Origin of the sequence: Duganella sp. CF458 (assembly GCF_900113115.1) — a bacterium.
Classification (GTDB): domain Bacteria; phylum Pseudomonadota; class Gammaproteobacteria; order Burkholderiales; family Burkholderiaceae_D; genus Rugamonas.
Genome location: NZ_FOOF01000007.1, coordinates 1 through 57671 on the forward strand (window position 1 = coordinate 1; position 57671 = coordinate 57671).

Below are 57671 nucleotides of genomic sequence, written 5' to 3' on the forward strand. Positions count from 1 at the left end.
ATACCGAGTTAACTTGGGCGTCTGCGATATAACATCCCTTGTCATTGACTAAGGAAACCCTTCACCGGCGGGGCTTCTTTAGGATTCACTGCGTTTCCATACAGCTTAACAAAATCGACAAAAGTCGCAGCGACCTGGCACGCATCGATTTTGACATATTTGCAACCAACTGGGGAGGGACGCTGAGGACGCAACGGCAGCTTTTGGCCGATTGTGCGCGGTCACGGTTCCCCTCCTGCTTCGAGAGCGCTCGCATTGTCCAAGCCCTTCACGCGCTTGTTGACCATTGGTAGCGAATGAACTGCTCGGGACTGCAAATGACCAGGTGAATTTGGTCCCATGTCGAAAGGATATACGTAGGCCAGTCAACGTGGAGCGGGATATCAATGTGAGCGAAGCGCTTGATGTACTCGCTGGCCTGACGCCTGCCGGAATAGCGGCAGAAAGGGCTCGGCTCGGACAGTGTGGAGGCAGCTTGAACGCCGATAGCGGCTTCGACAAATGCGCCCACATCGGGGTGCGGAAATTTGGACCGGCGAGAGACGTCGATTTCGAGTGACTCCTCGCTTCCAGGATCCTCGAACTCAAACTGATCAATTCGGATCGACAGCATGGCGCTTGTTGGTAAAGGGATTAACGTTTGAATTTACTGACCTTGAACAGTATTGTATACAAGGTTCAACGTCCGCATTTGGCCGTTAGCACTACTTCCACATATAGGAAGCACCCCGAACTAAATTACTAATCGCGGCTTCACTAAGCCAAGAATACCTTGTCCTCAATGCTGCGCTTGCCAATTCCGCGCCGGACTCAAAGCTCGGCTGAATCCAATGGGTAGAAGAGTTGGCCTCCTGCCAAACCTCCTCAACACGAGCGGCATTTTGTCCCGTAAGCCCTTTTGCAGCTAACGTTTCACGAACATAAGTCCACGGCCTGGCCCACTCGGAGAAATTTTCAAGTGCCTCATTGACTTGCTGATTGCTGCTCATGTTTTCGTTCAAACGTATCACGTCCGTCGGCTTCGGCCGCATTCGGCCTGTTAAGGCTTTTGATCCAACGTCCTAGCAAGCAAAGTAGCAGGCCAAAGACTCATGTGCCCACATCCGTCGAACCCAGCTTCAGGACTCAATAGGTTTCCGCGCACTGACACTCGCTTGCCATTTAGCCGGGCGCAAACCTTCGGGTCAAAGGCCAAACTGCCACTTCCAACTTCAAGCCAGATTGAAGAATCATATCCATCTGCTCGTTCAGCCACAGGAAAATGGTAAATCGCAACATCTTCGAAATCGAAGTGCAAAATGCCTTCGATTTCCACATCGCTGTCGCGGAGTTCATCAAGCCTGCTTAGGGCTTCGTTCACTGAAAGTGGTCTTGTATTCATTCTTCGTATGAAAACTAAACGGCAGGTTCTGGCCGTTTGCCGTTGTCTATTTGGCGTACTCTTCACACACACCATTACTAAGACCGAAGTTTAACGCAACTGCATAACTATCCTTCGAGTATCGGGTGATAAGCAGCCCCGTCGAAGTGTTATAGCTTCCGCCATTTAAGGCCCGATCTATGAAGCAAACTTCCAAATCCTCGACTCCGTCGCCATTGACGTCTCTTCGTCCAATCACGTGCAATTCGTAGAGCCAATCCCCTTGGCTTAGGAACACCAAGGAATCATTACTAACCTTGCTCGGTTTAAGTCCGAGGCTTAGAAACGTGCGCTGCGTCGGCATACGACGTGGCCCTAATGAGCTTCGAATGGTGGCCACGTCAAATTCCTGCGCAAGGAACTGGCCCAAATCTTGGGCAGGGAAATAGCTGACCGAAGGAGCTGCCTGCGAAACGCTCATTAGCAGAAAGCCACTCAAGGCGATCAAATGGATTTGGAAGTATCTCGTCAGTCTCATAGAAGTTTGCACCAGAATGCGTCTGCAGTTGGCCGTTACTGCACGTCTCAAGCATTTATGGTTCGATGATCTGGATCGATGCCGAATAGGTGAGAGCCTCGTCAATGAACAAGCGCAGCGCCACCGAGGCAACCTCCCGGTTCACCAGGTGATCGACAAAATAGAATCCGTCCGATTCAACCGCGTAGTTGTAAATCTCAACCATGGCAAGGCGTTCAATTGGACTCGGCAACTTTCTGAGCAATGCTGACGGATTGAAATCCGGCGGCATTGCAAACTTAATTTTGTACTCAGTTCCCACGAACATTGATCCTTCTGATGCTTCAAAAACCCCCGCGACGACTGGTCTTGGCCGTATTGAGTCTCAGCCGCTTACTTCTTTTACGAGTCCGGTGCCGACAACCCGATGCAGCTCCCGGACTTCGAAACTCACCCCCGGCTTGACGAAATCGCGCAGGTGTTCCCAGCTTACAAAGCGAATTTTCGCTTCGATAGTCTCCCCAGGGAAATGCAGAATCTCATCCTGGTATTCATGGAAACCGCTGGCAAGCCAATCAACCTCAGAAAACTTGTGATGAGGAGCGTATCCACTCCTTACCCCTTTGACTTTGGGTTCAGGCACATCATCAGAAAAGGTGATGTCAGCAACGATGTTGTGCATAGATTCCAAGTCCATTTATTGAGAGTCCGCTGGTGGCCGGGACGCGACCGATGTCACATAGGGTAGCATCTTGCTTGCCTGAAAGGCTCACACTTTGTCACCCAGGACGTGGTCCCGCCCCTTTGCGGAAGTTCGCTTTATTAGCGATGTCTTATGGAACCTTGAAACAAATCCAGGCGCCGTCAGCAGGACTTTCAACAGCTACCTGGAACAAGGCGTCGCTGAAGCCATTCAGATGGGCGATAGCTCCCTTTCGTAGGCGATTCCGATACAGATGCTCGTCATCGCAAATAAAGACACTGTCGCTTTGCGTCGTCTTGATCAACCACTCAAGCGCTCCATCTTCCTTGAATACGGAGATTTCAGTAACGCACTCCCACCGAATGTCAAAAGTCACGCTTGGAGTGTAAAGTCGAAATCCACCTTGAAGCATTCTCAATTTAAGGTATGGAATAATCACGGCGCCGGCCAAGAAATATGCTGCCCCCAGAACTCCGAGCACCTTTAAGACGAAATTACCTTGGATAATTCCGCGCTCTTCACCAATCGCAATTGCGATACCACCTACTGCGGCTAGAACTGAGACCAGCCAAAACCTTCGATTCTTTGAACGCGACATTCGTGTGCAATAATTTATTAATTCTAATCAAAACACACCGTCTGGAGATGGCAGGTTACCGCCGGCCTCTCTACGGTCGAGCTGGTCCCGCCCACTGAACTGCCTTCTTTTAGCAAAGAATCCAAAGGCTTCAATTTCGCGATACGCAGGTTTCCTTATATAGCTTCTCGTGTCGTTCAGTAAGCTCCTTCACCCGTTCGATTGATTCTCGAACCTCCTCTGCACTTACCGATTGATGCAAAGTGCGAGGAATATGGAAGCCTTTCGATTGAACTGTGCGAACAAAAAATAGTTCGTCTGCAGAACTTGCCATCTTTGGCGAAAATTTCGGGAAGGGCGCATTTGATTGGATCAAGCGTTTAACCAATTCTGGCATATCTTCGGAGCCGCTAGAATTGGCGACATCTAATTTCGCAAGGTCCCCATTCGACGAAATCGTGACTAAAAACGTAACGAATCCAGATTGAGAGGTTGGTGACTCATCCAGCTTTGCGTTAAGACGCTTGTCGAAATTTTGTGCATAGTCGCGGAAGATCCTGTTGCTATTGGAGCTTAGGTAATGCGTTCGAGGCATGGCCGCGAGTTGATCGCATACCTCTTTCCTTATATCTTCCAGTTCCTTTTTACGCAAGCTCAATTCTGCATTGCGGTCAGATTGCTGTTCTTGCGCCAGAACAGGGAGGCACACCAACGTGCCATATAGAAGTAAAAATACGAGAGAGACTTTTTGCTTTTTCATACACCATCAATTTGAACATTTACCGCCCCGTTAGCGGCAGTCAGCGGCGGCTACTGGCCGCAAACGGCAGGCGTGTTTAGCATTGTAGGATTTCCTCAGCTTGTGCGGATAACCCCTCCATTTGCTCGCCGGCCGTTGGGCTCTCGGACAAACGTTCAAGGTCAGGGCGCTACGCCACAGCAAATTCCGGCGACTGGTCAACGTTACCGACAAGGATAGTCCAGTTGAGCTAAATTTTCCAATGAGGCACCTGTAGCCCGCATTTTTCCGTGACGAAATCCCTATTCCGATTGGAAAGATATTTCAGTAAGCGCTTGAATTGTTTGATGGAATTCGGCGTCGAAGCTTGGCTTGTGATTCCTGTTGTCGTGGGTTCGAGCCCCATCAGCCACCCCACAGAATTCATGAAGAAGGCCTGATAGTTCGCTATCAGGCCTTTTTTGTTTGCGCGTACTTCTCGCCCCAGCGCGCGACCGGTCCCAGCGCAGCATTCAGCTCCGCGCCCAGTTCAGTCGTCGAATACTCGACACGTGGCGGCACCTCGGGGAATACTTCGCGCCGTACGATGCCATCGGCTTCCATTTCCCGCAGTTGCTGAATCAGCATCTTCTCCGTAATGTCGCCCAGCACCCGGCGCAAGCCGCCCGGTCGCACCGGCCCTGCCTGCAGTTCATACAGGATTAGCGCCTTCCATTTGCCGCCAATGACTTCGAAGGCCGGGCCGATACCGCAGTTATAAGGTTTGCTCGCAGCCATTGAATCTCCACAAAACTTACCAAATGGGAAGTACCACACAAAAAAGTAGGTACTTGCCGAGGCTTATGGTACCCCAAGATACAGCAACTCCCACCCACATAAAGGAGTTTGAAAATGAAAAGCATTGCTGTCATTGGCCTAGGCCAGATGGGCTCAACCCTCGCCCAGCTTTTGCTCGACGCTGGCTTTGAGGTGCATGTTTGGAACCGCTCTCCCGGCAAGGCCACTGCCTTGGTCGAAGCCAGCGCGCGCCTTGCCGCGTCGCCTGCGGATGCGGCAGCCCGCGCACAATTCGTCGTGATGTGCGTGCATGATCACGCAGCGGCGATGGAGATCCTTTCGCAGCAAGGGGTTTGGCATGCGCTTGAAGGCAAGGCGCTGCTGCAGTTCACCACCTTCAGCCCGCAGGAAGCTGCGGCGGCTTCCGAGGTGGCGCGCGCACACGGCGTGGCCTACCTTTCCGGCGCCATCCAGGTCGCACCGGAACAGATGGGCAAGCCGGATACCACCATCTTGCTGTCCGGCCCGCGCAACGCGGTCGATGGCGCCAACGCCGTGCTGGCAACCTTTGGCGGCAACGTGGCATGGCTTGGCGAAAGCGCCTCGGCCGCACCCACCATGGACCTGGCGACGCTGTCCTTCGTGTACGGCGCCACGGCCGGATTCCTGCAAGGTGCGGCACTGGCGCAGCGCGAAGGCCTGGACCTGAAGCGCTACGGCGAGATCGTGCACGCCATGTCGCCTTCCTTCGGCGAATTCCTCCAGCATGAAGCCAAGGTGATCGACAGCGGCGATTTCGCCATCTCGCAAAGCCCGCTGTCAATCTCGGTCGACGCCACGCGCCGCATTGATGGCGCAATGCGCGAGGCAGGCCTCGACGATGCACTGCCGGCTGTCATCGCGCAATTGCTGGAACGCGCCGTGGCAAAGGGCTTGGCCGGGGAAGAGCTGGCAGCACTGGTGAAGGTGATCGACGCAACATCCTGAGGTTGGTAATTTTGCATTCCTGAAATATAATTATTTCAGAAAACCTTCCGGGACCCGTGTGGACTTCCAGTCTTTGAATTGCCCGCAATGTGGCGGGGTGCTACCGCGCCAGGCGATATGGCGCACCATCGTGTGCCCGTATTGCACCGCCACTGTCACTCGCTCCGAATCAGTCGTCGACATCGCCCGCTTCCATGAGGCACTGCAGCGTTTCCAGAACGATCCTGCCGGCCAGGATGCCCGCTGCGGCGAACGGCGCTACCGCATCATCCGCCAGTTGTACCAGGGGAGCGGCTCGCGCGTCGTACTGGCGCGGCGCTGCGGGCGACTGGGTGAGCACGTGGTACTCAAATACGCCGACGCTGCAAAGCTGGAGCGCGAGCACGATGTCCTTCGCCAGCTTCAGGCAGCCGAGATTCCCGGCTCCGCCTATTTTTCTCAGCGCCTGCCGGAATCCATCGCACTGGGCCCGGACGGCAACGGCGGCTCAATACTCGTGCTGCGCCACCCACCGGGCTACTGGGGCAGCCTGGCCGAAGTACACCGTCATTACGGCAGCGGGCTCGATGCGCGCCACGTGGTCTGGATGTGGCGCCGCTTGCTCGAAGTACTGGCGCATGCACACACCGTCGGCTGGATCCACGGCAGGGTAAGCCTGGAACACTTGCTGGTACACCCGAGCGACCATGGCGTCTTCCTGGTGGGCTGGTCGGGTGCAAAACGACTTGCCGACCAGTCGCTCGACCTGCTGCAATCGGCCTGGAGCATGCGCGCCCTGCTGGCTGGCCAAAGCAGCGGTGACGATGCTCCGGCAATTCCTGCATCGGTCCCTGCACCGCTGGCGGAAGTCTTGCACCGCGCCTGCTCGGATGGGCACTGGCTGCGGTCGCATTGCGCCTCGGGCCTGCACCATGCAGTCACGCGCGCGGCAGAAGCCGCATTCGGCCCGCCACGCTTCGTTCACTTCCACCCAACACCTTAATCGTATCCAGAGGAGCAAAATGGGACACGGTAACTACTCCTTCTCAGCACACGCCGCCCTGGTCGCCGACCGGGCATCCGCGTCGCGTACCGAAGTATTCCAGCAACGTAACTGCCATCCGCTGATGAACCCAAAGGGCATCAAGATGCGCGAGTCGCGCGACAATGCAGATCACCCGAATTCGTTGGGCATCGTCTTCGCGCTCGACGTCACCGGCTCGATGGGCGATATCCCGCAGCAGCTGGCGACCAAGGAGCTGCCGACGTTCATGCGCCTGCTGATGGCATGCGGCGTCGCCGATCCGCAAATCCAGTTCATGGCGATCGGCGACGCCGTTTCGGACAACGCGCCGCTGCAGGTGGGCCAGTTCGAATCGACTGCGGAACTGATGGACCAGTGGCTCACCTGGAGCTACATCGAAGGCGGTGGCGGCGGCTCGGGCGAAGAGAGCTATGAACTGGCCTTCTACATGGCAGCACAGCACACGGACCTCGATTGCTGGGCCAAGCGCCGCAAGAAAGGCTACCTGTTCGTGACCGGCGATGAGCTGCCCTACCCTGCGATATCACGCCACCAGATTGAAGCCCTGGTTGGCGACCGCCTGGACCAGGATTTGCCGATCGAAGAAGTGATCGCCGCCGCTTCCGAAACCTTCCACCTGTTCTTCCTGATCCCTGACCTGCATCGCCGCCAGCGTTGCGAAGCGCGCTGGCGCGAGCTGCTGGGCGACCACGTGATCTGCATGGAAGATCCGCAAGATGCCTGCGCCGTTGCCGCTTCCATCGTTGCGCTGACCGAAGGTGCCTTGCCGAAGCTGGATGCCTTGCCTGGCGTGCTGTCCGGCGAAGGGATCGATGGCGGCCGCGTTTCCGCCATCGTGCGCAGCCTGCGTCCGTATGCGGCCCTGCTGGATAAGGGCACGGCGCACGATATTCCGGTGTCGTCGCCAGCGGTGGCGATCGGCGAACGTCCATGGTGGAGACGTCTGTTTGGTTGAGGGCAGGATCGTATCGGTCATCGGGCTCGCCTTCGGTGACTGCGGCAAAGGCTTGTTCACGGACTATCTTTGCCGCGCGAAGTCGGCGCACACCGTCGTGCGCTTCAATGGCGGCGCGCAAGCGGGACACAACGTGGTCCTGCCTGACGGCCGCCATCACACTTTCTCGCAATTCGGCGCCGGCACGTTCAATCCCGGCGTCGCGACCGTCCTGTCGGCGCCGGTGGTGGTTCACCCCACTGCCCTGTTGGTCGAGGAAGCGTACCTGCGTCGCGCAGGCGTCAGCGACGCGCTGGATCGCCTGTTCATCGATGCACGCTGCCTCGTCACCACGCCCTACCACGAAGCTGCCGGCCGCCTGCGCGAACGCGCGCGTGGCGCCGCTGCACACGGAAGCTGCGGCGTAGGTTTCGGCGAAACGGTAAGCCACGCGCTGGCCTATCCCGATCAGGCACTCCGCTATGCCGACCTGCTGTATCCCTCGCACGTCCGCGACAAGCTGGAAACCATGCGCCATAGCCTGCGCGCTGCGCTGCCGGAAAGTGCGCTGGCGCTGAATCCGCAAGATGCAGCCATCCTGGACGATGCCGGTTTTGGCCTGCTGTGGCTCGAGCACGCGCAACGCCTCATTGCCAAAGTACCGCCCTCAACGCCCGACCAAATCGCCGCGCAGCTGGCGCGCCCTGGCTGCATCGTGATGGAAGGCGCGCAGGGCATGCTGCTCGACGAATGGCACGGCTTTCACCCGCATACGACGTGGAGCAGCACCGGGCCCGCCGCCTCAGATGCCGCACTGGCTGGATATGGCCTGTCCGAGCGCGTGACGCATCTCGGCGCCATGCGCAGCTACCTCACGCGCCACGGCCAAGGCCCGATGCCGACCGAAGACCAGACCCTCGATGGGTTGGGGGAACCGCATAACGCCGACAGCGGATGGCAAGGCCGCTTCCGCCGCGGCCATCCGGACGCGGTGCTGCTGCGCTACGCATTAGCCGCCGCTGGCCGCATTGACGGCCTGCTGGTCAGTCACTTGGACGCCTTCGACAGCGGGGCCCGCCTGCGCTGGGCCCACAGCTACAAAGTTCACGGCCGCGAAGTCCGCGATCTGCCGCTAGCAGGCAGCCCGGATTTGTCGCACACGGCGGCACTGTGCGAGCTGCTCAACGCCGCAAACCCACATTACGCGGCCACAGCCATCGCCAACGCCGACGCATTCATCCACGAACTGCAAGCCATCGCAAACCTGCCAGTCATCCTCGGCTCGCGCGGCCCGACCTGGCGCGATGTTGCGTCCCCTCCTGGATATAGGGCGTGATCCGACCGCATTGCCGCCTAAGCTGGCGGCATGGATACCTACCCAGTCATTGAATTCCGCCGCTACACCACTGTAGAAGGCGGGCAGGCAGCGTTCTCACGCTATTTCGAAACCCTGTTCCCGGAAGCCTTCCAGCAACTGGGCGCGCTGGCGCTGGGCCAGTTCACGGAGCGCGGCAATCCGAACAGTTTCCTCTGGATGCGCGGCTTCACCAGTTGGGAGCAGCGCGCGGTAGCCAACGCCGCCTTCTACTACGGCCCGGTATGGCGCGAGCACAAGGCCACGCTGAACGGCCTGATGACCGACAGCGACAACGTCCTCCTACTGCGCCCCTTGCGGCCCGGCAGCGGCGTGCCGGTCATGCCAGCCGTCGATCCGGTGATGGAACCGGACGGTGCGCAGGGAGAAGCCGTCGCCATCCTCTGCACCGTGAAGCCCGGACAACTGGACCGATTCGTCGAGCTGGCCGAGCCGGCCTTCGCTGCATGGAACAAAGCCGGCTGGCGCGACGCCGGCATCCTCGTCACGCTCGACATGCCGAACAACTTCCCGCAGCTGCCGGTACGCGGCGACGGCCCGCACCTGGTCTGGCTCGGCATTGCCCCACCTGGCAGCCCGCCAGCGCCGTTGGAAGCACTCACTGACGCCGCGCGCGACCTGTTGCACGAGCCGCCCGAACGCATCCTGCTGCGCCCAACCCATCGTTCGCGACTGCGTTACAACACAAAAATATAAACCACAGCCGTTGTGCTACAGCATTTGTTTTGGAGATAAAATAACCACTCAGAGAAACATTGCGCACATGAAAGAAGTCATGTCTGAGTTGAAAGATCTATCCACGTACAGCAAAGACACCCCGGTAGGCCTGCCCACGGTTGGTGGCCGCGCTGGTGTGTTCGTCCCCACCGACCTGTTCGACCTCGCGGGTTCCGAGAACATCCGCAAGGGCGCAGGCATTGTCGGCTTCGGCAACCCGGACGGTTCGCTGACGATCTACTTTGAAGCCAACCGCTTCGACGACTCCGCCCTGCACAAATGGGAGAACAAGGCGCGCAAGGCCTACGACCGCATGGTCGCCGTGGCGCCGACCGTGTCGAAAGCAAAGATGGATGCCAAGTTCCTGGAACAGGTTGGCTACATCGATGGCGCCGGCATTACGCTGAAAGAGCCGGATCGCCTGAATGACTGGCTGAACCTGTCCAACGCCCTGGATACGGCACCGGAAGCGGCGGTGGTACTTTGGGGTAAAAAATAGCGGACGAGCAATAGTCCTACAAAGGCATCGGCGACTCTCCGATGCCTTTTTTGTTTGCTCTTGATTAAGATGAGATTACATACTTAGGCAGGAGCATTCCATGTCCCACCATCCATTTGCCAGCAGCGCTGCGCTGCTCAGCCTGGTGGCCACCGCAACTTGGCTGCTGTGCTCGGCGGACGTGCTGTCGCACATCCCCCTCTTCTTCCACTGATTACCAGCGACGGCCGCCGCGGTAGCCGTGACGGTGGCGACTCGTGAACAGGAAATCGAAGCCGATTGTCACCGGCGGATACGCGTAGACCGGCGCAGGCGCATAGTAAGGCGCCGGCGCCACGTACACCGGTTGCGGTGCCGCATACACAGGCTGCTGTTCAACATACACCGGCTCGCTCGAATAGGTCACCGGCGCCCCCGAGCGCGCAGCGGTACCGCTCGGCACCGGCGTCACCGACACCGTCCGCCATTCGTATGGATTGCTGGAGGCATAGCGCACCGGCTGTTGGGTGGCGCAACCGGCCAGGCCCAGGGCCAGCACCGGCAAGATCATCAAGGTTTTCATGGCATTCTCCTTCCCAGGATTCAACTATAGGGAAAAATCGGGCGCATGTCGCCGCTTTTACAAATGCTTACCGTGGGCAACTCAAATATACGGAATATCGCATTTGTCGACCGGTTTGCCCGCTGCATCGACGCGCTGGGCGCATAGCTGGTACGTGATCCCATAATCCATATCGACCCGGTACACCTTGCCATATGGCAGGGAAACCGTTTCCTGCAGCACGTGCTGGTAGCTCAGGGCCGGCACGTCGGCCGGCACCGCGATGGAGGTATGGAAATTGCGCCGGCGGCTCTGCTGGCGGCGGTGGACGTCCACATTCAGCGCCAGGTCGAGCGTGACGCCGCCCGGTTCGTAGGTGTAGCGCGTGACGTTGCGCGAGGCCAGCAGCACGCCCCAGGCGCACGGCAAGGCATCCGGACATTGCTTGAGCTGGGCCAGCGGGAAGATTTCCTCGTTATTGCTTAATTCCTGGAGCTGCCAGGCGGTGCGGGTACCGTCCAGCTTGCCGCTGTTCGCGTTCGGCCATGTCATCGAATTAACGACAACAACGTACTGCTTGTTGCGTGCCGGATCATTCGGGTTGCGCCACATGGCACAACCGGATAGCAAAATGCCGGCTAGTGGAATGAGAAACAGAACTTTCATACGGGCTACCCAGACGTGATACCCGCAGATTAACAAAAAACGGCCCGCGAGGGGCCGTTTTTCTTGTACGGGGATACCAGGTCAGTCCAGTTTCCAGGCGTAGTCCACCTTGGTCCAGGTCTCGGCCGGTGCGCCATCCTTGGTGCCAGGCTTGAATTTGCAAGCGCTCAGCGCCTTCAATGCAGCCTTGTCCAGGTTCTTGAAGCCGGACGACTTGTCCAGCTTGGAATCCTTGACCTCGCCGTTGGCGGCCACCAGGAAGGACATGCTCACGGTGCCCTGCTCTTCATTCATCAGGGACGCTTTAGGATACTCAGCCTTGCAATTCTTGGCATCGAACGATGCCGGTACTTCAGCCGCGAAGGCCGAGGCGCCCATTGCGAGCGCTACAGCCATAACACTCAACTTGGTCATCATGATGTTCCCCTACTGAATGAGATAGAAATGAATTACAGGGACCAGACGTAGTCGACCTTGGTCCAGGTCTGGGCTACCGCGCCGTCCTTGGTGCCTGGCTTGAATTTGCAGCCGGTGATGGCCTTGACGGCAGCCTTGTCCAGGTTCTTGAAGCCGCTGGATTTATCCACTTTGGAATCCATCACTTCGCCGGAAGCCGAAACCAGGAAGGACATGGTGACCTGGCCTTGCTCTTCATTCATCAGGGAAGCCTTCGGGTATTCAGCCTTGCAGTTCTTGGCATCGAATACTGCCGGGGTTTCAGCCGCGAATGCGGAGGCGGAAACGATGGATGCTGCGATAAAACCAATCAGACGCTTGTTCATTTCAAATCCCAATCAAAAAATTATGAAAAACTGCGGGTCTGTACCCGATTAATTAAAACTCTTCCCACTCGTCGCTGCCGGCAGTGGCCGCGACAACTTTCCTAGGCGCTGGTGCAGCGGCCGGCTTGGCAGCGGCCGCGCGTTTTGCCGGCGCCTTCGGTACGATGGCAACAGCGGTCTGGGTGACTGCCGGCTTGGCGGCGGTCAACGCATATTCGGTTTCAGCGTCCAGCTTGAAGATCGACACCACGCGCGACAACTCGCCGGCCTGGTCTTGCAGCGACTGCGCAGCGGCGGCAGCTTCTTCAACCAGCGCAGCATTCTGCTGGGTCATGGCATCCATCTCGATGATGGACTGGTTCACCTGCTCGATGCCGGCGCTCTGTTCCTGCGAGGCGCTGGCGATTTCGCTCATGATGTCGGTCACGCGGCGGACGGAGGCCACCACTTCGTCCATGGTCACGCCAGCCTGGCCCACCAGTTTCGAGCCGCGCTCCACCTTCTCGACGGAGTCGCCGATCAGGGACTTGATCTCTTTCGCGGCGCCGGCGGAACGCTGGGCAAGGTTACGCACTTCCGATGCCACCACCGCGAAGCCGCGGCCCTGCTCACCGGCACGCGCCGCTTCAACCGCAGCGTTCAGCGCCAGGATGTTGGTCTGGAAGGCGATGCCGTCGATCACGCCGATGATGTCGACGATCTTGTTGGCGGAAGCATTGATCGAGCTCATGGTCTCGACCACTTGCGATACAACCTGGCCGCCTTTCAACGCCACGTCGGATGCCGACGCCGCCAGCTGGTTGGCTTCGCGGGCATTGTCGGCGTTCTGCTTCACGGTGGAGGTCAGTTCTTCCATCGCGGAAGCGGTTTTCTCCAAGTTCGAAGCCTGCATTTCGGTACGCGACGACAGGTCGATATTGCCGGCAGCGATTTCGCGGGATGCGGTGCCGATGGTCTCGGTGCCCTGGCGCACCTGGCCGACGATGTCCACCAGGCTGTCGCGCATTTCCTTGATTTCGACCAGCAGCGAATCCTTGTCGGTGGACGAGGTGTCGATGCTTACCGACAGGTCGCCGTTGGCGATGGCGCCAGCAATCGATGCGGTGTAGTCAGGCTCGCCGCCCAGTTGCTTCAGCAGGCCGCGGGTGATCACCCAGGCTGCGAAGATCGACACCACCACGGCGGCCAGGCCGGCCACGATCATGAACAGGCGTGCGGAGGAGAAGCCTTCAGCGGCTTCCACTTTCATTTCTTCGTTGATCTTGTCTTCCAGCGAAGCCAGTTGGCCCAGCGCTTCGGTCCACTTCTTCTGCGCCGGCTTGATTTCTTTCAGGTAGATCTTGGTCGCGGCCAGGGCATCGTTGGCCAGCCACAGTTCGGATGCCTTCTTCACGGCCGGCAGCACCAGGGCTTCCTGCGCCTTCACTTGCGACAGCAGTGACTTTTCTTCCGGGGTGGCATCCTTGGCGTACACGGCGCTCAGCTTGGCGTCGGCATCCTGGTAGTCCTTCAGTTCCTTGTTGATGCGCGCCAGTTCCGGCTCCATGTCGGAAGGCTCGGACATCAGGGTCAGGATCTTCAGGTCGCTGACGTTTTCAACGTTGTTGCGCATGTCGACCACCAGGCGGGTAGCGACTGCATTCACACTCACTACATGATCCAGGCGGTCCTGAATCTGAGCCATGCGCCAGATGCCGACGATGGTGATAATGACGAGAAACGCCAGTACCAGGAAAAAACCGAGGCCGAGGCGGGCCCCTACTTTCATTTTACTCAAATTCATTTCGGCTCTTAATTATAGAAGTGTTGTTAACTGCCCAAAGGATGCCATAGTGAAACATTTACCGCATCCACTGACCCTTGCTGCTACGCAAGTAGCGACAGTAGCAAACTATGACTGCGAATGCAAAGACCGCTCTCGCCGTGGGATGAAACCTGTCGTATTTCATCCCAATAGAACCACTCGGAACCGCAAATTGCAGTGTGAATCAGGGAAATTATAGACCTGGGGTTTCCACACGGCAAGCAAATTTTGCCTAAAGTGTGGGCAATTGAACTTTCTTCGGGGAAAGAGCTCAGCAGCAGCGCGGATCGGAAGTGAATGCGCAGGACAACTTGTGTTTACTTGGTTCGGCTGTAAGCCTCAAGCAAAATGCGGGGATCGCCGGCGGCCAGCTGCTTGGCATCGGACAGGGTTTGGCGGAACTGGCGAGCGCCCTTCAAGCCCTGCGCCAGGCCCAGCATATGGCGGGTGATGGTGTTGATTTTCAAGCCCTTGCCGCCGTCTTTCGCCAGCTGCTCTTCGATATAAGGCACCATGGCCTCCAGCACCTGCTCACGGCTGCGCGGCTCTGCGGTCGCGCCATAGTAGCGCTGGTCGAAGGCAGCCATCATGTAAGGGTTGTGGTAGGCCTCGCGGCCCAGCATGACGCCGTCCACGTGCTGCAGGTGGGTATCGATTTCTTCCAGGGTCTTGATGCCGCCGTTGATCAGGATCTCGAATTCAGGAAAATCCTTTTTCAGCTGGTAGGCGTACTCGTACTTCAGCGGCGGGATTTCACGGTTCTCCTTCGGCGACAGGCCCTTCAGGATAGCGTTACGGGCATGCACCACAAAGGTCGTGCAGCCGGCTTCCGCCACGGTGCCGACGAAATCGCGTACGAAGTCGTAGCTTTCCTCATGGTCGATGCCGATACGGTGCTTGACGGTGACTTCGATAGCGACCGCATCCTTCATCGACTTGACGCAATCGCGCACCAGTTCCGGCTCGGTCATCAGGCAGGCACCGAAAGCCCCCTTCTGCACGCGCGGCGACGGACAACCGCAATTGAGGTTGATCTCATCGTAGCCCCACTTCTCGCCCAGTTTGGCGGCAATGGCAAGATCCTTCGGATCGGAGCCGCCAAGCTGCAGCGCCACCGGATGCTCCTCCTCATTGAAGCGCAGGTGGCGCTCCACATCGCCATACACCAGCGCACCGGTCGTCACCATCTCCGTGTACAGCCAGGTGTACTGCGAGATCAGGCGATGGAAATGGCGGCAATGGCGGTCGGTCCAATCCATCATCGGCGCCACGGACAGGCGGCGGGAAGGCTTGGGGGCGATCGAGGTGGTCATAATGCAAAGGTCAACAAAAAGAGCCGCATATTATATCGAAAGTCGGGGTCAGCTCTGGCAACCGGACATTTTGCTTCGCAAAATGTCCGGTTGCCAGAGCTGACCCCGACTTTCAAGCGAAGAGTTCTTCGACGCGGGACAGGCGGCGGGCTGCTTCGCCTGACAGGGCGCCGGAGGCGGTCATGATTTGGCGGATACCGTCCAGCGCGCGCTTGCGGTCGACGTCGGCCAGCAGCTTTGGCAACGCCGACATGGCGCGCTCTTCATCCAGTTGCAAGATCATGTTCTGCTCCTGCACTACCTCCTTGAAGCGCGCCAGCGATATGCGTTCCTTGGCCGGCAGCAGCGCGCGCAGTTCGCGCAGGACGCCAAACGCGCGCTCGTCGGCAACGCGCACTTCCGGGCTGCGGGCGATGTACAGGATCGAGCGCACCACCGCCTCGCGCTCGCCGCCACTGGCCAGCCGCTTGGCCGCTTCCGTGCGGCGCGCTGCCACCACCGATTCGCGTGCAATGTCGCGCCCGATGCGGCGGCGGATATTGGCCGAATCGGCACGCAAGCCCACCAGCGTCTGCAGCAATGGATGGCCATAGGCGGACAGGAAGAACTGCTCCACGGCCTGGTCGCGCATCACCTGGTATTGGTCCAGCACCGCCACGATCTGCTCGGAGGCCGCCTCCTGCATCTTCAGAAAGATGTTATCCGTCGCCACGGGCTTGCGCTGCTCCCTCACCTGCCCGGCCAGGGCACTGATCCCGCTCAGGAAAGGATTCATGTCGGAGAACAGCTCATAGCGCATGCGGTAGGGATGCATGCGCCGCATCCACTCTGCCGACTGCTCGTTGGTCGCGGCCTGAATCATCGGGCTGACAAACGTGCGATACAGGCCCTGGTTGATTTCGGACAGCCGCGCCACCGCGGCGAAGCGGCGCTCGTCTTCATCGTCGTTGCCGCCCAGCGCGCGCAATTCGTTCAGGTCGCGCCGTTCGAAGCGCACCACGTAGTTGCCGTCCGCCAGTTCGGGGCTGTGCACGCCCTCGCCTGTCTTATCGATGAACACCGCTTCATACAAGCCGGGCGGCAGCACGTCGATCAAGTCCATCGAACGGGTGAATTCATCGTGTTCCTTGTTGGCGACCGATGCCGATACGAAGATCCCCAGGTGTCCGATCGACTCGTGCAGCGTGTACACCACCGTCTGGCCGCCCGCCACCAGTGCCGCATCGTCCTCATACAAATCCAGCAGCCAGCCCAGGGCCTGCTGCGGCGGCGTGATGTCGTCGCCCCAGGAGCAGAACACCACGATCGGCGAGCGGATATTGCGCAAGTCGATGCGGCGTCCGGCCGTGTCGTGGATGGTGCCGTTGCTCAGTCGATTGCCGACAAACAGGTTGTCGGTGATGAACTGGATTTCCTCCGCGTTCAGCAACACCGGGTTGCCCCACCAGCGTTCGAATTCGAGGAAGCGCTTTTCCTCGGTGTCGACGTTGGCATATACATGGTAGCCCTTCTTCCAATAGGTATTGGCGGGATTCATGTTCTCGAAGTTGCTGACCAGGTGGGCGCCGTCGAATTTGCCGTTGCCAAGATCGCCCGCCAGCGACGTCATCCAGGTGCCGCCGGTCAGGCCGCCCAGGTAGCGCAAGGGGTTCTTGCCGCGCACGCCGGCCCAATACGACAACGGCGCGCCAGCCAGCACCAGTGGGCCGGCCAGCTCTGGATGCAGCGCCGCCGTCATCATGATCTGCCAGCCTGCCTGGCAATTGCCGATCAGGGCCGGCTTGCCTTCGGCCTGCGGGTGCAGGTAGGCTACCTGCTCGATGAACTGGGCTTCCGCATGGCAGACGTCTTCAATGGTCTGTCCCGGCACCGGCGCGGGCAGGAAGCCGATGAAGTAGCACGGATTGCCGGCCTTCAGGACCACGCCGATTTCGCTGTCTTGCTTCATGCCGCCGATCCCCGGACCATGCCCGGCACGCGGATCGACCACGATAAAGGGCCGCTTGGTCTCGTCGATCTCCACACCTTGCGGCGGGATGATGCGCATCAGGGAATAATTTACCGGCCGCGGAAGCGTGCGGCCATCGATAACCGTCTCGAATTCGAAATTGAGCACGTGGGGCGCGGTCTCGCGCTCGCGCGCATTGCGCTCGGTGCCGCGGCGATACAGCACGTCCATGAACAGGATCGAGCGCTGCCAGGCGTCGGTCCAATATTCCACGGCCTGGGCGGCCAGGTTGCTAGGTTCGGCCATGCGGGTTCTCCTCGTCGATATCCTGCTTGGGACATACAGGTTACCACGCCCATGTGGCCGGCGTGCTTCACTCCTGGGGCGTCAATTCCACATGGCGTAATTCGTATGGCGTGCCTTCAAGCTGGAAGCCGATGCGCCCTTCGCGGGGCGCCGCACCGCTCACGCGATTCTGCGCCACACCGTTCATCGTGACCTCGATGACGCCATCGCGCGAGACGATATCGGCGCTATTCCACTCGCCTGCCGGCCGCTCGGAGCTGGCGGCAACGCGCGCCCTCACCGGTGGCTTGTCGCCGGTCAGCGGCTCGGCAAACTTCGCACCTGCCATCGGCAGCAAGTCGCCCGCGTTGCCGGACTTGGTCTGCACTTGCAAGCTCACAGGCCAGACGCGGTCCATCGGTCCGTCGCTGATGTGCAGCAGCACGCCTGCATTGCCCGCCTTCCCCGGCCAGCGCCACTCCACGTGCAGGCGGTAATTGCCATAGCTTGCCGTGGTCGCGAAATATCCCGAAGGCGCGCCGCTCACCGCGATCACACCATCCGCACGCACGCCGATGACGCTGGCAATGCCCGCAGCAGGGTCGCTGCGCAGCTCCCAGCCGCGCAAGTCGCTGAACATGTCGCCCGCCACTGCGCCGCCGGCCGCCGCCAACCACGCCGTGGCAAGGAGGAATCGCTTGATCATTTGGTCTCCGGATAAAAAAAACCCGCCTCACGGCGGGTTCTTCATGCATTACGCGTTTTCTTTGCTGGCACGCTTACGCTCGTGCTCTTTCAGGTGACGCTTGCGCAGGCGGATCGATTTCGGGGTGATTTCCACCAGTTCGTCGTCGTCGATGAATTCCACTGCGTATTCCAGCGACATCTGGATCGGCGGCACCAGGCGCACTGCTTCGTCGGTACCCGACGAACGCACGTTGGTCAGCTGCTTGCCCTTGATCGGGTTAACCACCAGGTCGTTGTCGCGCGAGTGGATACCGATGATCATGCCTTCGTACACAGGGTCGTTGTGGACCACGAACATGCGGCCGCGATCCTGCAGTTTCCAGATGGCGTAGGCCACGGCAGCACCGTCGTCCTGCGAGATCAGCACGCCGTTGCGACGGCCGCCCAGTTCACCCTTGGTGGTGTCGACTGGAGCGTACGCATCGAACACGTGCGACATCAGGCCGGTACCACGGGTCAGGGTCATGAATTCGCCCTGGAAGCCGATCAGGCCACGCGCTGGAATGCGGTATTCCAGGCGCACGCGGCCCTTGCCGTCCGATTCCATATTCTGCAGGTCGCCGCGACGGCGGCCCAGTTCTTCCATCACGCCGCCCTGGTTGGCTTCTTCCACGTCGACGCTCAGTTGCTCGTACGGCTCATGGCGCACGCCATCAACCATCTTGAACACCACGCGTGGACGGGACACGGCCAGTTCGAAGCCTTCACGGCGCATGTTTTCGATCAGGATGGTCAGGTGCAGCTCGCCACGGCCCGATACTTCGAAGACGGTATCGTCGTCGGTCGGCGCCACGCGCAGCGCAACGTTGGCTTTCAGTTCCTTGTCCAGGCGATCGCGCAGCTGGCGCGAGGTCACGAACTTGCCTTCGCGGCCAGCCAGCGGCGAGTTGTTGACCATGAAGTTCATGGTCAGGGTAGGCTCGTCGACGGTCAGCATCGGCAGCGCGTCCGGGGTGTCCGGTGCGCACACGGTGGAACCGATGCCGATTTCGTCGATACCGTTGATCAGGATAATGTCGCCGGCAACCGCTTCGTCCACCAGCACGCGCTCCAGGCCCTTGAAGTTCAGCACCTGGTTGATACGGCCCTTGATCGGGGTCGAATCAGGGCCGTTCAGGACCACCACGTCCTGGCCGGTCTTCACGCGGCCACGGGAAACGCGGCCGATACCGATCTTGCCGACGTAGGACGAGTAGTCCAGCGAGGTGATTTGCATCTGCAGCGGGCCGTCCGGGTTGTCGTCACGCACCGGCACGTATTTCAGGATGGCTTCGAACAGCGGCTTCATGTCGCCGCCGCGCACGGATTCGTCCAGGCCGGCGTAGCCGTTCAGGCCCGAGGCGTACACGATCGGGAAGTCCAACTGTTCATCGGTCGCACCCAGCTTGTCGAACAGCTCGAAAGTCTGGTTGATCGCCCAGTCAGCGCGCGCGCCAGGACGGTCGATCTTGTTCACCACCACGATCGGCTTCAGGCCCAGGGCCAGTGCCTTACGGGTTACGAAGCGGGTCTGCGGCATCGGGCCTTCTTGCGCATCGATCAGCAGCAGCACGGAGTCGACCATCGACAGTACGCGCTCCACTTCGCCGCCGAAGTCGGCGTGGCCTGGGGTGTCGACGATGTTGATGTGGGTGCCTTCGTACTCAACGGCGCAGTTCTTCGACAGAATGGTAATGCCGCGTTCTTTCTCCAGGTCGTTGGAGTCCATGACGCGGGTATCAACCTGCTGGTTTTCGCGGAAGGTACCGGACTGCTTCAGCAGCTGGTCCACCAGGGTGGTCTTGCCATGGTCAACGTGGGCGATGATGGCGATGTTGCGAATTGCGCGTTTAGTATTAGACATGATTTGTGTATGGACAGGAATTCTGCAAGTGCGGGAGCACTGAACCCACTAGTATAGCATGCTGCGTCGCAACCTAGAAGCTCCCCATCTTTGGTTTCCGTAAGGTATTATTAGAAAATAAGCAATCAAGCTTATTTGAGCCCTACGAACAGCCTGGAGAGCATTACATGAAATTGCGTTTGACGAACATCGTTTTGGCGACCGCCGCCCTGTCCCTGCTGGTGGCTGGCGCCGCCGCTGCCGCGCCGGTCGGCGTGCAGATCCTGAGCGCCACGGTCAAGGACAAGAAGATCGACGGCGCCACCGTCACGCTGCAAAAGAACGGCGAGCAATCGGTCAGCGCCAACACCGACGCCCAGGGCCAGGTCAAGCTGGCGCCAACTTTCGCCGACGACGCTTCGACGCTGATGATCGTCAAGAAGCCGGGTTACTCCAACCTGGTCGTCAAATGCCCTTGCAACGGCTCGACCTACGCCATCAGCCCGGTGATGAATAACCTGGACGGCATGCGCATCGTGCTGAACTGGGGCGCCAAACCGGCCGACCTGGATTCCCACGTTGTCTACCCTGGCAACCACGTCTACTTCATGCAGATGCGCGGCGCCGATGCCAAGCTGGATGTCGACGATACCAACGGTTTCGGCCCTGAAACCATCACCATCGACCGCAAGCACGTCGGCGAGCGTTACGTCTATGCGGTGCACGACTTCACCGACGGCTCCAACCCGAGCACCCGCAACCTGGCCAACAGCGGCGCCAAGGTCTTCGTGTACGTCGGCCAGACCCTGATCCGCACCTACTACGTGCCGACCACCGGCACCGGCAACCTGTGGACCGTATTCGCCGTGACCGAAGATGGCGAATTCCAGGACTTCAACACCCTGAAAGGCGTGACCAGCCACGACCGCCTGCAAACCTCCGAGTTCGCCGGTGTCGGCCGTGCAGCCGACCTGCAAGCCGTGAACTACAGCGCGAGCAACCAGGACAGCGCCAAGCGCCTGAACAGCCAGGGCGAAGCGGCCTACCACGCCGGCAACCTGGACGAAGCGATCCGCCTGTACCAGGAAGCGATTGAGTTGAACGGCAACTACGGCCAGGCATACAGCAACCTGGGCCTGGCGTTCCAGAAGGCCAACCGCACCGCGGAAGCGATGTGGGCCAACCGCAAGGCCATCGCTCTGGCCAGCGGTTCGACCGCCGCCACCGTGCGCGCCAGCTCGCACTACAACAACGGCAAGATCTACGAAGCGGCATCGCAATGGGATGACGCCCTGCGCGAATACCGCGCGGCGCAGGCCGAGAAGAGCAACCCGACCTACGACAAGGCCATCGCGCGCATGCAGCAGAACGGGGCTAAATAATGCGCCGGCCAGCGCTGCCCCTGCTGTGCATGGCCGCCGCGCTGGCTGCGGTCGCCCTGCCCGGCTCCGCCGTTGGACCGGCGTCGGTGGCCAAGGCCGACCGCCGCCTGTGGACGGAGACCCTGAACAGCCGCAACGGCTTCGACAAGGCCTCGCGCGCATCGATCCTGACCTATGCTTCGGCACTGCAGGAAATGCACAAGATGGCTGATGCCGACATGATGGCGGCGTTCAAGATCAAGAGCCTGAACCGCGCCTCGGTCGACAAGTGGCTGAAGTCGGAAATGGCGCTGTCGCTGGTGAACTACCAGCGCGCGGCGCGCGACTGCGCCGGCGGTGACTGGACTTGCGTGGCGCCGGCCGACAGTGTCGACGCCCTGCTGCGCCAGGCCGATAGCTGGCAGAAGTCGGTACCGGCCGGCCAGCAAGCCTGGCACGCCAACCTGTCCGCCTTCACCCGCGCCTACCTCGCCGAGCAGTTGCGCTTGGCCGCGCTGTTCCCCAGGATCAGCAGCGAGATTGATCGCTTCGGCCCGCACGAATGGAATGGCGACACGCTGGAAGACCGCCAATTCCTGCTGACCTTTGACGACGGCCCGTCGCCTGGTGCGAACACCGACGATACCTTGGCCATGCTGGCAAACACCAAGAAGACCGGTGTGTTCTTCGTGCTGGGCGAAAACTTGCAGAACCGCGTCAACAAGGCCGGTGCTGCTAAGGTGGCTGCTTCGTACAAGAACCAGTGCATGGCTTCGCACGGCTGGCAGCACCAATCGCACGCCAAGTGGGAGCAATGGCAGGATTCGATCACCCGCACCCACGGGTTGTTGAATGCGACCTTCGCCAAAGGCGAGGTGCTGCCCTACTTCCGCCCGCCATACGGCCAGCGGCCCGCGGACAGCGCAGCGTTCTTCCAGCAGCAAGGCCTGCAGGTCGCGCTGTGGAACCTGGATTCGCAAGACTGGAGCAGCCAGGTCAGCGCCGACGACGTCAGCAACCGCATGATCGCGCTGATGCTGATCAAGCGGCACGGCGTGCTGCTGTTCCACGATGTGCACAGCAAAGCCAAGTCCGCCCTCCCCGTCATCTTCAGCGAGCTGGGCAACGCGGTAAGCTGGCGCGACTGCCAACAACCGCTCGCAAAATAAAAGTCGGGGTCAGCTCTGGCAATCCGCCATTAAGCGCACATGCGTGCGCTTAATGGCGGATTGCCAGAGCTGACCCCGACTTTTTAAGCGGTAGCGACTAGGCGCTCGGGGGCGAGGATGGCGTATTCGCCGAAGATGCCGGTGCCGAGCAGGCGACCGTCCTCAGCGTAGATGCGCACGCGGCCTTCGTATGGCGTCGGGACCGCGATGCTTGGCTCTTTGCCGAGCGGCAGGCGCTGGCCGTGCAGGAAGCGTTTTGCCAGCTCGGCGTTCAGCGTGATGCGCGGGAAGGACGACAATAGCGCGTCCACTGGCGCCAGCAGCTCGCGGGGAGCGGCGTGGACAGCGAGATCTTCCAGCGTGATCATCTTGTCGGTGGTCAGGGCGCCAACTTGCGTGCGGCGCAGGGCGTTCAGGTGCGCGCCGCAGCCCAAAGCCGCGCCGATGTCTTCGCCCAGCACGCGGATGTAGGTGCCTTTGCTGCAGGTGACTTCGATCTTCAGGAACGGCGCTTCCCACGCAACGAGTTCCAGCTTGTGGATCACCACGTCGCGCGCTTCGCGCTCCAGCGTGATGCCTTCGCGGGCGTACTCGTAAAGCGGCTTGCCGTCGCGCTTCAGCGCCGAGTACATCGGCGGCACCTGCTTGATCGGGCCGCGGAAGCGGGCCATCGCGGCTTCGATCTCGGCTTGCTTGCAGCTGACGTCGCGCGTTTCCAACACCTGGCCTTCGGTGTCGCCAGTGTCGGTGCGCACGCCCAGGTGCACGGTGGCCAGGTAGGTCTTGTCGGCTTCCAGCAGGTCTTGCGAGAACTTGGTCGCTTCGCCGAAGCACAGCGGCAGCAGGCCGGTCGCAAACGGATCGAGCGTGCCGGTGTGGCCGGCTTTTTTCGCGTTCATGAAGCGCTTGGCCTTGATCAGGGCATCGTTGCTGGACAGGCCTACCGGCTTATCGAGCAGCAGCACGCCGTCCACGGCATCGCGCACGCGCTTTACACGTGCTTCAGTCATTCTTCTTCGTTGTTCTCGTCGAAATCGGCGGCGCGGGTGGCGTTGGCCTTGTCGATCAGGGCGGACATGGCCATGCCGCGCGAGGCGGACATGTCGTGCAGGAAGTGCAGCTGCGGCAGCGTGTGGATGTGCAGGCGCTTGCCCAGCTGGTTGCGCAGGTAGCCGGCGGCGGCGGCCAGGCCGGCCAGGGTGTTCTTGATCGACTCCGGGTCGTCTTTCAGGGTGGTGAAGAACACTTTCGCGTGCGCGTAGTCCGGGGTCAGCTGCACTTCGGACAGCGTGATCATGCCGACGCGCGGGTCCTTCACTTCGAAGGCGATCAGCTCGGACAGGTCTTTCTGGATTTGATCCGCCACGCGCAGGCCGCGCTGGGGGATCGATTTGCTGTGTTTAGCCATGATATTAAATTTCCTGCGGTGCCAGCCCCGCAGGAAGCGGAGACCGGGCGCCGGCACGCTCCGCCTGCCGGCTTTTAATAATAACAAAGGCGGGTGCCCTGCCCCGCTCTCGCGAGGCGGGAAGCACCCGCCGTGTATCGCGCCGTCCTGTTGTTACAGGGTACGGGCGATCTCCTGCACTTCGAACACTTCGAGCACGTCGCCTACGACGATGTCGTTGTAGCCCTTCAGGTTCAGACCGCATTCCAGGCCGGCGCGAACTTCCTTCGCATCGTCCTTGAAGCGCTTGAGCGAGTCGATCTCGCCGGTCCACACCACGATGTTGTTGCGCAGCAGGCGTACCGAAGACGAGCGCTTGACCACGCCATCGGTAACCAGGCAGCCCGCGATCGCGCCGACCTTGGAGACCAGGATGACCTGGCGAATCTCGACCTGGCCGGTGACGTGCTCGCGCTTCTCCGGTGCCAGCATGCCCGACAGTGCCGCTTTGACCTCTTCGATCGCATCGTAAATGATGTTGTAGTAGCGGATGTCGACGCCGTTGGTTTCGGCCAGCTTGCGCGCCTGTGCGTCGGCACGGGCGTTGAAGCCGATGATGACTGCCTTGGAAGCGGTCGCCAGGTTGACGTCCGATTCCGTGATGCCGCCCACCGCTGCGTGCACGATCTGCACCCGCACTTCGGAGGTCGACAGCTTCTGCAGCGAGCCAACCAGCGCTTCCTGCGAACCTTGCACGTCGGTCTTGACGATCAGCGGCAGGTTCTTCACTTCGCCTTCGGCCATCTGGTCGAACATGTTTTCCAGCTTGGCCGCTTGCTGCTTGGCCAGCTTCACGTCGCGGAACTTACCTTGGCGGAACAGGCCGATCTCACGGGCTTTACGCTCGTCAGCCATGACCATTGCCTCTTCACCGGCGGCCGGCACTTCGGTCAGGCCCTGGATCTCCACCGGGATCGAAGGACCTGCTTCAGCGATCGACTTGCCGTTCTCGTCCAGCATCGCACGGACGCGGCCGAAGGACGAACCCGCCAGCACCACGTCGCCGCGGCGCAGGGTACCCGATTGCACCAGGATGGTGGCCACAGGACCACGGCCCTTGTCCAGGCGGGCTTCCACCACCAGGCCGCGCGCAGGCGCTTCGACCGGGGCTTTCAGTTCCAGCACTTCGGCTTGCAGCAGCACTTGCTCCAGCAGGTCGTCGATGCCCTGGCCGGTTTTCGCGGAGACCGGTACGAATGGCGAATCGCCACCATATTCTTCCGGCACCACTTGCTCGGCCACCAGTTCCTGGGTCACGCGGTCGACGTTGCCACCCGGTTTGTCGATCTTGTTGATCGCGACAACCAGCGGCACGCCCGCCGCCTTGGCGTGGGCGATTGCTTCCTTGGTCTGCGGCATCACGCCGTCGTCGGCTGCCACCACCAGGATGACGATGTCGGTTGCTTTCGCACCGCGGGCACGCATTGCCGTAAAGGCTTCGTGGCCCGGGGTATCCAGGAAGGTGATGATGCCGCGCGGGGTTTCCACGTGGTAGGCACCAATGTGCTGGGTAATGCCGCCTGCTTCGCCCGACGCGACCTTGGCGCGGCGGATGTAGTCCAGCAGGGAGGTCTTACCGTGGTCGACGTGGCCCATCACGGTCACCACAGGTGCACGCGGGGTTGCTTCGTACTCGGCGTGTTCGCCCTGGTCGGCCAGCAGCGCTTCCGGATCGTCGACAGCGGCAGCGAAGGCTTTGTGGCCCATCTCTTCCACCACGATCATCGCGGTTTCCTGGTCCAGCACCTGGTTGATGGTGCACATCTGGCCCAGCTTCATCAGCTGCTTGATCACCTCGGATGCCTTGACTGCCATCTTGTGCGCCAGTTCGGCCACGGTGATGGTTTCCGGCACGTGCACTTCATGCACGATCGCTTCGGTCGGTTGCTGGAAGTTGGTTTCACGGTCGTCATGGTGGCCACCGCGGCGACCACCCTTGCCGCCCGCACGCCAGCCGTCACGGCCGCCTGCACCGCCACCGGTGTTGCCACCGCGGCCTTTGCCGGCACCGCCGCCCGGGGCGCCACGGCGCTTTTCATCCTGCCAGGTCGAAGCCACATTGGCCGACTTGATGGATTTCTTGTCGCCGGGTTTCTTGTCGTCCTTCTTCTCGCCGCCTGGAGCAGCTGCGGTCGTCGCAGGCTTCTTGTCGGCTGGCTTGTGCAGGGTGCCTTCGGCAACTTTCGGCTTGGCGGCGGCGGCTGGAGCCGGCTCGGGAGCCTTCATCACGCGACGCGGCTGGCTCATCATCAACTTGATCTGGGCCACTTCGTCTGCAACAGCTTTACGGGCACGTTCGGTCGCTTCGGCGCGCTCGGCGGCTTCCTTGGCGGCGACTTCGTGCTTGCGCTTGGACTCTTCGGCATCAGCCAGGCGCTTCTTCTCTTCTTCTTCGGCGGCGGCTTTCTGCGCCACGCCGGCTGCAGCGGCGGCGGCAGCCTTCTCGGCGGCGGCCTTGTCGGCGGCAGCTTTCTTGGCTTGGTCTTCCGCTACGCGCTTGGCTTCCTCTTCGGCGGCTTTGGCTTGCGCAGCCTTTTCCTCGTCGAGCTTGGCCAAGCGTTCCTGCTTTTCTTTCAGCTCCGCTTCCTGGCGAGCGATCAGCTCGGCCTGGCGGCGTGCTTCTTCTTCACGGCGCGCCTGTTCGGCGGCGTCGATCACCGGTGCGGCCGGCTTGGCGGTCGCGGTGGTGGTCAGGTCGTCGCGCTGCACGAAGGTGCGCTTCTTGCGCACTTCGACCTGGATGGTGCGGGCCTTGCCGGAGGCGTCGGCCTGCTTGATCTCCGTGGTCTCTTTACGAGTCAGGGTGATCTTTTTCTTTTCGCCCGGCTCTGCCCCTGCGCCGTGGGTACGGCGCAGGTGTTCCAGCAGCTTGTCCTTATCATCTTTTGACAATGGATCTGACGCCGAACTCTTCTCGACGCCAGCAGAACGCAGCTGCGACAGCAGCAAATCTGCAGGCATCTTCAGTTCGGTGGCAAATTGGGCTACGTTGTTACTCGCCATTCAGTCCTCTTTTCTATGTGTCTCGATGATAATTAAAGCTGTTTCCACTACTTAGGCCTTGGCGGCTTCGGACGATGCCCATGCCTTGGCTTGCAGGGCCTTGGCGCGTTCATCGTACTTACCGTCGACCAGCTTCATTTCATCGTCGGTCACATTCTCAAACTCATTCGAAATCAATTCACGTGCGCGGTCCGACGACAGGGCCAGGATGGCGCCGAACTCGTCGTAGGCCAGACCGGCAAACGCTGCCAGGGTCTTGATGCCTGCGAGGCCCAGCTTGCCCGCGGTAACGCGGTCCATGCCTTCCAGTCCAACCAGCTGTTCTTCCATGCCTTCCAGGCCCTCTTCCGAAGCGATCGCCTCGGTGACCAGGGCGTCGCGGGCACGGGTACGCAGCTCGTTGACGGTGTCTTCGTCGAACGCTTCGATGTCCAGCATCTCGGAGATCGGCACGTAAGCGATTTCTTCCAGGCTGCTGAAGCCTTCTTCCACCAGGATGTCGGCCACTTCCTGGTCCACATCCAGTTTTTCCATGAACAGTGCGCGCACGGCGGCGGTCTCGGTGGCCAGCTTGTCGGCCGACTCTTCCGCGGTCATGATGTTGATCTTCCAGCCGGTCAGCTCGGACGCCAGGCGCACGTTCTGGCCGGAGCGGCCGATCGCGATTGCCAGGTTTTCTTCGTCAACCACCACGTCCATCGCGTGCTTGTCTTCGTCAACCATGATCGAGGACACATTGGCTGGTGCCAGCGCGCCGATCACGAATTGCGCAGGATCTTCCGACCACAGCACGATGTCCACGCGCTCGCCGCCCAGTTCGCCGGTCACGGCCTGCACGCGCGAACCGCGCATGCCGACGCAGGTACCGATCGGGTCGATGCGCTTGTCGTTGGTGTGCACAGCAATCTTGGCGCGCACGCCTGCATCGCGTGCAGCGGATTTGATCTCCAGCATGCCTTGTTCGATTTCCGGCACTTCCAGTTCGAACAGCTTCATGATGAATTCCGGCGCGGTGCGCGACAGGATCACTTGCGGGCCGCGCATATTGCGGTCAACGCGCAGGATGTAAGCACGCACGCGGTCGCCGATACGCAGATTCTCTTTCGGGATCATCTGGTCGCGTGGCAGGCGGGCTTCGATCTTGCCGGATTCGACGATCGCATCGCCGCGTTCCATACGCTTGATGGTGCCGGTGACCAGCGCGTCGCCGCGCTCCAGGAAGTCTTGCAGGATCTGTTCGCGTTCAGCATCGCGCACGCGCTGCAGGACCACTTGCTTGGTGTCCTGGGCGAAGCGGCGGCCGAATTCCACGGATTCGATCGGCTCTTCGATGTATTCATCGACTTCGATATCAGGGATCTGTTCTTTCGCTTCGAACAGCAGCACTTCCTGGTCAGGCAGCTGCAGGCCGGCTTCGTCAGGCACCACGTGCCAACGGCGGAAGGACTCGAACTCGCCGCTTTCACGGTCGATCGAAACGCGAATATCCACTTCGCCTTCATAGCGCTTCTTCGTGGCTTGCGCCAGTGCGAACTCGAGCGCGCCGAACACGACTTCCTTGTCGACGTTCTTTTCGCGCGCCAGCGCATCAACCAATAACAATACTTCGCGACTCATGCTTTGCGGCTCCCAAAATTCACCTGCGGCACCAAGCGTGCCTTGTCAATGTCCGCGAGCGTGAAATTCAGCACCGCAGGACCTTCTTTACCTTCAAATTCAATACCCAGTTGATCGCCTTCAGGCTCCGTTAGGATGCCCTGATAGGACTTGCGATTCGCCGTGCCTGGAATGGCCATGCGCAGCTTGACGATGGCTTCGCTGCCGGCAAAACGGACGAAGTCGGCGAACTTGCGCAACGGACGGTCCAGGCCAGGCGACGAAATCTCGAGACGTTCGTAGGGAACGTTCTCGACCGTCAGCAGGTGCGACAGTTGGTGGCTCACCGTGGCGCAGTCTTCTACCGTGATCGGACCTTTTTCTTCCGCTTCTTCTGCCGTGAAGTCGATATAAACACGCAGCAGTCCGCGTTCGGCCCGTTCGAAATCGACCAGGTCGTAGCCGAGGCCAGCGACGGTTTTTTCAATCAATTCAGGCAGTTGCAAAGAAAATCTCCAGATACTTAAAACGGTTCAACCAAAAAAAAATGGGCAACTGCCCATCTTTCGTTACTGCAGCCAGATGAAAGCACTCTCAGCAAAAATATCTGCGAAGAACTTTAACTAGGCTGCTCATTATAGCGCGATATTGATATCGCCGCAATGCCGCATACCACATCGGGAGCGGGTGTAACAATAGCAAGGTGCTTAAAATCCAACACCCAAACCAGCACCGATACGCGGCACCCGCAGGCCAGTGCCTGACCCTGCGGGTCAGGCCACCGGTTTACCGGTTTCAGCCCTTGCGGCGGCGCGGCATGCCATGATCGGACGCCCCGCCGCGCGGCTGATGGCCGCCGCGGCGCTGCTGCCCCTGGCCGTGACCATGGCCTTGGCCGGCAAAACCAAAAGTAGTCATCAGCGGATCGGGCTGGCGTGGGCCACCCTTGCCCTGGCCCTGACCCTGGCCTTTACCCTGGCCAGCGCCTTTACCCTTGCCCTTGGCGCCGGCACCACCGCCGGCACCACCGGCACCACGGCCGTAGCCGCCCGGCTGCTGGTCGCCAAAGCCGGAACCGCCATGGCGCGGGGCGCCAAAGAAGCCGCCCTGGCCCTGGCCACGGCCGCCGCGCGGCGCCTGCGGGAATGGATCGGCATTCTTATTGCTCACATCCATGCGGTTGCCGTTCGGCTCACGATCACGCTCGCGCTTGCCTTGTCCCTGGCCGCCCTGCGGCTTGGCACCTTCGCCGGCGCCGGCGCCGGCTTCTTTCTTGAAGCCCACCGCCGACAGCAGGTCGCGCACGGTGTTTTCTTCCATCTCTTCCCAGCGGCCGCGCTTCAGGTTGCTCGGCAGGGTCAGCGCGCCGTAACGGGTGCGGATCAGGCGCGACACGGTCAGGCCGATGGCCTCGAACATCCGGCGCACCTCGCGGTTGCGGCCCTCGCCGATCACCACGCGGTACCACTTGTTGACGCCTTCGCCGCCGCCGTCGGCGATCTTGGTGAACTGCGCCATGCCGTCTTCCAGCTCAACGCCGGCCAGCAGCTTTTGGCGCATGCCCTCTTCCAGTTCGCCCAGGGTACGCACGGCGTATTCGCGGTCGATGTTGTAGCGCGGGTGCATCAGCCGGTTGGCCAGGTCACCGGAGGTGGTAAACAGCAGCAGGCCCTCGGTATTGAAGTCGAGGCGGCCGACGGCCAGCCATTTGCCGGTTTTCATGGTCGGCAGGCGGTCGAATACCGATGGACGGCCATCCGGATCGTCGTGCGACACGATTTCGCCGGCCGGCTTGTGGTACACCAGCACACGCGGCGGCTTTTTGGAAACCTTGCGCTGCACCAGCTTGCCGTTGATGCGCACCGCATCGGTCGGCAGGATGCGCTGGCCGATGTGGGCCGGCTCGCCATTCACCGACACGCGACCGGCGATGATCAATTCTTCCATGTCGCGGCGCGAGCCCATGCCCGCCTCCGCCAGCACCTTGTGCAGCTTCGGCGCATCGTCTTCCGCCGTCAGGTCGCGGCGCGCCTTGACCGGCTTGCCGGAACCGCCTTCGTCGCGGTCGAACGCGTCCGAGGTGACGAAGGAGAACACCGCATCGGCTTCGGACGATTTGTCCTTGGCCTTCATCTTGTTGCCAAAAGCGCCGTGCACGCGCGGCTTCTGGCCCTGTCCACCCTGGGCCTTGCCCTGGCCCGCCTCACCGGCTGGCGCGCCCTGGCCTTCGCCATGCGCCGGCTTGCCATGCTTACCCTTTTTGCCTTTGTGCTTGGCATGCTTGTCGTGGCGCTTTTCAGCCGGGACCGCAGCCGGCCATGGACTGCCGCCTTCCGCGCCCTCGGCGCCTGCGGGCGCTGCCGCCGCTGGCTCACCAACCGATTCGGTTGCGACGGCGGCGGCCACCGCAGCCTTTTCAGCCTGGCGCTGCGCGCGCTGTTCACGCATCTGGCGCGGGCCGCGCGGCGCACGGCCGCGATCCCTGCCCTCACCCTCAGCGTCCGGCACGGCGTCCGCCGACGCGGAGGCGGCCGGTGCCGGAGCCGCTGCCACGGCCGGCGCAGCTTCCGCCGCCACAACCTTCTTGGCGCGCGGCTTCTTCACCGGCGCCGCCTCGGCGCTGAGCGCTGGCAGCTCGCCGGCTGCGGCTTCGGCTACGACAGCAGCTTTGCTACGACGCTTCGGCTTTGGCGTTTCGCCGGCCGCCAGGGCGGCTGCGTTATCGGCCTCCATCTGCGCCTTGGTGCGGCGTTTTGGCTTGGCGGGTGCGGTGTCGGCGGCTGCCGGGGTACCAGTCTCTGGGGTGTTATCAGGCTTGTTCATTATTCGTTTCTGCTAAGGGCTCGACGTTATCGGGCGCCGGGTCGTCTATTACCGACGGCGCCTCGTCCGGCGTCGCCTCTTTCTCTTCTGCTGCTGCTTGTGCTTCCTGCGCCGCTTTCTCGAAGTTCTCCGTGAGGCGAGCCTCCAGCACTTCCAGCGGATTTTCATTCTGCGTATCGCTGATCTGCTGCAACGGCGGCAGTTGCGACAGCGATTCCAGCCCCAGGTCGTCCAGGAACTGCTTGGTGGTGCCCAGCAAGGCCGGACGGCCCAATACATCGCGATAGCCGACAGTGTCGACCCAGCCGCGGTCTTCCAGCATCTTGATCGTCTGCGAGTTCACCGCGACGCCGCGGATTTCCTCGATATCGCCGCGGGTGACCGGTTGGCGGTAAGCGATGATGGCCAGCGTTTCCAGGGTGGCGCGCGAATACTTCTGCGGTTTTTCCGGATTCAGGCGCTCCAGGTACATCTTCATTTCCGGCCGGCTCTGGAAGCGCCAGCCGCTCGACAGGCTGACCACCTCAATGCCGCGCCCTTGCCATTCCTGGCGCAATTCTTCCAACAACTCCTTGATCGTATCAGCGCCAACGCCGACACCGAGCGGGTTGCCCTGGTCGTCGGTTTCGACGTACAGCTTTTTCAGGCTGTGGATCGATAAGGGATCACGGGCGCATAGCAGCGCAGCTTCGAGGACTTTCTTAGCCTCTGCATTATCCATACACTACAAGTTGGTTGTGTAACTTAGTAAGAAGGCGCCGGACCGCTACGCGCCGGGGCGAGAGTCTCAGGTGGAGAGCGTTTTCAGGGCGAAAACAAGGCGGGCGACGGGCGCCGCTTCATCCAACTTGGGCAATTGTACCTGATAAAACCGGAGAGAAGTGTAAAAGCCTGATTTCGCCTAGCCGGCGAGACGCTCGGCCAGAATTGCAGAAACACCAACAAAGGCCGGGTACTCGGCGGTAATCACATAGGTAGGGATGGCGGCCAGGTATTGCTTGAAGCGGCCTTTTGCCTCAAAACGGGCGCGGAAGCCGGAACGATCGAAGCGCGGGCCCAGGCGCGGCACGATGCCGCCGCCAATATAAATACCACCGGTCGCGCCCAGGGTGACGCCGAGATTGCCGGCAATGGTGCCCAGCATGGTGCAGAAGTACTCGATCGCATCGTCGCACAGCGGGCATTCACCGGCCAGCGCGCGGCGCGCAATCTCCGGCGCCGACAGCACCGGCTCTTCATGGCCGCGCTGCGCCACCAGCGCGCGGTAAATCAGTTCAATGCCGACGCCGGACAGCAAGCGCTCCGCCGACACATGCGGGAATTCGGTCCAGGCATACTGCAGGATCGCCACCTCTTCCGGATTCATGGGCGGGAAGCTGACGTGCCCGCCTTCACTCAGCAGCGCAGTCCAGCCAGAAGCCGAAGGGATCAGGCCCGACACGCCCAGCCCGGTGCCGGCGCCGATCAAGCCCAGCGGCGCACCGGCTTGCGGCGTGCCGCCACCGACCTGGCGCTTCTGGTCGTCCGCCAGCAGCGGCAGCGAACGCGCCAACGCGGTGAAATCATTGGCCACCACCAGCACCTCGAAGCCGACTTCCAGGCGCAGCGCCTCGATCGAAAACTCCCAATGGTGGTTGGTCATCTTGACGAAATCGCCATTGACCGGATTGGCGATCGCAATCGCACCATGGCGCACGCCCAGGCCGGCGGCCGCCACCACGTCGGGTAAGGCCAGGTAAGCCTTCAGTGCATCGCCCAGCGTGGCATACGCAGCGCCGGACAGCACATGGATATTCTCGATCCTGCCGGGCGCCAGTTCCAGCGCAAACCGGGCATTGGTACCGCCGACATCAGCCAGCAGGCGCGGGCTTGGAAAGATGGCAGGCGTTGCGGAGTTGGTCTGAACAGTCATGGGCGCAAGCAGTTAAGTTGAGCCTTAATGCTAAGGGATATGTTAGCCAGGACGCAAGGGTTTCTTTGTAGTTTGAGTACAAGAACCGTGAGTATTAGGTCAGCATGCTACATCGCGGGATTTTTTGACGGTAGTATAACTACTCAACCTTGCGTAAAAAAAGTCGGGGTCAGCTCTGGCAACCGGACATTTTGCATAGCAAAATGTCCGGTTGCCAGAGCTGACCCCGACTTTAATCAATGACGGGAGTCGGCGGGGGTGAGGCTGTCGGGGGTCTGCTCGGCGATGACGGCGGATTCGCTCTCGCTGCGGAAAGCGGTATTCCAGGCGTCCAGCCCGCCATGCAAGGGCTTGGCGCGCTTGTAGCCATGCGAATGGAGTTGTTTGGCCACCTTGGCGGCGGTCACATCGTTCGGGCAGCTGCAGTAGACGATGATGTGGCGATCCTTCGGCAAGGCCTTGATCACGGCCAACGGATCGCTGGCGCCCACCAGCAGTGCCCCCGGCACTGGCGGGTCCAGCAATTGCGCGGTGGCGCTGCGGGCGTCGACCATCACCGGGTCGTGGCCGGAATCGAGCAACTCCTTCAATTCGTCGATGCTGATGCGCTCGGTCTGCATCGCTTTCTGGAAGCGCCGGCGTTCGATGAACTTGGCCAGCACAAACAGGCCGAGCAGGATGGCCAGCACGCTCAGTGCGGTCGAGCCCATGGTCGACAGCACATCCAGTACTTTATCGACATCGGCATGGAAATAGGCGCCGATCAGCAAGCCGGTGGCGCTCCACAGCAAGCCGCCCAGCAAGCTGAACCCGAGGAACGTCGGCACGCCCGTCCCGAGCGCACCGGCCATCGGCGGCGCAATGGTATTGAAACCCGGGATGAATTTGGCCACCACCATCGACTTCGGGCCCCATTTGCGGAAATTGTCTTCGGTCTGGCTGACGCAGTAATCGGGCGACAGCGAGATCTTGCACAGCAGCTTGAGGATGCGCTTGCCGAAACGGCGGCCGGCCCGGAACCAGAAGAAGTCGCTGAGCAGGCAAGCCAGCATGGCCACGCCCAGCACCACCGGGAACGACGCGCTATTGCTGTTATCGATGGCCAGCGCGCCGGCCACGATCAGCACTGGATAGGCAGGAATTGGCAACCCCATCTGTTCGACCAGCACCACGGCAAAGACGATCAGGACACCATACTGCTGCAACAAGGTAATTAGGTTAGCCATAGTTCGTCTATGGTAGCGCAAAACCAGGGCTAAGGCAGGGCTCCTTCCACATACTGCACCGAGAGCTGCTGCTGCAGCATCCGGAACAGCTTGTCCTGTTCTACCGGCTTGTGCAGGAAATCGTCGGCCCCCGCCGCCTGGGCCCGCTGCCGCTCGCCACCGAAGGCCGATGCCGTCAGCAGCACCACGCGCGGCTGCGGCAGGCTGTGGTCGGCGCGCAGGCGGCGCGTCGCCTCCAGGCCGTCCAGCAGCGGCATGCGCCAATCCATCAAGACCAGCTCCGGCTGCGACTTGGCGATGGCGTCCAGCGCCTCGACGCCGTCCGCCGCCTCCTGCACGTCGAAGCCGGCCGGCACCAGCATGCTGCGCAACAGGTGGCGGCCTTCGACGCCGTCATCCACCACCAGGATGCGCCGGCCCTGGTGTATCGGCGCCAACTGCGGCAGGCGCGCCAGGGCTTGGTGCGCATCGGCTTCTGCCGCCTCGATGGTGAAGCGAAATACCGTCCCTTGCGCCGGCTGCGGCTCGGGCTCGACCTCCAGTTCGCCGCCCATGATGCGCACATACTGGCGCGAAATCGCCAAGCCCAGGCCAGGTTCCTCGGGCACGCCGCCCCGTCCCGCCCGCACGGCAAATGCCAGTCCATGCCGGCCGCCCGGCAGGGCCGTGGGACAAAGGGACAGCGTCACCGTGCCTTCGCCCGCGAACTTAAGCGCATTGGCCACCAGGTTCAGCAGCACGTGGCGCACCTTGGCGCCATCCATCATCAAGGCGCGCGGCAAGGCCCCGCATTCGAGCTTCAGCGCGACCCCGGCCTGGGCGGCACGCTCGGCCACCATATCGCATACATCGCGCAGCAACTGCGCTACGTCGACCGCTTCACGGTGCAAGCTGACGCCGCCGGCTTCGATACGGGACAGTTCGAGGATATCGTTGATCAACGCCAGCAGATGCTGGCCGGAGCGATGGATGATCGCCGTATTGCGTTTTTCTTCGGCCGACATGGTGCTCGAATGCGCCATCAGGCGCGAAAAACCGATCACGGAGTTCAGCGGCGTGCGCAGTTCATGGCTCATGGTGGACAGGAACACGCTCTTGGCACGGCTGGCCGCCTGCGCTTCCGTCACCGCGTCCGACAGGGCTGCCGTGCGCTCGCTCACCAGCTCCTCCAGGTGGCTGCGGTGGCGCCGCAATTCCTGCTCGCTTTCGGTGGCCTCGGTCACGTCGATGCTGACGCCAACCATGCGCACCACCTTGCCTTGCCCGTCGCGGAACGAGCGCGCCATGGAACGCAGGTGGCGTAGCGTGCCGTCAGGACGGCGGATGCGGAACACCAGGGAAAAATCGCGCTCTCCGTTCAAGGCGGCCGCTACTTCGGCCCGTGCGCGCTCGCGGTCTTCCGGTATCACGCGCTCCAGCCATGCCTTGTAATTGCCGCCGCCCAGCCGTGTGCCCAGGCCATACTGGCGCATGATCTCGTCATCCTGCATCAATTCGTCGTAGATCACGTCCCAGTCCCAGATGCCGATGCAGGCAGCGCGGGTGGCGATGCTCAGGCGCTCTTCGCTTTCGCGCATGGAGCGGTAACGGCTGTCGAGCAGGGCCCACATCTTGTGAATGGACTCTTTCAGGGTGCGCAACTCGCCGTAGAACCAGGCATGTTGCGGCGTATCGCCCATGACGTACTGGCCGACCGCCTTCAACGGCCGCAGGATCATGAACCAGAGCAGGCCATACAGGCTGGTGACCAATACCGCCGCCAGCACCAGGATCGCCACCAGGTTGGAGCGCCGCTGGTCCTGCAAGGCCTGGCGCATATAGGCAGTCGTTGCGAAGACCTTGATGGTGCCGATGGTGGCGCCATCGACAATGACCGGGCGCTGCGCCACCAGCATGTCCGGCGTGGTCGCCAACGGCAGGCTGGTTTCCAGTTTGTCGCCGGCGCCGCGCTGCACCACCTGTTCGCGCTTGCTGCCCGTGCCGTACAACACAATGGCATGCAGGTCGCGCTGGTTCATGCTGGCGCGCATGATGGATAAGACCTGCTTGTCGTCGAAGTTCCAGGCCGGCAGGGCCACGCCCAGCGCAAGCTGGTCGGCACTGATATTCAGGACGCGCTGCAGCTCCTGCCAGCGCTTGCTGCTCTCGGTGGTGTAGGAATAGGCGGCGAATACCAGCAGCACGGCGCTGACGATGGTGGTCAACGACACGCTTACCAGTAATGCGATGGAGGCAACTTTGTTCGAACGCAAAGACCTGCTCCGGTCGGGGCGCCACGGTTTGCAGCACGGATGTCCAGTGTGCCAGCTTTGCAGGGGGCGATCAAGCCGCCCCGGGGATGGCCGCCAGCAGCGAACGCGTATAAGGATGCCGGGGGTTGCGATACAGTTCATCGGAATCGGCCATTTCCACCACTTCCCCCTGATGCATCACCATCACCTGGTCCGAGATGTACTTCACCACCGACAGGTCGTGCGAGATGAAGATATAGGACAGGCCGAACTCGTCCTGCAGGTCCTGCAGCAGGTTCAGCACCTGCGCCTGCACCGACACGTCCAGCGCCGACACCGATTCGTCGCACACCAGGATTTCCGGCCTCATGGTCAGGCAGCGCGCGATCGCGATGCGCTGCCGCTGGCCGCCGGAGAATTCGTGCGGATAGCGGTGGTAGGCCTGCTGCGGCAGTCCGACCCGCTCCAGCAGCGCCAGCGCCAGTTGCGTGCGCTCGGCGTCGCTGGCGCCGATGGCATGCAGCCGCATCGGCTCCAGCAGGATCTGGCCCACCGTGAAGCGCGGGTTCAGCGAGGCATACGGATTCTGGAAAATGATCTGGATGCGCCGCTTGAACGGCTGGAATTCCTTCGCGCTCAGGGCCAGCAGGTCGCGCCCTTGGTACAGGGCGCTGCCGCCGCTGGCCTGGTGCAGGCGCAGCAAGGTCAGGCCGACGGTGGACTTGCCGCTACCCGATTCGCCCACCACGCCCAGCGTCTTGCCGCGCGCCAGCTTGAACGACACGCCTTTGACAGCCTGGAATTCGCGCTTGCCGAACAGGCCTTCGCGCAGCCAGAAGCTCTTTTTCAAGCCCTGCACGTCGAGCACGATGTCGTCATCGGGCGCGCTGCCCCGCGCGCGCTGCGGCTGCTGCCCGGCGGCGCCCAAGCGCCCTTCCATGTAGTCGTCGATGACCGGCAGCCGGGCCGGGCGCGCATCGAGCGATGGCCGGCAATGCAGCAATGCGCTGGTGTACAGGTCTTGCGGTTGCGCGAACACCGTGCGCGCGTCGCCCGTTTCACGCACTTCGCCATGGCGCATCACGATGACTTCATCGGCGATCTCCGCCACCAGGCCCAGGTCGTGGGTGATGAACAGCACCGACATCCTGTGCTTCTTCTGCAGGCCGGCGATCAGCTCCATGATCTGCTTCTGGATCGTCACATCCAGCGCGGTGGTCGGTTCGTCGGCGATCAGCAGCTTGGGCTTGCAGGCAATGGCCATGGCAATCATCACACGCTGTTGCTGCCCGCCCGACATCTGGCTCGGGTAGGCATCGATCCTGGATGCCGGGTCGGGGATGCCGACCTCCTCCAGCAATTCCAAGGTGCGGGTACGGGCGCTGCGCTGGTCCATGCCCATGTGCAGCCGCAGCACCTCGCTGATCTGGGCGCCGACGGTGAACACGGGGTTCAGCGAGGACATCGGCTCCTGGAAGATCATCGCGATCTCCCTGCCGCACATGGCCCGCCGTTCGGCGGCCGACTGGCGCAACACTTCGCGGCCTTCGAACAGCACGCTGCTCTGTCCGTCGATCAAGGTCGTCTGCGGCGGCAGCAAGCCCATGACGGCCAGTGAACTGACCGACTTGCCGCTGCCCGATTCCCCCACCAGGGCCACCGTGCGGTTGTGCGGGACGTCGAAGGAAATGCCTTTCACCGCTTCGACGCTATTCTTCTTGTCGATGCGGAAGCGGATGCGCAAGTTACGGACTTGTAGCAGCATGTCACTTCACCTTCGGGTCGAGCGCGTCGCGCAATGCGTCGGCAAACAGCGAGAAGGCCGTCACCAGCAAGGCCATGGCGCTGGCGGCCGCGGCGAGCTGCCACCATTTGCCCAGGATCAGCTCATTCTGCGCCTCGTTCAGCATCGAACCCCAGCTCACCACGCCGACCGGCACGCCGAAGCCGAGGAAGGACAGGATCACTTCGGCCTTGATGAAGCCAACCACCAGGATCGACAGCTGCACCAGCGCCACGTGACTGACGTTCGGGAAAATGTGACTGAACATCTTGCGCCAGGCCGAGGCGCCAATGGCGTCGGCCGCCATCACGTATTCACGCGCCTTGTGCTTGATGTACTCGGCCCGGATCAGGCGGTAAGGTCCGGTCCAACCGGTCAGGCCCAGGATCATGACGATCGTCAGCACGCCCTTCTGCTGCAATACCGCCGCCACGGTCAGGATCATCAGGATCGACGGAATCGCGGTGAACACGTTGTAGAACCAGTTGAAGAAGTCATCCACCATGCCGCCGTAAAAGCCGGAGAACGCACCGAACAGCGTGCCGAGGCCGACCGCCAGCGTAGCCGCCGCCAGCCCGACCACGATGGAGGTCTCGCCGCCCTTGATGGTCTTACGGACGATGTCGTGGCCCCATTTGTCGGCGCCGAACAGCAGGCTTGGCGCCCGCCCGGCTGCCGGTTCGGCAACGGCCTTGCCCAAGCTGGCGCGCAGCTCGCGCAAGTCTTCGGCCAATGGATCGAATTCGTTGGCGGGAGGCACAGCGTTGGCGACACCTGGCGCGGCTGGCGTCGCCAGCGTGGCGTGCGGCGCGACAAACGCCGGCGGCGCGTAGTTCACTGCGACCTCTTCTTCCCAGTCAGCGGCGACCAGACCGGTAGCGGAAGCCGCGAGCAAGAACAGGAAGACAGCCACCACGGCCAGCGCCGTCATGGCCACACGGTCCGCTCGCAAGCGGCGCCAAGCCAAGGTCCACAAGCCGGCGGAATCATGAAATGCGTGCATGTGCGGTCCTTACTTGAGCTGTACACGCGGATCGACAGCCTGGTACAGCAAATCGGTCAGCAAGTTGAACACCATGGTGGCCACCGCAACGTAGACGGTAATCGCCTTGATGACCGGGAAATCGGATCGCTCCACCGCCAGGATCACCTCGCGCCCGATGCCGGGGATGCCGAAGAAGCGCTCCAGCAGGAAGGCGCCGATCAGCATCGCCGGCAGGCTCGCCATCACATGGGTAATGATCGGGATCGCCGCATTGCGCAACACGTGCACCCACATCACGCGCCGCTCGGGCAGGCCCTTGGCGCGCGCCGTGCGCACATAGTCCTGCCCCACCTCGTCCAGCACGAAGCTGCGGTACAGGCGCAAGGTCGGCGCCAGCGAAACGGCCAGGCCAATCAGGATAGGCAGCGCCGCAAAGCGCAGGTTCTCCAGCAAGCCGGCCCCCCAACCCTGCACCGGGAACAGGCCGGCCCGGTATGCCAGCCAATACTGGAACACGATGATGTAGACCAGGATGGAAATCGACATGCCTATCGTGCAAGCCACCATCACCGCACGGTCGGTCAGCGTGCCGCGCACAAAAGCCACCGCCAACGCCAGCGCTATGCCAAGCACGGTCTCGAGCAAGGTCAGCGGCACCAGCACGGTCAGCGAGGGCCCCAGGCGGGACGTGATGATGTCCGCTACCGGCTCCCCCGTGGCCCAGCTCTGGCCAAAGTCGAAAGTCGCAACCTGCTTCAGGAAAATGCCTAACTGGACATACCAAGGCTGGTCCACGCCGAGCTGGCGGCGAATATTGTCAATGCTGGCAGCATCGGACATTTTGCCTGCCAGGATGAACGCGGGGTCGCCGCCGACCCAGTTAAACAGCAGGAATACCAGTAACACCACACCCAGCAAAGTCGGCGCCATCTGCCCGGTGCGGCGTATGAAATATGAAATCATTCCTGGCAAGAAACTTTTAAGTGATTCACGTAGCAACGTTTCATAAATGAGACGGATCTTCGGAAAAGTGTATCGTCCGCCAATTTCTAATTGACGCAATGTTAGCCGAACTGCTCTCATCTTTCCCGAAAGGAATCATCGGGATGGTTCCTTCCAATGGGAGCGCGAAAGCAGTAGTCAATAGCTGTAGCTCGTCTTTTTATGCCAAATTATTGGAGATAGCAACATGATGGAAAAAATTATGGCCCGTTCCGTACGGCTGGTGTGCGCCGGCGGCATGCTCGCCACCATGGCCGCACCGGCCTTTGCCCAGGAAGCCCCGGCGCCGATGCAGCGTGTGGAAGTGACCGGTTCGAGCATCAAGCGGGCGTCCCAGGAAACGGCGTCGCCCATCCAGGTCATCAGCAAGGAAGACCTGATGAAGTCCGGCAAATCCACCGTGGCCGAATACCTGCAGACCCTGACCGTTGACGGCGCAGGCTCGCTGCCGACCGGCTTCGGCAACGGCTTCGCCGCTGGCTCCACTGCCATTTCCCTGCGCGGCCTGGGTGCGACGTCGACCCTGGTATTGCTGAACGGGCGCCGCATGGCACCGTTTGCGCGTGCCGACGATGGCCAGAAGAGCTTCACCGACCTGTCCACGGTACCGATGCAGATCGTCGAACGCATTGAAATCCTGAAAGACGGCGCTTCCTCCACCTATGGCGCAGACGCGATCGCCGGCGTGGTCAACATCATCCTGCGCAAAGACTTCGAGGGCCTGCAGCTCAAAGGCGATACCGGCTGGTCACGCTACCAGGACGGCAAGCAGAACAAGGCTTCCATCACCTACGGCCTGGGCAACCTGGACGACAACAAGTTCAACTGGGTCGTCAATGCCGAGTTCTTCGATTCCGACCGCCTCAAGAACAGCGACCGCAAGGAGCGCGCCCACATCGGCAAGGGCGATCTGCGCCCGTACGGCTTCCCGGTCGGTACCCAGTTCGCAGGCGGCTATATCGCCGGCAACAACAACGCTTCGGCAGGCCCTGCCGGCGCGATTCGCAACCCGGCCACCCTGGATTACGTCGGCCTGCCTGGCTGCTCCACGCTGAGCGCGACCCAGGACCAGACCGGTGCCAACGGCGGCTGCCTGTGGCACCAGGATCAGTTCCGCGACATGCAGCCGGAGATCGAATCGGTCAACCTGTACACCCGCGGCACCTGGCAAGTGAACGACAACACCCAGGTGTATGCCGAAGTCGGCTACTCGAAGCGCGATACCGCCTTCACCCTGACCCCGCCATCGATCACCCCGACCGTGGCTTTCCCGCCGAACGCCGCCAACCCGCTGGGCTTTGTCAACTACGGTGCGCTGGCACTGATGGGCGCCAACCACCCGCAAAATCCATATGGCGTCGCAACCCGCGTGCGCTACACCGCATTCGACATCGGCCCAAGCACCCGCTCGGCCAACAACGAATTCAACCGCTTCGTGTTGGGCGTCAAGGGTTCGTTCGCAGGCTGGGATTACGACGCTGGCCTGACGCACTCCAAGTCCAAGCTGCACCTGGACTACAGCAATATGTTGAACCTGAACGTGCTGCGTACGGCGATGAGCGACCCGACCAAGTACGGCTGGTATTACATTGGCACCGAGGCCAGCAAGAACTCGGCGGCCCTGTACTCTGCCCTGGTCACCAGCGCCACCTCGGATTCGACCACCAAGCTGGACGTGGTCGACTTCCACGCGTCGCGTGAACTGTTCGCCCTGCCAGGCGGCAACCTGGGCCTGGCAGTCGGCGCCGAACACCGCCGCGAAAAGCTGGAGAATCCATCGCTGACCGGCTCCATCGACGGCTCGATCAATTCTTCCTACGTGGCAGCCTTTGGCGACAACAAGGTATCGGCAGTCTTCGCCGAACTGGCCGCACCGGTACTGAAAGGCCTGGAATTGAGCGCGGCCGTACGTTATGACAAGTACGACAGCTTCAACTCCACCACGCCTAAAGCCGGCTTCAAGTGGACCCCGGTCAAGTCCTTCGCCCTGCGCGGTACGTACACCGAAGGCTTCCGCGCTCCCGGCCCAGCGGAAGGTTCGCCACTGTCGCAATCGACTGGCACCTCGACTGTGCGCGACCCGATCCGTTGCCCGGGCGGCACCCCGGCAGCCGGCGGCGCTACCGCCACCGATTGCGCGATCCCCGTTGCAGCCGTCAAAGTAGGCAGCGCCGCCCTGAAGCCTGAGACCTCCAAAGGTTCCACCCTGGGTATCGTGTGGGATCCGTTCGACGGCACCAGCCTGGCGTTGGATGCGTGGAAGATCAAGCGTTCCGACGAGATCAACCCGCTGCCATACAACGAAGCCGCTGCCCTGCCGACCGCCATCCGTAACGACAACAACCTGGTCGTCAACGGCGTAGCAATCCCTGGCACCGGCACCCTGGTACTGACCCAGGCGCCATACCGCAACTCCAGCTTCACCGAAGTGAGCGGCATTGACCTGGACATCAAGCAGCGCATCCGCCTGGGCGAGTACGGCCGCGCAACCGTGGGCTTCGTCTGGACCCACACCGCATCCTGGAAGCGTCACGAGTCCGCCACCACCGTCTACCAGTTCAACGGTACCCACGGCAACTGCGATACCTCGAATTGCGCCGGTACGCCTAAGAACAAGATGAACCTGAATGCATCGTGGGACTATCGCGACTTGAACGTTGCCGGTATCGTCAATTACCGCGACAGCATGGACAATGTCCTGTTCGCTGGCGACCTGTGCGCCTCCAAGCTGGCCAACGGCCAGCCAGGCACCAACGGTTGCAAGATCGCATCGTTCACCACGCTGGACCTGTCGGCGCGCTACAACGTGAACAAGCAGTTCACGGTGTTCGCTTCGATCAACAACGTGACCGACAAGATCGCTCCGCTGGACCCGCTGACCTACGGTGGCATGAGCTATAACCCGATGGACGCTTCCGGCGCGATTGGCCGTTACTTCAAGCTGGGCGCCCAGTACAAGTTCTTCTAAGCCGCCTGGCTGGGAGCACTCCAAAACGGCACTTCGGTGCCGTTTTTTTTCGCCCTAGCGGGTTTTTTCTCCAGTTGTGTACACAAGTCGATTGTTTCCAAACAGTTACAAAGCGAACCATACACTTCCAAACGACCTTCATTTCACCCCACATAATTCCTTCAAAATTCAGCAACTTCCATCATCGCGACTTCTTCTTCCCTTTGCATCAAGAATTATCCGCCAACCATGTTGTTGTGCTTTCGTAACATCTTGTGACGATTTGTTTCAAAAAGATTGCAAGCTTAGAACACTTGCAAGAAAGTACGAACAGCCTATCGCTAGGTTTGCGCAAGTGCAAAGAACCGTCCAACTTCGGGGAGAACCAAGAATTATGATGAAAGAGAACAGCCTGTCATATGCAATTCGCCTGGCTTGCGCCGGCGGCTTGCTGGCAGCCGGCGCCTGCGCCCCGGCCTTCGCCCAGCAAAATGAAGCTGCCATGCAGCGCGTCGAAATCACCGGCTCGTCGCTGCGCCGCACAGCCAACGAAACTGCGCTGCCGGTCACCGTGCTGAGCCGGGCCGACATCGACAAGAGCGGGGTCCAGACCACGGAAGAACTGCTGGGCCAGATCAATTCGGTCTCCTCGGCCGGCGGCCAGGTCAACGGCGGCCAATCCGGGCTGACCACCTACGGCAAGTCCGCCGTTTCACTGCGCGGGCTGGGTTCCGACAAAACCCTGGTCCTGGTCAACGGCCGCCGCCTGGCCAACTTCGCCGGCGGCGCATCGTCCGGCGCCGACGTCAACGTCAATGCCATTCCGCTGTCGGCCATTGAACGCGTGGAAGTGCTGCAGGACGGCGCTTCCGGCGTGTACGGTTCCGACGCCATTGCCGGTGTCGTCAACTTCATCTTGCGCAAGGAATTCAAGGGCATCGAGATCAGCGGCCTGCACGGCCGTCCCACCCGCAGCGGCGGCGGCGCGCGCCAGAATAAACTGGGCCTGGTGGCCGGCTTCGGCGACTATGAGGCCGACCGCTTCTCGGTAGTGGTGTCGGGTGCCATCGAGCGCGAGGGCAACCTGCTCGGCGCACAACGCGACTTCGCCAATTCCGATACCCACCTGCCCTACTTCGAGGGCGGCGCGACCGAAACCGGCCGCATCGAAGGCACCTGGGATTTCCCTGGCGGCGCCACCGAATTCGATGCCGGCACCAACGCCCGTTCCGCCACCAATCCTTACGGCGTTTCGGGCACCGGCTACGGCAACCCCATGGCGGCCCAGGGCAAATGCGGCGACATCGGCATGATCGCGCGCAGCGGCAAAGGCTTCAGCGCCGGCGCCCCGGACGACACCCAGACCACGCCCAACTGCACCTTCGACACCGGTCCTTTCGTGTCGCTGGTACCTAATCGCAAATTCAAAGGCGGCACCACGCTGCTGCGCTTCAAGCTCAATGACCAGAACGAGATGTACGCCTCGGGCCTGTACTCGAAGAACGAGTTCGTCAACCCGATCCAGCCGGCGCCTTTGCGCCAGGCGTTTTATGCCGGCAATACCCTGTTCACCGGCAGCGGCGTCGACCCGGTCCTGCTGATCTATCCGTCCAATCCGAACTACCAGATCGCCGCCAACTACCTGAATTCGGTCGGCCTGGGCGCCATGGTCGGCCATCCGCTGGCGGTCTCGCAGCGTACTTTCCTGCTGGGCCAACGCACCACCCGCGATATCGCCAAGCAGCAGCAGATCATCCTGGGCGGCAAGGGCACCGTCGGCAACTTGAACTATGACGTAGCCTACATCCACAACATCTCCAAGACCGAAGGCAATGTGATCGATGGTTTTGCCTCGATCTTCGGCTTGTCCAAGGTCTTGAACGACCCGGCCGTGCACTGGAATCCATGGGCGCCGCTCGGCCAGCAGTCGCCCGAAGTGGCCAAGCTGATCGCCGGCACCAAGTACGCCGGCCCGACCATCGCCGCCAAGTCGCGCAATGAAGGCATCGACGCCAAAGTGGACGGCACCGTAATGACCTTGCCGGCTGGCGACGTCGCCCTGGCGGTCGGCCTGCAGGCGCGCGACGAATCGTTCGACCTGCTTCCGGCACCGGCCACCCTGACCGGCGACGTGATCGGCCTGGGCGGCGCCATCACCGAAGTGCACGCCAAGCGTTCGGTGTGGGCCCTGTTCGCGGAAACCGAAGTGCCGCTGGCCAAGGGCCTGAGCGGCAACCTGGCCGTGCGCCGCGACAGCTACAGCGACTTCGGCAAGACCACCAATTACAAGGCCAGCATGCGCTACCAGCCGATGGAAAGCGTGCTGGCCCGTGCCTCGGTCGGCACCGGTTTCCGCGCGCCTTCGCTGACGGCCCTGTATGCGCCGCAGCAGGTGAATACTTCGGAACAGTTCACCGATCCGAAATTCCCCAACAACGGCCAGATCCAGGTCACCTCGATCAGCGGCGGCAATCCAGAGTTGAAGCCGGAAGAGTCCGACCAGTACAGCATCGGCATCGTACTGGCGCCGACCAAATCGTTCACCGCCTCGTTCGACTTCTATAGCATCAAGGTCGACGGCCTGATCGCCGCCCCATCGGCACAGCAGATCGTCTCCGGCTACCGCCGCGGCGCCGCCGGTTTCGAGCAGCTGGTGGAAGTGCTGCCCGGCGGCGAGATCTCCAAGGTCTACCAGTTCAACGCCAACGTGAACTCGGTCAAGACCCAGGGCGTCGACATCGACCTGCGCTACAAGGAAAACCTGTTGGGCGGCAAATTCATGGCCAACCTGAACGGGACCTGGGTCAGGAAGTACGACCTGGTCAATACCGACGGCGAGATCGAAGATAGCGTCGGCACCATCGTGCGCCCCGACGGTTCCCCGCTGGTGGCATCGCCGACCGGTGTGATCCTGAAATGGAAGCACAACTTGTCGGTCGGCTACCAGAGCGGCCCATGGACCGCCACCCTGACCCAGCGCTATTACAAGGGTTATCGCGACGCCAACGACCTGGACGGCAACGCCCACCACGTCAAGGGCCAGGCGCTGTACGACCTGGTCGGCTCCTGGGCCGGCTGGCGCAGCATCAAGCTGTCGCTGGGCGTGCGCAACCTGTTCGACAAAAATCCTCCGCTGTTCATCCACAACGGTTCGCAGTTCCAGTCGGGCTACGACGTCTACCAATACGACCCGCGCGGCCGCTTCGTCTACGTCAACGCCAGCTACAAGTTCTGATCGTTTCGTTTCTGCACTACTCCCGCCCCCGCCCAGCGCAAGCTGGCGGGGTTTTTTGATTGTGGCTTAATGTTTCGTTTGTTTCACTTATCAAATATACATTGCTAAAGCTGTTCACCGGTGGTTTGATGACGCTCCCATTATTTCATTACTGAGACGTTTATCAATGATCATCGAGAAAGCCCTGTCGCGCACCCTGCGCGTGATGTTCGCCGGTAGCCTGGCCATCGGCAGCGCCGCCGCCTTTGCCCAGGAAGCAGCCCCGGAAGCGCCGATGCAGCGCGTCGAAATTACCGGTTCCAGCATCAAGCGCATTGCTGCCGAATCGTCGCTGCCGGTGCAGTCGTTCAGCCAGAAAGACATCAAGAAGTCCGGCGTCTCCACCGTGACCGACTTCATCCAGCAATTGCCTGCCATGCAGGGCTTCTCCGTCGCAGCGGACTCCGTCGGTGGTGGCGGCGGCGGCGTGACCACCGCCTCCATCCACGACATCGGTGCTGCCTACACCCTGGTGCTGCTGAACGGCCGCCGCGTCGCTCCGGCCAACTCCGGCACCACCATCGACCTGAACTCGATCCCGCTGTCGGCCATCGAGCGCGTTGAAGTGTTGACCGACGGCGCCTCCGCGCTGTACGGCGCCGACGCCATTGCCGGCGTGGTCAATTTCATCCTGAAAAAAGGCGCCACCGACTGGGAAATCAATGCCAAGTACTCGCGTCCCGAGCAAAGCGGCGGCGCCAGCAACGCCATCTCCCTGAGCAAGGGCTTCGGCGACATCGATGAAGACGGCTACAGCGTGTTCTTCTCGGTCAGCCACGATGAGCAAAAACAGCTCAAGGCGTCCCAGCGCAGCTTCGCCCGCACCGGTATCATCAACTTCACCGACCCGGCCAACGGCAAGCAACTGCAGTTCATCAACGGTTCCTCGCGTTCACTGCCGGCCAATGCGGGCGTGACGTATGACTCCAACGAGATCGACCCGAGCACCGGCCGGCCGGTGGAAAAGACCGTCAACCTGAACCCGTACGCCCTGGCCCACGGCGGCAAGTGCGCCGCGGTCAACGCCGACTTCTACGGCGACGGCAACTGCTACTTCGACAGCGCATCGACCATCGAGATCAACCCGGAATCGCAACGCGACGCCCTGTTCTCGTCCGGTAGCGTGAAGCTGGGCAACACCGGCTTCAGGGGCTTCTATGACCTGGCCTACACCGAAGCGAAGATCGTTGCCTCGATCGCGCCCTACCCGGCCGACTTCTCGATCGCCAAAGGCTCGGCCCTGTACAACAAGTACATCCAGCCTCACCTGACCGCCGAACAGGATGCCGGCGCCACCTCCGTGGTGGCCAAGTACCGCCTGTACGAAATGGGCAACCGCAGCTATGACTACGGTACCAAGGCCACCCACCTGGTGGCGGGCGTGGACGGCGCGATCGCCGGCTGGGACGTCAATTCGGCCCTGACCTATTCGAAGAACAAGCAGACCCAGAAATACGTGGGCGGCTTCCCGCTGGCCGACAAGTTCCAGGCCGCGATCGATGCCGGCAGCATCGATCCATTCGCCTACGGCCTGGGCGAAATGCCGCCAGCCATGCGCGACACCCTGCTGGGCACCGGCTTCACCGGCACTTACAACACCCAGACCGTGGAAATGAAGGGCTGGGATGCCCGCGCCTCGCGTGAAGCGTTCACGCTGCCGGGTGGCGCGGCCCAGGTCGGCGTTGGCGTCGACTACCGCAACACCTCGTTCAAGGTCAACCAGGCTGACGTGGCGAAGAATGCCCGGATCCTGTTCGACAACCCACAGGTGGACAGCGCCTACGAGCGCGACAACTTCGGCGCCTACAGCGAGTTGGTCATGCCGGTCAGCAAGGCGCTGGAATTGACCGGCTCCGCCCGTTACGACCAGATCGGCGCGATCGACAACAACCTGACCGGCCAGAAGGTCGGCAGCAAGGAAAATGCCGCCACCTGGAAACTGAGCGCCAAGTACACCGCCGCCAAGAACCTGCTGTTCCGTGCCGCGGCCGGCAGCGGCTTCCGCGCTGCCTCGATGCAGGAAATCGCCGGCCCGCTGGAGGACTGGGGCGTCACCGGCGGCAACTACCAGTGCCCGCTGACCGGCACCAGCCACCCGCTGGCCTCCTATTGCAACGGCGTGGTGCGCCAGCAGTTCGAAGCTTTCCAGGGCGGCAACCCGGAACTGAAGCCTGAGAAGTCCAAGCAGTGGAGCATCGGCACCGTGTTCGAGCCGACCAATGCGCTGTCGATGTCGTTCGACCTGTGGAACGTGGAAATCCGCGACCAGGTCACTTCCGTCTCCGAAGGCCTGATCTTCAATGACCCGGCCAAGTATGCCAAGCTGTTCACCACCAAGCACATCGGCTCGACCGGCAAGGACGTGCTGGCAATCAAGCTGCTGCCGATCAATATCGGCAAGGTTGAGAACCGCGGCGTCGACTATGACTTCACCCACAAAACCAAGCTGTTCAACGGCAAGCTGACCAGCCGCCTGGCCGGCACCTGGCTGCTGCGCTCGCGCTACACCACGCCGGGCACCGACGACCAGTGGGAGTCGAGCCTGAACCGCTACGGGTCGAACGACAAAGTCAGCTTCCGCCACGTGGTGCGCGCTTCGACCAGCTTCGAGCAAGCGCAATGGACCCATTCCCTGAGCGCCAGCTACCGCAACGGCTATACCGACAAGGCACAGACCGCGGATGACTGTGCCGTGATCGTGGCGGGCCAGCCGGGAGAATGCTATGGCATCACCCTGCAAGTGCCGAGCTATACCACCTTCGACTTCCAGACCGCTTACCGCCCGGTCAAGAACCTGGAAATCACCGGTGGCGTCATCAACCTGTTCGACCGCGAACCACCATTTACCCTGCGTAATACCGGTTCACACCAGGTCGGTTACAACCCCTCCTACTCTTCGGCACTCGGCCGCCAATTTTATGTGAGCGCTTCTTACAAGTTCTAAGTAAGTTCAGTTCACCACTCCCAGCCCCGCCCGCGCAAGCCGGCGGGGATTTTCTTCATTTCTTTCCAGAAGGTATTAAATTAACTTTTTTAAAATTTTTGTAGCAAAATCGGCACACTTCACATCTGACTAAAAAACTGCAACGAGGCAAGTTTCCATGGCTAATCTTTTGACGAAAAATCGGGCTTTTCCTCGCTAAATCGCTAAAGTTCACGCATTTTGTCAACTTCCAAATACGAACAAACGCGGTCGTTTGGAAAGTTGTATGGACCACTTTCAAACGACTTTCGATTGACATCCTTTCCCAATGAATGATTTGATAAGCGCGGACGAAAAGCAGTCACAAAGTTGCACTGCTTCCCGTCAAACAAAAATTAAGGGTCGGCGACGACCTTAAACGGTTTGTAATTCTTGGGAGTAACAAAGATATGTTGAAGGAAACCATCCTGTCTCGCTCGGTTCGTGTAATTTGCGCAGGTGGCCTGGCACTGGGCATGCACGCAGCAATTGCACAGACGGCTGACCAGCCAATCCAACGTGTGGAAATCACCGGCTCCTCGATCAAGCGGGTAGACGCTGAAACCGCACTGCCAGTCCAGGTGCTGACCAAAGCTGAGATCACTCGCACCGGTGCCACCAGCACCCAGGAACTGCTGAACAGTGTGTCGGCCCTGTCGACCTCCGGCGGCACTGCGAACTCGACCGGTGCCGGCAGCTCCACTTACGGCCTGTCGACCATCTCGCTGCGCGGCCTGGGTGAAGACCGCACCCTGGTGCTGGTCAACGGCCGCCGCCTGGCTGCCTTCGCTGGCGGCGGCGGTGCAGCCGTCAACGTCAACGTCATCCCGCTGGCAGCGATCGAACGTGTCGAAGTGCTGAAGGACGGTGCATCCGGCGTGTACGGCTCCGACGCGGTGGCAGGCGTGGTGAACTTCATCCTGAGCAAGAACTTCGAAGGCCTGGAACTCAGCGCCGGCTATGGCACCCCGACCCGCGATGGTGGCGGCCAGAACAATAAATTCTCGCTGACCGCCGGTTTCGGCAATATGGAAGAATCCGGCTATTCCGCTGTGATCTCCATGTCGGCTGAGCGTGAGCGTGCCCTGTTCGGTTCCGAGCGTGGCTTCTCCCGCCTGGGCGTACGTGAGCCGTACTTCGTGAACGGTGCGACCGGCCACGGCAATATCGAAGGCGGCATCGATCCGACCAAGACCTATCCTGACGAGCGTATTCCAGGCTTCGGCACCAGCCCAGGCACCGGCTACGGCAACCCGCTGGCCGCGTCCGGCAAATGCGCCGACATCAATATGTTCCGCAACCCGACCGACACGACCAAGGGCGCGCCATATTGCACCTTTGACAGTGCCTCCTTCGTCGGCCTGATTCCGAAGCGCGAACTGCATAACCTGACCGGTAACTTCGGCTTCAAGATCAACGAAAACCACCAGCTGTTCGCCGACATGCTGTACTCGGAAAGCAGTGTGACCCAGCGCTTCCAGGGCAGCCCGCTGCGCCGCTCCTTCCTGGAATCCGACGCTGAGTTCCAGAAGCAAGGTGTCGAGCCGGCACTGCTGCTGTATCCAAGCAACCCTGTCTACCAGTCCATCGCCGTACCTTACCTGAACAGCCTGGGTGGTGCCGCAGCTGCGCTGATCGGTTCGCCTCTGGCTATCACCAGCCGCGTGTTTGACTTCGGTCCACGTACCAGCCTGGACAAGGCACGCCAGTCGCGCATGGTGATTGGCGCCAAGGGCACCGTAGCGGGCCAGGATTACGAAGTGGCCGTGACCCAGAACGAGTCCAAGCTGCACGGTTCCGTACCGGACGGCTACTTCTCGCAAGTCGCTTACGCCAAGATCATCAACGATCCGGCCAATAACTGGAACCCATGGGCACCGGGCGCAGTCCAGACCGGCGCGCTGGCTGACAAGCTGCAGCAAGCCAAGTACACCGGCGACACCCTGAACGCCGTGTCCAAGTCGACCCTGTTTGATGCCAAGATCAATGGTGAACTGCCGACCTTCGCCGGCATCACCGGCCAATACGCTGTGGGCGGCCAGTACCGCGACGAAAAGTACAAGACCACGCCAAGCGCAGCCCTGGAAAGCGGTGACATCGCTGGCCTGGGCGGCGGCGTGCCGCCAGTCGATCGCGAGCGCAAGATCAAGTCGCTGTTCGGTGAAGTCAACTTCCCTCTGGTGAAGTCCCTGGAAGTTGGTGCAGCCGTCCGTTACGACGACTACAACGACGTCGGCAACAGCACCAACTACAAGGCGAACTTGCGTTGGCAACCAGCCAAGGCCGTACTGGTCCGCGCTTCGGTCGGTTCCGGCTTCCGCGCTCCGACCCTGACTGACCTGTGGACCCCGCAGTCCCTGGGCACTTCGGCAGCCTTCGACGATCCGGCGACCGGCCAGACCGACCTGCAGGTCAACGCCCTGAGCGGTGGTAACCCGAACCTGAAACCGGAAGAATCCCGCCAGCAGTCCGTGGGCCTGGTGCTGTCGCCGGTCAACAACCTGACTATCGGCCTGGACTGGTTCCATGTGAAGGTCACCAACATCTTGTCCACGCCATCGGCACAAGAAGTGGTATCCGGTTTCCGTAAAGGCGACCCGACCTACGCCAACCTGGTCACGCTGGCCGGCAACGACGTCGACCGCATCATCACCACCTTGGCCAACAACGGCAATGCCGACGTAAAAGGTATTGACGTGTTCGCCCAGTACCGCCAGAACACTTCCATTGGCCGTTTCGACGTGGCAATGAACGGTACTTACATGGACAAGTACGACCAGACCAGCCCAGGCGGCGTGCTGTCGCAGAAGGTAGGCACCCTGGTTGACAGCGTTGGCAACCCAGTGCTGGATGCGGACAGCGGCGGTATCGTGCTGAAATGGAAGCATGCCCTGTCGGCCACCTGGAGCCAGGGTCCATGGGCTGTCACCGTGACCCAGAACTTCACCAAGCGCTACGAAGCCGGCCACGACCTCAACGACAACCGTACCTTCATTCCTTCCTACGCTCTGTACGACCTGAACGTGAACTGGAAGGCCTGGAAGACGCTGGTACTCAACGCTGGCGTGCGTAACCTGTTCAACAAGGATCCGTCGATCTTCGTGCCTGTGTCCAACCAGTTCCAGAACGGTTACGACATTTCCCAGTACGACCCACGCGCACGCGTTGTGTACGTATCGGCTAACTACACCTTCAAGTAATCCCTCGGAGCTTGAAATAAAAAACCCGCCGAAAGGCGGGTTTTTTTATGGGCGGCAAGCTCGCTTAGTCGCCCTTCAGGCGGCGCTGGCGCACGGCCGCAGCCAGGTTCTCCAGCACCTGCACGCTGGTATCCCAATCGATACAGCCGTCGGTGATCGACTGGCCATACGTCAGCTCCTTGCCCGGCACCAGGTCCTGGCGGCCGGCCACCAGGTGCGATTCCACCATCACGCCAACGATGCGGGTATCGCCGCCGGCCACCTGCTGCGCGATATCGGCGCACACCGGCACCTGGTTCTCAGGCTTCTTCGACGAATTGGCGTGCGAAGCGTCGATCATCAGGCGCGCCGCCAGCCCATGGCCGGAGATCGCCTTGCAGGCTTCTTCCACACTGGCCGCGTCGTAGTTCGGGGTCTTGCCGCCGCGCAGGATGATGTGGCAATCCTCGTTGCCGTTGGTCGATACGATGGCCGAGTGGCCGCCCTTGGTGACCGACAGGAAGTGGTGCGGCTGCGAAGCGGCCTTGATCGCTTCCACCGCGATCTTGGTATTGCCGTCGGTGCCGTTCTTGAAGCCCACCGGGCAGGACAGGCCGGACGCCAGTTCGCGGTGCACCTGCGATTCGGTGGTGCGGGCACCGATGGCACCCCAGGAAATGAGGTCGGCAATATACTGCGGGCTGATCACGTCCAGGAACTCGGTGCCGGCAGGCAGGCCCATCTCATTGATCGCGCGCAGCAGGTCGCGCGCCATGCGCAGGCCGTCGTTGATGCGGAAGCTGTTGTCCATGTACGGATCGTTGATCATGCCCTTCCAGCCCACGGTGGTGCGCGGCTTTTCGAAGTACACGCGCATGACGATTTCCAGGTCACCCTGCAGGCGCTCGCGCAGCGGCGCCAGGCGCTGCGCATATTCCAGGGCCGCCTTGGGATCGTGGATCGAGCACGGGCCAACCACTACCATCAAGCGGTCATCCTGGCCGTGCAGGATGCGGTGCAGCGCGACGCGCGCTTCGGAAGCTGTGTTGGATGCCGCTTCCGTGCAGGGAAATTCGCGGATCAGGTGCGACGGTGGCGTCAGCTCCTTCATTTCACGAATGCGCAGGTCGTCGGTACGTTGCATATGGTTTCTCCTGGATCTAAATAAAAAAAAACCGCCATGGCTGGCGGTTTGTCTTGGTATCTGCTGGGATCTCGTTTTTGCTGCTACGTGAACCGGCCGCTACTCCACCGCCTTTGGGTTGGAATTGCTAAAGTAAAAAAAGCCGATAAAGAAGTGCAGTTGCATGGATCGAGTTCCGTGGATTTCGATTCACTATAACAACAGTTAGCGGCTATTGCAAGCGAGGCTTGCGGGTCTTGCGGCGCCATCGCGCGGCCAGCAAACCCAGCACGCCGATGCCCAGCAGTCCCGCGCTACCGGGCTCAGGCAAGTCGACCGGTCGGGTGCCGCCCAGGGCGCTGATGTAGACCGTCGTATCCAGCCGGTCGTCGCCCCGGTCGCCGATGATGAAGCTCAGGGTATGACTGCGGTCGGTGCTCAGGCCGCTCAAGGAAAAAGTCTGGGCTGGCGTGCAGCGGTCTGCTGTGCCCGGGCACAGGATGCCATTGAGTTCGGTCCCGCCAACCGGCTGCACCGTGGGATGGTCGATGTTGAGGGGCAAACCGCCAACAAAGGCAATGTTGACGCCATCGATCAACAAGCCAAAGCCGTCCACGAACTTGCCGACGAAGTCCGGATATTCTTCGGAGCCGAACACGGCCTGGAAGAACACGCTACCCGTGCTGGTCGTGAACTGGATATCGAGTTGGGTGACATCGAAATAATTGTCGTTGCCGCCGATCCGGGACAGGATGGCGTGCTGGGCTGGCGTGCCCAGGATCCCGTACTGGGTGGTCTTCCCCTCGCTGTTGTCGGGGCCATCGCCATAATCGCGCACATCGCCGGTCGACAGCATGATGCCGCTGCCGATTCCGTAGGTGCCGCTGGCGTTGGAAAAGGTGCCGCTGGACGTCGCGTGCCCGCTCAACGTCGCGCCGTTCACCGTGATGCCGGACGCACCGGCCGCGGCTGCACCGGCGAGGCCCATGGCGGCGGTCGTGACGCTGGCCACGATAGCGTGCGCGGCATTGGTGAAGAGCAAGCAGCTTGCCGACAAAGCCAGTCCAGCCAAATACTTCATGAACATCTCCTTCTGTGTATCAACTCAGCGGCTATAGCAATACTCATGCCAATTTAATAACATATTGTTTTTATTAAAGTTATCAAATCGAGCTAACAGCCTTTGTATGAATTTCCGACAGAAACTTGCATAAATGAAGTAGATGCGCAGGCGCAACAGTGAACGTTTCGTCATGGTAGTTTTTGACGTTGCTTATCAAATATCAAATAGAATTTACTCAACCTTTGCAAGTGCCTAACATCCGCACTTCCATCGGCCCTGGCATACCATCTATTTGAGGAGAAGCACGTTGGCTACAATCAAGGCTAAAGCGATGATCTATTCCCTGTTGTCGGCATTCGGCGCGTTGGCGGTTTTGCCCGCCATGGCGCAGCAACAGGCTCCCGAAGAAAAAATGATCCGGGTCGAAGTGACCGGCTCTTCCATCAAACGGCTGGTATCGGAAACGTCGCAGCCGCTCTCCGTTTTCAAGGCCGAGGAATTTACCAAGCAAGGCCTGACCACCGCCCAGGAAGTGCTGGACCGCATCCCGTCCAACCAGACCAGCATGGGCGCCGGCAACGTGGTGGGCGGTAACGCCAGCGGCCTGCCCACCGGCGGCCAGGCGGTGGCCGACCTGCGCGGTCTGGGCGGCGACAAGACCCTGGTGCTGCTGAATGGCCGCCGCATCGCCAACCATCCGTACGACGGTGCCAGTGTCGACTTGAACGTGATCCCGGTCGCGGCCCTGGAGCGGGTCGAAGTGCTACGCGACGGTGCTTCCGCCATTTACGGTACCGATGCCATCGGCGGGGTGATCAACTTCATTACCAAGCGTTCCGTCAGCGGCACCACCGTCACGGCGGAAACCATGCTGCCGCGCGAGTCGGGCGGCAAGGAGCGCCGCGCCAATATCGTCAGCGGCATCGGCAACCTCGACAACGATGGCTGGAACCTGATGGGCGTGCTGGACTGGCAGAAGCAGGAAGTGCTGACGTCCCAGCAGCGCGACTTTTCCAAGACGGCCGTGATCCCCGAGCGCGGCATGACAGTGTCGGACGGCACCTCCGGCACCACCTTCCCCGGCAACTACTTCGACCCGGTCACCGAAGCGACCGGCAACCCCGGCTTCGCCAGCGGCTGCCTGCCCCCACTCTCGATCCCGCGCCCGTCGAACGGCACCTGCCGCCAGGACTACACGCGCCAGATCGACGACCTGCCGCAACAGGACCGCCTGGTGTTCTTCGGCAAGGCCGCCTTCAAGCTGAACCCGGATACCACGGCCAGCCTGGAATACCTGCACTCGCGCAACAAGGTCGTGTCGCGCACCGCACCGCCGCCGCAAATCAACCTGTCCCTGCCCAACACCAGCCCCTACTATCCCGGCAATGCGGGCGGCGTGCCGGCCCAGCCTAACTTGTCGGGCCAGCCGCTGTCGGTCAACTGGCGTCCGGTCGAAGCGGGCCAGCGCCGCATCAATTCCAAGGGCGAAGGCGACCGCCTGGTCGCGGCACTGGAAGGCATCGCGGCAGGCTGGGACTACAAGGCCGGCCTGAACCATTCGGTCAGCAAGTCCGAAGAAGTGTTCACCGGCGGCTATGTGCAGGATGCGGGCTTCGCTGCCGGCGTGCGCGACGGCATCCTGAATCCCTTCGGCCTGCAGAATGAAGCGGGCCGCGCCTACCTGGCCGGCGTCGCGCTGCGCGGCAAGGTGCAGGATGCCAAGAACAAGGCCACCACTTTCGACATCAAGGGTTCGCGCGACGTGATGCAGCTGGCCGGCGGCGCCATGGCCGTGGCGCTGGGCGCCGAATACCGCAAGGAAGATGCCGACTTCAATGTGAACCGCGATATCGCCAGCCAGGCCACCAGTTCCGGCCTGTCCGGTTCGCAATCGAAGACCGGCTCACGCAATGTGAAGGCGGTGTTCGGCGAATTGAGCGTGCCGCTGATCAAGGACCTCGACATCCAGGCCGCCGTGCGCTACGACCATTACAGCGATGCGGGCAGCACCACCAACCCGAAACTGGGCCTGCGCTACCAGCCAACCCAGCAGCTGGTGCTGCGCGGTTCGGCCAGCACCGGCTTCCGCGCCCCGACCCTGTTCGAGAAAAACGCGCCGCGCTCGCGCAACGACACCAGCAACACCTACGACGATCCGATCCTGTGCCCGGGCGGCGTGCCGCAGCCGGGCGCCAACCCGCTGCGCGATTGCGACCTGCAGCAATTCAAGCTGCAAGGCGGCAATCCGGCGCTGACGCCGGAAAAATCGAAGACTTTCTCCTTCGGCGCGGTGTTCGAGCCGGTGCGCAATACCACCATCGCACTGGACTACTGGAACATCCGCCTGAAGGACAAGATCGGCGCACTGCCTGAACAAGCGATCTACGGCAACTACGAGAAATACAAGGACCGCTTCCTGCGCAACCCGGACGGTTCGCCGAACGCCGTCCTGGACCTGAACGAGAACC

The 57671-nt window shown here is 61.3% G+C and carries 46 protein-coding genes (1 of these 46 running past the window's edge); 13 read left to right on the forward strand and 33 right to left on the reverse strand.

Annotated elements, in window-relative coordinates:
• Positions 1-268: 268 nt before the first annotated feature.
• The 9 genes from BM269_RS12000 to BM269_RS12030 form a co-directional block, all read right to left on the reverse strand.
• On the reverse strand, positions 269-613 hold the full coding sequence (locus BM269_RS12000) for a hypothetical protein (protein WP_090437262.1): 345 nt from the start codon (positions 611-613) through the stop codon (positions 269-271).
• 91 nt (positions 614-704) lie between these two features.
• On the reverse strand, positions 705-989 hold the full coding sequence (locus tag BM269_RS29450) for a hypothetical protein (protein ID WP_170860357.1): 285 nt from the start codon (positions 987-989) through the stop codon (positions 705-707).
• Between the two features lie 50 nt (positions 990-1039).
• Complete coding sequence (locus BM269_RS29045; RefSeq protein ID WP_139232723.1) at positions 1040-1381, reverse strand: hypothetical protein; 342 nt, start codon at positions 1379-1381, stop codon at positions 1040-1042.
• 46 nt (positions 1382-1427) lie between these two features.
• A complete protein-coding gene (locus BM269_RS12005) occupies positions 1428-1898 on the reverse strand; it encodes a hypothetical protein (RefSeq protein ID WP_090437263.1) in 471 nt (156 codons plus the stop codon).
• Between the two features lie 55 nt (positions 1899-1953).
• Entirely contained in the window at positions 1954-2199 is a 246-nt protein-coding gene (locus BM269_RS12010; RefSeq protein WP_090437500.1) for a hypothetical protein, read from the reverse strand.
• 63 nt (positions 2200-2262) lie between these two features.
• A complete protein-coding gene (locus BM269_RS12015) occupies positions 2263-2559 on the reverse strand; it encodes a hypothetical protein (RefSeq protein WP_090437264.1) in 297 nt (98 codons plus the stop codon).
• Between the two features lie 151 nt (positions 2560-2710).
• The gene (locus BM269_RS12020; RefSeq protein ID WP_090437265.1) at positions 2711-3178 is read right to left on the reverse strand and encodes a hypothetical protein; all 468 of its coding nucleotides are present in this window, start codon (positions 3176-3178) and stop codon (positions 2711-2713) included.
• Between the two features lie 130 nt (positions 3179-3308).
• A complete protein-coding gene (locus BM269_RS12025) occupies positions 3309-3917 on the reverse strand; it encodes a TonB C-terminal domain-containing protein (protein ID WP_090437266.1) in 609 nt (202 codons plus the stop codon).
• A 429-nt stretch (positions 3918-4346) separates the two neighbouring features.
• Entirely contained in the window at positions 4347-4673 is a 327-nt protein-coding gene (locus BM269_RS12030; RefSeq protein WP_090437267.1) for a winged helix-turn-helix transcriptional regulator, read from the reverse strand.
• A gap of 114 nt (positions 4674-4787) precedes the next feature.
• Between BM269_RS12030 and BM269_RS12035 the strand changes: the two genes are divergently transcribed.
• The 6 genes from BM269_RS12035 to BM269_RS12060 all read left to right on the forward strand — a co-directional run bounded on the left by BM269_RS12035 (position 4788) and on the right by BM269_RS12060 (position 10209).
• Positions 4788-5660, forward strand: coding sequence for an NAD(P)-dependent oxidoreductase (locus BM269_RS12035; protein ID WP_090437268.1), 873 nt, complete (start codon positions 4788-4790; stop codon positions 5658-5660).
• Positions 5661-5757: 97 nt separating this feature from the next.
• Positions 5758-6642 (forward strand): serine/threonine-protein kinase, encoded by an 885-nt coding sequence (locus tag BM269_RS12040; RefSeq protein ID WP_229204615.1) that lies wholly within the window; start codon positions 5758-5760, stop codon positions 6640-6642.
• A 19-nt stretch (positions 6643-6661) separates the two neighbouring features.
• Complete coding sequence (locus BM269_RS12045) at positions 6662-7639, forward strand: VWA domain-containing protein (RefSeq protein WP_229204616.1); 978 nt, start codon at positions 6662-6664, stop codon at positions 7637-7639.
• On the forward strand, positions 7632-8954 hold the full coding sequence (locus tag BM269_RS12050) for an adenylosuccinate synthetase (protein WP_229204617.1): 1323 nt from the start codon (positions 7632-7634) through the stop codon (positions 8952-8954). The genes BM269_RS12045 and BM269_RS12050 overlap by 8 nt, the downstream gene beginning before the upstream one ends.
• A gap of 30 nt (positions 8955-8984) precedes the next feature.
• Positions 8985-9689, forward strand: coding sequence for an NIPSNAP family protein (locus BM269_RS12055; protein ID WP_090437270.1), 705 nt, complete (start codon positions 8985-8987; stop codon positions 9687-9689).
• A 79-nt stretch (positions 9690-9768) separates the two neighbouring features.
• On the forward strand, positions 9769-10209 hold the full coding sequence (locus tag BM269_RS12060) for a hypothetical protein (RefSeq protein ID WP_229204618.1): 441 nt from the start codon (positions 9769-9771) through the stop codon (positions 10207-10209).
• Between the two features lie 214 nt (positions 10210-10423).
• On the opposite strand, the gene BM269_RS12065 is transcribed toward BM269_RS12060, so the two are convergent.
• From BM269_RS12065 to typA, 9 genes are all read right to left on the reverse strand, one after another.
• The gene (locus BM269_RS12065) at positions 10424-10771 is read right to left on the reverse strand and encodes a hypothetical protein (protein ID WP_090437272.1); all 348 of its coding nucleotides are present in this window, start codon (positions 10769-10771) and stop codon (positions 10424-10426) included.
• A gap of 81 nt (positions 10772-10852) precedes the next feature.
• Entirely contained in the window at positions 10853-11362 is a 510-nt protein-coding gene (locus BM269_RS12070) for a hypothetical protein (RefSeq protein ID WP_090437273.1), read from the reverse strand.
• Positions 11363-11497: 135 nt separating this feature from the next.
• Positions 11498-11830, reverse strand: a complete 333-nt coding sequence (locus BM269_RS12075; RefSeq protein WP_090437502.1) for an energy transducer TonB — start codon at positions 11828-11830, stop codon at positions 11498-11500.
• Positions 11831-11865: 35 nt separating this feature from the next.
• The gene (locus BM269_RS12080) at positions 11866-12198 is read right to left on the reverse strand and encodes an energy transducer TonB (protein ID WP_090437274.1); all 333 of its coding nucleotides are present in this window, start codon (positions 12196-12198) and stop codon (positions 11866-11868) included.
• 52 nt (positions 12199-12250) lie between these two features.
• On the reverse strand, positions 12251-13981 hold the full coding sequence (locus BM269_RS12085; protein WP_211482686.1) for a methyl-accepting chemotaxis protein: 1731 nt from the start codon (positions 13979-13981) through the stop codon (positions 12251-12253).
• A gap of 338 nt (positions 13982-14319) precedes the next feature.
• Positions 14320-15315 (reverse strand): tRNA dihydrouridine(20/20a) synthase DusA, encoded by a 996-nt coding sequence (gene dusA / locus BM269_RS12090; protein ID WP_090437276.1) that lies wholly within the window; start codon positions 15313-15315, stop codon positions 14320-14322.
• A 112-nt stretch (positions 15316-15427) separates the two neighbouring features.
• On the reverse strand, positions 15428-17569 hold the full coding sequence (locus BM269_RS12095) for a DUF3141 domain-containing protein (RefSeq protein WP_090437277.1): 2142 nt from the start codon (positions 17567-17569) through the stop codon (positions 15428-15430).
• A gap of 67 nt (positions 17570-17636) precedes the next feature.
• On the reverse strand, positions 17637-18254 hold the full coding sequence (locus BM269_RS12100; RefSeq protein ID WP_090437278.1) for a 3-keto-disaccharide hydrolase: 618 nt from the start codon (positions 18252-18254) through the stop codon (positions 17637-17639).
• Positions 18255-18302: 48 nt separating this feature from the next.
• Complete coding sequence (typA, locus tag BM269_RS12105; protein ID WP_090437279.1) at positions 18303-20138, reverse strand: translational GTPase TypA; 1836 nt, start codon at positions 20136-20138, stop codon at positions 18303-18305.
• A gap of 167 nt (positions 20139-20305) precedes the next feature.
• Here typA and BM269_RS12110 point away from each other — a divergent pair, with 167 nt between their 5' ends.
• The gene (locus BM269_RS12110) at positions 20306-21499 is read left to right on the forward strand and encodes a tetratricopeptide repeat protein (RefSeq protein WP_090437280.1); all 1194 of its coding nucleotides are present in this window, start codon (positions 20306-20308) and stop codon (positions 21497-21499) included.
• The gene (locus tag BM269_RS12115) at positions 21499-22647 is read left to right on the forward strand and encodes a polysaccharide deacetylase family protein (RefSeq protein WP_090437281.1); all 1149 of its coding nucleotides are present in this window, start codon (positions 21499-21501) and stop codon (positions 22645-22647) included. The genes BM269_RS12110 and BM269_RS12115 overlap by 1 nt, the downstream gene beginning before the upstream one ends.
• 83 nt (positions 22648-22730) lie before the next feature.
• Here BM269_RS12115 and truB read toward each other — a convergent pair whose 3' ends face one another.
• The 13 genes from truB to BM269_RS12180 all read right to left on the reverse strand — a co-directional run bounded on the left by truB (position 22731) and on the right by BM269_RS12180 (position 40616).
• Positions 22731-23657: a tRNA pseudouridine(55) synthase TruB gene (gene truB, locus BM269_RS12120; RefSeq protein WP_090437282.1), complete on the reverse strand. Its 927-nt coding sequence runs from the start codon at positions 23655-23657 to the stop codon at positions 22731-22733.
• The gene (gene rbfA, locus BM269_RS12125) at positions 23654-24055 is read right to left on the reverse strand and encodes a 30S ribosome-binding factor RbfA (RefSeq protein WP_090437283.1); all 402 of its coding nucleotides are present in this window, start codon (positions 24053-24055) and stop codon (positions 23654-23656) included. Before rbfA ends, truB begins: the two co-directional genes overlap by 4 nt.
• Positions 24056-24208: 153 nt before the next feature.
• Positions 24209-27097 (reverse strand): translation initiation factor IF-2, encoded by a 2889-nt coding sequence (gene infB / locus BM269_RS12130; RefSeq protein ID WP_090437284.1) that lies wholly within the window; start codon positions 27095-27097, stop codon positions 24209-24211.
• Positions 27098-27148: 51 nt separating this feature from the next.
• Positions 27149-28714 (reverse strand): transcription termination factor NusA, encoded by a 1566-nt coding sequence (gene nusA / locus BM269_RS12135; protein WP_090437285.1) that lies wholly within the window; start codon positions 28712-28714, stop codon positions 27149-27151.
• The gene (rimP, locus tag BM269_RS12140; RefSeq protein WP_090437286.1) at positions 28711-29199 is read right to left on the reverse strand and encodes a ribosome maturation factor RimP; all 489 of its coding nucleotides are present in this window, start codon (positions 29197-29199) and stop codon (positions 28711-28713) included. Before rimP ends, nusA begins: the two co-directional genes overlap by 4 nt.
• A 289-nt stretch (positions 29200-29488) precedes the next feature.
• Positions 29489-31516 carry a 23S rRNA pseudouridine(2605) synthase RluB gene (rluB, locus tag BM269_RS12145; RefSeq protein ID WP_090437287.1) on the reverse strand — a complete coding sequence of 676 codons (2028 nt, stop codon included), beginning with the start codon at positions 31514-31516 and terminating at the stop codon, positions 29489-29491.
• Positions 31503-32237 carry an SMC-Scp complex subunit ScpB gene (scpB, locus tag BM269_RS12150; protein ID WP_090437288.1) on the reverse strand — a complete coding sequence of 245 codons (735 nt, stop codon included), beginning with the start codon at positions 32235-32237 and terminating at the stop codon, positions 31503-31505. The genes rluB and scpB overlap by 14 nt, the downstream gene beginning before the upstream one ends.
• A 180-nt stretch (positions 32238-32417) precedes the next feature.
• Positions 32418-33428 carry a glucokinase gene (locus BM269_RS12155; protein WP_090437289.1) on the reverse strand — a complete coding sequence of 337 codons (1011 nt, stop codon included), beginning with the start codon at positions 33426-33428 and terminating at the stop codon, positions 32418-32420.
• 236 nt (positions 33429-33664) lie between these two features.
• Positions 33665-34654: a VTT domain-containing protein gene (locus tag BM269_RS12160; RefSeq protein ID WP_090437290.1), complete on the reverse strand. Its 990-nt coding sequence runs from the start codon at positions 34652-34654 to the stop codon at positions 33665-33667.
• A gap of 29 nt (positions 34655-34683) precedes the next feature.
• On the reverse strand, positions 34684-36906 hold the full coding sequence (locus BM269_RS12165; RefSeq protein WP_170860358.1) for a response regulator: 2223 nt from the start codon (positions 36904-36906) through the stop codon (positions 34684-34686).
• 70 nt (positions 36907-36976) lie between these two features.
• Complete coding sequence (locus BM269_RS12170) at positions 36977-38650, reverse strand: ABC transporter ATP-binding protein (RefSeq protein WP_090437292.1); 1674 nt, start codon at positions 38648-38650, stop codon at positions 36977-36979.
• A gap of 1 nt (position 38651) precedes the next feature.
• Positions 38652-39671, reverse strand: a complete 1020-nt coding sequence (locus BM269_RS12175; RefSeq protein WP_090437293.1) for an ABC transporter permease — start codon at positions 39669-39671, stop codon at positions 38652-38654.
• Positions 39672-39680: 9 nt separating this feature from the next.
• Positions 39681-40616 carry an ABC transporter permease gene (locus tag BM269_RS12180; protein ID WP_090437294.1) on the reverse strand — a complete coding sequence of 312 codons (936 nt, stop codon included), beginning with the start codon at positions 40614-40616 and terminating at the stop codon, positions 39681-39683.
• A 226-nt stretch (positions 40617-40842) separates the two neighbouring features.
• Here BM269_RS12180 and BM269_RS12185 point away from each other — a divergent pair, with 226 nt between their 5' ends.
• The 4 genes from BM269_RS12185 (at position 40843) to BM269_RS12200 (ending at position 53038) form a co-directional block, all read left to right on the forward strand.
• On the forward strand, positions 40843-43623 hold the full coding sequence (locus BM269_RS12185; protein WP_229204619.1) for a TonB-dependent receptor: 2781 nt from the start codon (positions 40843-40845) through the stop codon (positions 43621-43623).
• Positions 43624-43996: 373 nt separating this feature from the next.
• On the forward strand, positions 43997-46837 hold the full coding sequence (locus BM269_RS12190) for a TonB-dependent receptor (protein WP_090437295.1): 2841 nt from the start codon (positions 43997-43999) through the stop codon (positions 46835-46837).
• A 166-nt stretch (positions 46838-47003) separates the two neighbouring features.
• Positions 47004-49820: a TonB-dependent receptor gene (locus BM269_RS12195; protein WP_090437296.1), complete on the forward strand. Its 2817-nt coding sequence runs from the start codon at positions 47004-47006 to the stop codon at positions 49818-49820.
• A gap of 494 nt (positions 49821-50314) precedes the next feature.
• Complete coding sequence (locus BM269_RS12200; protein ID WP_229204620.1) at positions 50315-53038, forward strand: TonB-dependent receptor; 2724 nt, start codon at positions 50315-50317, stop codon at positions 53036-53038.
• A 64-nt stretch (positions 53039-53102) separates the two neighbouring features.
• On the opposite strand, the gene aroG is transcribed toward BM269_RS12200, so the two are convergent.
• Both aroG and BM269_RS12210 read right to left on the reverse strand, forming a co-directional pair.
• On the reverse strand, positions 53103-54161 hold the full coding sequence (aroG, locus tag BM269_RS12205) for a 3-deoxy-7-phosphoheptulonate synthase AroG (RefSeq protein WP_090437298.1): 1059 nt from the start codon (positions 54159-54161) through the stop codon (positions 53103-53105).
• Positions 54162-54372: 211 nt separating this feature from the next.
• Positions 54373-55221 carry a choice-of-anchor L domain-containing protein gene (locus BM269_RS12210; RefSeq protein ID WP_090437299.1) on the reverse strand — a complete coding sequence of 283 codons (849 nt, stop codon included), beginning with the start codon at positions 55219-55221 and terminating at the stop codon, positions 54373-54375.
• 289 nt (positions 55222-55510) lie between these two features.
• Between BM269_RS12210 and BM269_RS12215 the strand changes: the two genes are divergently transcribed.
• On the forward strand, positions 55511-57671 hold the 5' portion of the coding sequence (locus BM269_RS12215; RefSeq protein ID WP_304443169.1) for a TonB-dependent receptor. 503 nt of this gene lie beyond the right edge of the window; 2161 of the gene's 2664 nt are visible here — the first part of the coding sequence; its start codon is at positions 55511-55513; its stop codon lies off the right edge, out of view.

Coding starts and splice junctions, on each gene's coding strand:
- BM269_RS12195 (WP_090437296.1), top strand. CDS start 47,004: ATGATCATCGAGAAAGCCCTGTCGCGCACCCTGCGCGTGATGTTCGCC.
- rbfA (WP_090437283.1), bottom strand. CDS start 24,055: ATGGCTAAACACAGCAAATCGATCCCCCAGCGCGGCCTGCGCGTGGCG.
- BM269_RS29450 (WP_170860357.1), bottom strand. CDS start 989: ATGAGCAGCAATCAGCAAGTCAATGAGGCACTTGAAAATTTCTCCGAG.
- truB (WP_090437282.1), bottom strand. CDS start 23,657: ATGACTGAAGCACGTGTAAAGCGCGTGCGCGATGCCGTGGACGGCGTG.
- BM269_RS12045 (WP_229204616.1), top strand. CDS start 6,662: ATGGGACACGGTAACTACTCCTTCTCAGCACACGCCGCCCTGGTCGCC.
- BM269_RS12070 (WP_090437273.1), bottom strand. CDS start 11,362: ATGTGGCGCAACCCGAATGATCCGGCACGCAACAAGCAGTACGTTGTT.
- BM269_RS12035 (WP_090437268.1), top strand. CDS start 4,788: ATGAAAAGCATTGCTGTCATTGGCCTAGGCCAGATGGGCTCAACCCTC.
- BM269_RS12190 (WP_090437295.1), top strand. CDS start 43,997: ATGATGAAAGAGAACAGCCTGTCATATGCAATTCGCCTGGCTTGCGCC.
- BM269_RS12175 (WP_090437293.1), bottom strand. CDS start 39,671: ATGCACGCATTTCATGATTCCGCCGGCTTGTGGACCTTGGCTTGGCGC.
- BM269_RS12155 (WP_090437289.1), bottom strand. CDS start 33,428: ATGACTGTTCAGACCAACTCCGCAACGCCTGCCATCTTTCCAAGCCCG.
- BM269_RS12080 (WP_090437274.1), bottom strand. CDS start 12,198: ATGAACAAGCGTCTGATTGGTTTTATCGCAGCATCCATCGTTTCCGCC.
- BM269_RS12020 (WP_090437265.1), bottom strand. CDS start 3,178: ATGTCGCGTTCAAAGAATCGAAGGTTTTGGCTGGTCTCAGTTCTAGCC.
- BM269_RS12005 (WP_090437263.1), bottom strand. CDS start 1,898: ATGAGACTGACGAGATACTTCCAAATCCATTTGATCGCCTTGAGTGGC.
- BM269_RS12085 (WP_211482686.1), bottom strand. CDS start 13,981: ATGAATTTGAGTAAAATGAAAGTAGGGGCCCGCCTCGGCCTCGGTTTT.
- scpB (WP_090437288.1), bottom strand. CDS start 32,237: ATGGATAATGCAGAGGCTAAGAAAGTCCTCGAAGCTGCGCTGCTATGC.
- BM269_RS12095 (WP_090437277.1), bottom strand. CDS start 17,569: ATGGCCGAACCTAGCAACCTGGCCGCCCAGGCCGTGGAATATTGGACC.
- aroG (WP_090437298.1), bottom strand. CDS start 54,161: ATGCAACGTACCGACGACCTGCGCATTCGTGAAATGAAGGAGCTGACG.
- BM269_RS12180 (WP_090437294.1), bottom strand. CDS start 40,616: ATGATTTCATATTTCATACGCCGCACCGGGCAGATGGCGCCGACTTTG.
- BM269_RS12210 (WP_090437299.1), bottom strand. CDS start 55,221: ATGAAGTATTTGGCTGGACTGGCTTTGTCGGCAAGCTGCTTGCTCTTC.
- BM269_RS12100 (WP_090437278.1), bottom strand. CDS start 18,254: ATGATCAAGCGATTCCTCCTTGCCACGGCGTGGTTGGCGGCGGCCGGC.
- BM269_RS12025 (WP_090437266.1), bottom strand. CDS start 3,917: ATGAAAAAGCAAAAAGTCTCTCTCGTATTTTTACTTCTATATGGCACG.
- typA (WP_090437279.1), bottom strand. CDS start 20,138: ATGTCTAATACTAAACGCGCAATTCGCAACATCGCCATCATCGCCCAC.
- BM269_RS12160 (WP_090437290.1), bottom strand. CDS start 34,654: ATGGCTAACCTAATTACCTTGTTGCAGCAGTATGGTGTCCTGATCGTC.
- nusA (WP_090437285.1), bottom strand. CDS start 28,714: ATGAGTCGCGAAGTATTGTTATTGGTTGATGCGCTGGCGCGCGAAAAG.
- dusA (WP_090437276.1), bottom strand. CDS start 15,315: ATGACCACCTCGATCGCCCCCAAGCCTTCCCGCCGCCTGTCCGTGGCG.
- BM269_RS12030 (WP_090437267.1), bottom strand. CDS start 4,673: ATGGCTGCGAGCAAACCTTATAACTGCGGTATCGGCCCGGCCTTCGAA.
- BM269_RS12055 (WP_090437270.1), top strand. CDS start 8,985: ATGGATACCTACCCAGTCATTGAATTCCGCCGCTACACCACTGTAGAA.
- infB (WP_090437284.1), bottom strand. CDS start 27,097: ATGGCGAGTAACAACGTAGCCCAATTTGCCACCGAACTGAAGATGCCT.
- BM269_RS12065 (WP_090437272.1), bottom strand. CDS start 10,771: ATGAAAACCTTGATGATCTTGCCGGTGCTGGCCCTGGGCCTGGCCGGT.
- BM269_RS12115 (WP_090437281.1), top strand. CDS start 21,499: ATGCGCCGGCCAGCGCTGCCCCTGCTGTGCATGGCCGCCGCGCTGGCT.
- BM269_RS29045 (WP_139232723.1), bottom strand. CDS start 1,381: ATGAATACAAGACCACTTTCAGTGAACGAAGCCCTAAGCAGGCTTGAT.
- BM269_RS12110 (WP_090437280.1), top strand. CDS start 20,306: ATGAAATTGCGTTTGACGAACATCGTTTTGGCGACCGCCGCCCTGTCC.
- rluB (WP_090437287.1), bottom strand. CDS start 31,516: ATGAACAAGCCTGATAACACCCCAGAGACTGGTACCCCGGCAGCCGCC.
- BM269_RS12170 (WP_090437292.1), bottom strand. CDS start 38,650: ATGCTGCTACAAGTCCGTAACTTGCGCATCCGCTTCCGCATCGACAAG.
- BM269_RS12185 (WP_229204619.1), top strand. CDS start 40,843: ATGATGGAAAAAATTATGGCCCGTTCCGTACGGCTGGTGTGCGCCGGC.
- BM269_RS12015 (WP_090437264.1), bottom strand. CDS start 2,559: ATGCACAACATCGTTGCTGACATCACCTTTTCTGATGATGTGCCTGAA.
- BM269_RS12200 (WP_229204620.1), top strand. CDS start 50,315: ATGCACGCAGCAATTGCACAGACGGCTGACCAGCCAATCCAACGTGTG.
- BM269_RS12060 (WP_229204618.1), top strand. CDS start 9,769: ATGTCTGAGTTGAAAGATCTATCCACGTACAGCAAAGACACCCCGGTA.
- BM269_RS12075 (WP_090437502.1), bottom strand. CDS start 11,830: ATGACCAAGTTGAGTGTTATGGCTGTAGCGCTCGCAATGGGCGCCTCG.
- BM269_RS12000 (WP_090437262.1), bottom strand. CDS start 613: ATGCTGTCGATCCGAATTGATCAGTTTGAGTTCGAGGATCCTGGAAGC.